The sequence below is a fragment of the Bacillus sp. FSL R7-0672 genome, assembly GCF_038601465.1.
In the GTDB taxonomy this organism is placed as follows: Bacteria; Bacillota; Bacilli; order Bacillales; family Bacillaceae; genus Bacillus; species Bacillus pumilus.
In genome coordinates this window covers 230,356-288,026 of the sequence record NZ_CP152010.1, presented here as the reverse complement: position 1 = coordinate 288,026, position 57,671 = coordinate 230,356, and the positions used below count along the sequence as shown (strand labels likewise).

Genomic DNA, 57,671 nt, shown 5'->3' with positions numbered 1-57,671 from the left:
TGACGGCCATCGGATCAATGATGCCAAACATCAATTGCTTACAGAGCGCATGAATATTGAGGAATGGGACAGCAAAGTAATACGTATCTAGCTGCGTAGCACCTGCTCTCATGGTAAAGAACATTGGGATCACACCTAATGTAATGATCATGGACATGTACGATTGCGCTTCTTTCACTGAGCTTGAAACGACACTGAGTAGCAGTTCAATCATCGATACCATGAAGGAGAAGATGATGAGCGCCGCAAACATGACGCCGATAATACTCCACATTTGATCACCAAAGTTCAGTGCTTGTTTTAGCTTTTCTGTAAAGAGCAGCGTGGATAGTAGCAGCATGCCGATCGCCACAATTCCACTTAAAATCCCGAACATGGAGACAGCCAGCCATTTTCCGATGAGAATTTGGAGTCTGCTGGCAGGTGTCAGGAACAACGCTTCAATGGATTTTCGGTCTTTTTCACCCGCTACAATATCAAGAGCAGCTGGCAAAGCACCTGAGATGACGGAGGTCACCAAAATCATCGGAAGGAGAATCGACAAAAGCATAGAGGTCATGCCATTTTCTCCTTCATCGCCCTCTTCTACATCAACAGCCTGCACCTGAAATGGATGAACAACAGACGTATTGATTTGATCAGCGGCTAAACGCTTTTCTACGACTTGGTTTTGATACTGCTCCAGTAAGGATTGCAGCATTTGAACCGTTATCACCGAATCATCATCTGTTGTGTACCCATGAATTTTAATCGCAAATGATTGTTGATGCTGAAGCATGTCGTCTGCCTCTTTCGGCATTTCCAGGTAAGCATTCGCCTTTCCATCTTTGACAGCTTGCTGCGGGTCATCAAATGTTTCAAGTGTGAGGTTTTTGACCTCTTTGATCATTTGATTCATTTCAGTTGGAAGCTGTTCATTCACTGCGACCGTATAGGTTTCATCTCCTGGATCTGCAATCATGCTTTCATAAAAGAACACCAATCCAAGCATCGTCAAAAGAGGAATCAGCACTGTTAAGAGCAGCGTTTTCCGGTCTCTTAGCGCATCTGTCATTTCTTTTTTAAATACGGTTTTCCACATTATGAAATCCCCCTAGCGAGCTTCGACATAAAGATATAGTTCAAGTCATCACTTTGTTCCTGTGTATATAATTCTGGAAGTGTCCCTTTATACACAAGCTCTCCTTGATGAATCATCATGACACTGTCACAAAGCTGGCTGACTTCTTCCATGATGTGGCTTGAAAAAAGGATGGTTTTATTTTGCTGCTTGAGCTGATGAATAAAGTCTCTGAAAATATTACTTGATGTAATATCCAAGCCTGTTGTCGGCTCATCAAATAAAATAATGTCAGGATCATGAATCAAGGTTCTGGCAATCGCCACCTTTTGTTTCATTCCTCTTGAGAATCCTTTCACCTTTCGATCCATATATTGTCTCATCCCAAAACGCTTTGCCAAATCCTCTATTCTTGCTTTGATTTCATGCTGATCTAAGCCATACAATTTGCCAAAGTATTCAAGGTTTTCTCGTGCCGTCAAACGATCGTAAAGTCCCGTCTCACCGCCAAACAAGACACCAATTCGCTTTTTCACTTCTGTTGATTCTTTCACCGTATCAAAGCCTGCGACAGTGACTGATCCGTGCGTAGGTTCTAACAATGTGGCTACGGCGCGTAACAATGTGGTTTTCCCTGCACCATTTTCTCCTAGGATGCCAACGACTTCCCCTTCCTTCACGGAGAACGTCATATGTTTCATCGCTTTTACGACCTTTTTCTTATCTTTAAACCAGCAGCTGCAATCGCTGAGAGTAATCATTTGGTTCGCCCCTTTCGACTTCCTAAGTCTATGATAGAAAAAATAACGCATGCCTGACATAAAAATGTCGCGAAACGTCCTTTTTCTGTCTTGAAATGATCTATTTTAAAAAAACAAATGGTAAAATAGACAAATAATAAGAAGAGTCATAGGTGATTTTTATGATAAAAGTAGGTCTCGTTGATGATTACCGAGTAGATTTAGAAAAGCTGCACGCCATTGTAGGCAGAATGGAGGCTGTGGAGATTGTCTTTGTCACGCAGTCAGCAGAGGATGCCTATGAGAAGGTCAAACAAGGAGATATTGATCTGTTGTTCGCAGACATTGAAATGCCCGGAATGTCCGGTTATGAATTAGCGGATCTCATTCACTCTCATGCACTGAATGTCGATGTTGTATTTGTGACAGGAAACAGCGGATATGCGGTCCATGCATTTGATTTAAATGTTCACGATTATATTATGAAGCCCTACCAAGCCGATCGAATTGCCAAATCCTTAGAGCGCTACTTGTCCACCAAGCAGGAGAAAAGCATTCATGGACGGCTTCTCATTAAGCAGCAGTCAGATATTCACGTGCTGCAAAAGAAGGATGTCATTTTTGTTGAGCGAACAGGCAGGTCAACCACCATTGTCACAACAACAGGAGATATCCAGACATATCAGACATTAAACGAGTTAAAGGGCGATCTAGCTGAAAAAGATTTTATCCGCTCTCACCGATCGTTTATCATCAATATTCATTACATTAAGAACTTCTCAGCGTATGCCAAAAATTCATTTATCGTGTCTTTTGAAGGTACAGATAAAAAAGCCATGATGACCAAGCAGCAATTAGAATACTTTAAGAAATATTATTTTTAAGGAGAACGAACGTGAACGCTTTCTATCTTGGATTCCGCATGTATGCTCTCATATGGCTAGGTCTTGCGTTTCATGCAGCTGCTGAAGCTATTCTGCCGCTATCATCAGGAGTGCTGTGGCTCCTCACTTTTTGTGTGATTTGTCTTTATACATTTTTCATATACAAAAGGTTTTTGCCTCATGTGAGTGGTTATGTGATGTTGGGCGCTTTTGTGCTCTTTACCTGTGCAGGTCTTTCCCTTTTTCTGACGCAAGGAAATGGCTGGAGCTCTCTTTTGGCTTTTGTGATCATCATGACAACAGATATCCTTGCATTGAAGATGATGCATACGGAGAGACGATTAAACGGGCGGCTTCAAGAGCTGATCAACGCAGAATCAAGAACCAATGAATTGCTGCTTGAGCTGCGCAGTAAACATCATGAAACAGCTAGACATTTAAATGCCTTTTCCGCGTCAAACGAAGAGCATGAGATCAAGGATTTGATTCAGCAATACGTGAAACATTTCCCTTGGATGAAAGGAGAAAATGCTTATTTGGCCTCAACTCTGCATTCCTTTTTCCAACGGGCTGAAAAAGAGGACATTGCCCTTTCTCTAGACCTTCAAGCACCTTTTTCATCGCTTCCCTTTTCTAAGGCGGATCAGGTTAGTTTCACTGGCAACTTGCTTGATAATGCCTTAGACGCAGCGATTGAAGCGAAGCAAGCCGGAAAAGAGGGCAGCATCTCGATTGCGACCTCTATTCGGAGCGGGCTCTTTTTAATCCATTGTGAAAACAGCACAAAAGGAATGGAAAAACACGTGTTAGACCATTTGTTCAAAAACTTTGGCCGCTCGACAAAAGGCGGAGATCATCAAGGAATGGGGACGTATATCATTCATCAGCTTGTTGAAAAGGCAGACGGTGCTCTTGATTTCACATACCGTTCTCCACATTTGCGGCTTGTCATCAAAATCCCCCTCACGATGTCATAAAAAAAAGGTGCAGCTAAGCACCTTTTTTATTAAGAGAAAATGTGGTCAATTTGATTGATTTCCTCTTTTGTTAATTGAACTTCGTTTGTTTTTAAGTTTTGCTGAACTTGCTCAGCTCGTTTTGCACCTGGAATAATGGCGTCGATGCCGTCCTGTGCTAAAAGCCAAGCGAGTGCGACGTGTGCCGTTTCGGCGTTCTTTGATTGTGCAATTGCCTTTAGCTTGTCTACTTTTTCGAGGTTTTGAAGGAACGCCTCGCCTTGGAAAAGCGGATCTTTTGCTCGAATATCATCAAATGTCGCATCCTTCGTAAATTTCCCAGTCAACAAGCCTGATGCCAATGGGAAATACGGAATAAAGGAAATACGATGCTCGACGCAGTATGGGAGAAGATCCTTCTCTGCCTCACGTTTCAGCAAAGAATACTCCGACTGAAGCACATCTAAGTAGCCGTCTCGATTAAAGGCTTGAAGTTGTTCAAAATCAAGGTTAGATGCACCAATGGCCCTGATTTTCCCTTCATCCTTCAATTCCTTTAATGTACCTGCTACTTCTTCCAGCGGCGTCCGGCCGTCTGGGAAATGCATATAGTATAAATCAATATAATCTGTTTGCAGTCGTTTCAGGCTATGTTCGACCTGCTCTCTTAAAAAGTCCCGGCTGTTATCCAGCTCAATTTGTCCGTTTACTTCTTTATGAGCCCCCTTTGTCGCAAGGACGAGGTTCTCTCTACCGCCTCTTTTGGCAATAATCTCACCGATCAATTCCTCAGAACGGCCCAGCCCATAAATAAAAGCAGAATCTAAGAAATTGACACCTTGATCAAGAGCTGTCTCCACAAGCTCTCGTCCGGCATCTTCACTCAGGTTGGGGAACAAATTATGTCCACCTACCGCATTCGTACCAAGCCCTATCGGATTCACCTGTAAATTAGTTCGTCCAAGCGTTACCTTTTTCAAAAGCTCATCTCCCTTATCTGCTTAATCATCCTTATTTTCCCATGAAACCTTTTCAACATTCAAGTATCCTGCTCTCTGAAGCACAAACACCCTCACTTCATGATTTTTACGTAAAAAACATTTAAAACCGATAATAAATCTACAAATTAATTCTTATTGACCGGTATATTAGACTCACAAATTTCCTTTTATTATTGATTTTTGTGTAAATTCCTTTCAAAGATAGGGACTAAAACCTATTCCTCATCATGATCGAATTTCGATAGAATGAAAAGTACACATCGTCATAAGGAGATTTTCCCCTGTAACACCCGAATATACCATTCTATCTGTTTCTTTTTTCATAGTCAGATAGCGGGAATGAAATGACGAAAGAAAAGCAAAGGAGCATCAACTGTGAATCTTAAAAAAATAAGCGCACTCCTCATGATTTCATTCGTGATGATCATCTCTGCAGCTTGCCAGAGCTCAGCCAAATCAAGCAACGCTGATCAAAAATCAACAAAAACAGCAGAGGTAAAAGTCGATAGCTACGAATATACGTTACCAGAAGACTCAACAACTACGCTTAGAGACAATGAATTGGTGCTAAAAGTCAACCTGACGATTACAAATAAAGGTGACAAAGCTCTATCATTATATAGCTCTGACTTCTCCCTTTATCAGGATGATGCCAAAGTATCTGATTTAAAATTTTACGGAAGTAAAGACCGTCTTGACCTCGGTTCATTGAACAAAGGCAAATCTCAATCAGGTGCTCTTTATTTCCTTGTAGACAAAGGGAAAAGATATCAGTTCGTTTACCAAGACAGCATCAAGAAAAACAGTGATTCGATCGAAATCGACCTAGATGGAAACAAAATACTTGATACAGCGAAAAAGCTGGATAACCCTGCAAAGGCGCTTTCCGCTTATACTGATATCATTGTCTTTGACAAAAAGAACGATCAATTTGCAGATTTAACGGGCGACAACCAATCCGATGTCGTGAATAAATACCACGACATGTTCGTAAAAGACTTCAAAAGAAGCGCCGGAATGTACGGCAATGAAGTAAGTGACCGTGATATTCTGTCTATGTACAAACGGATTCAAGACACCATGAAGGATAAAACCAAAGTAGAAACAAGTGTAAAAACCATCTCTAATGACGAGGCGAAGGTTGTCGCTCAAGTAACAGGCATTGATGCTTCTAACTTAAAAGACAAGCTAGACAAGCAAAGAGATGAGTTTTACAACGGCAAGATCCGCTCTAAAGAAGAATTGTATAAGAAAAGCTTAAACTTGTACGCATCTGAATTCGAGAAGCTTCCTCCAGTCTCCAGCCCGGCTGAATACGAAGTGAAAATGAAACGTAATGGGGATGGTCAGTGGAAAATTGACCTTAACGATTACAATACATCGCAGTACATGAGCGGTTTTATTAAAACAAGATAATCATGAACTAAAAAAGACGCTGGCCCAATGAAGGTGCCGCGTCTTTTCTTATGCTATACAGTCGCCTCTTGCTCTTCTTTCACCGCTTTTTCAATATCTTTAAAACGGCTCGATACAGTAGACGCACTAATGCCATACTTTTTCGCTATTTGCGCTTGAGAAAGCGGGGCATCGCTTGCAAGTGAATGAATGTAGTATTCGATTCCCGCAGCAAATGATGCTGCTTTACGGATCACAGGTGATTTCTGATCACAATAGGCTTTCCACACAGTTAAAGCGCCATCAGTCAAGCTTTGGTCCCCGTGTTCCTTCATTCCGTCTTCAATCAGCTTAGCTGTTTCCAGTTGAACGTCATTTGCCCAGTCCATGCGATCTGCTGTTAGACCTGTATCGCCTTCTGTTTGAGCAGATGTTTCTGATTCTTCTACTTCTTGCTTCGCAAACATGCACTCCAACACGTCAGGGAATGATTCTCTCATAAATGTGCTGCGCGTTCCTCCATTTGCCTCATATGCTTCAACAAGCTGACGAACTTGAAGAAGAAGCGTATCTGTAAACTCCTTCGCAAACATCGTATATTGAATGAAAAACTCTGCTTTTTCTTCAAATTGAACAGGGAATCCAAGTACGAGACTTCCCTTTTCAGGCAGCACTGTTTGATCCGGTTTTACATCTACTTCAACCTTTTCAGCTGTCACCATATTCTCAAAGTAAAGAGACTCGTCCGTTTTTTCATTTAATAAAAGCAAAGAAGGCTCCATGTCTGTCCATGATTGAACCACTTGTTTTGTTTTCGGACGGGTAATATCCTCCGCTTTCTTTGTCAGGAATTCTTGGAAGATGGTTTCTTTCTGATCCGTTAATGGACGGAAGAAGATGCCCCATACACTCAAATGAAAGACTGAGATTTGTTGCGTTTCTTTATCCATATCTGCAAGAAAAGAAAACTCATTAATGAATTGATTGATGGCTCTCTGATGTTTAGAGAATGCGTAATTCATTAAATCCTTTTGAACTTGTACAGCTTCCTTAAACACAAGCTCAGACGTTTGTTCTCCGCCTGACTTTTGACCACAGCAATGTTTATATTTTTTTCCGCTCCCACAAGGGCAGAGCGCATTTCGTTTAATTTTTCCCAAAATAAAACCTCCGACATTCTAGTCTAACCTCACTAGTTTAACAAACGATTGCACAAGAGAGTTTTATTTTCAAGAAAAAAGAAAAATCAGAATGATCAGTTAAATAATAAAGATACTTGAAGATCACGACAAATCATAGGAATAGCGGTCTTTTTCTGTTTATTTTCTCCAATCATTCCAATAGATTTTCTTCAGCTCATTCCCTCAAATAACTGCTTTGCCTCAAAATAAAAGATTTGAACAAACTTCTTCGTATTGACTCTGCCCGTTGATCCTGCGGATGATGAGGTCTTCTGCATTTCTTTCATTCTTTGGCTGACATCGGTAAAGTCAAAAAACTTCGACGCATAGTGCTCAAACTTAGGATTCGAGAAATCTGTTAATCCTAGTGAAGCAAAATGATTCAAAGAATGATGAATAGCGCGCCTAATCCGCTGTTCTGCCGCTTTCACTTCCCTCATCACTTCGACATCGGTTGCCCCATGATCCAGCTTCCTCTCCGCTGTTTTGATAAAGAGCTGCTTTAGCGGCGGGAAATTAACCTCATGAGAATTGGCTGACTGTGTTTCATGTAAGTAGATCAGTATCTCAAGTAAATCCTTAGAACCGCTCTCGCCGACAATTCCTAGTTCGGATAAGAGAAATTCCCCCGCCTCTTTCATCGTCCTTTTCTTCAATCCATTGCCCGTTGTATTATGAGAAATCACAGGCTCTAACGGCAGCACATGGCGAAGGGAAGCTTGAATATCGTAAATCGATTTCTCGAGTTTGATCCGCTCCATGACTTTTCGAATCACACTGACGATCTCAATTCGATTGACAGGTTTATGAATATAATATTCGATCCCTAATTCATAGGCTTCTGCCATCATCTCTTTCGCCTCTACTTGGGAAATCATCATGATTTTACCTTTGAATTCAGGGTGAATATGACGAATGGTTTGAATGCCATCTCTAGCAGGCATCAAAAGGTCAATCAGAAGGATGTCTATTTTTTTCAGATTCAATGAATGGGCTTCTAATCCAACACCGTCATCGGCTTCATCCACGACCTCTCCCAAATCTTCATCCTCAATGATTTGTCCTAAAATCGAGCGTATTGCACGATCATCATCTGCAATGAAAAATCGCATACACTCACCCTCTCTGTATTAAATTTTGTATAGGAAGGAGTAGCTGAAAAGCTGTTCCCTTTGTTTCTCTTTGTTCGATTTTAATTGTACCGCCAAGCTCTTTAACCAGCTCTTTCACATAGGATAAGCCAATCCCAGTTGATGGTGTTCCATATGCATCAAATTTAGAAGTATAGCCTGGATCAAATACTATTTCTCTCATTTTTTCAGGAATCCCCGGGCCATCATCTTCAATCCGAATCTCTATTTTATCATGACTTCCTTTCAATACGAGTGAGATCATTCCGTTATCCTTTATGGCTTCAACCGCATTTGCCATTAAATTATTAATGAGCGATAAAAAAATGAACACATGATAATCATGCAAATGAATGCCTCTTATATCAGATATAAAGGAGATGTTTTTCCCTAGAGAGAACGCATACTTTTCTTGAATGCGGAGTACAATTTGAACGAGTTCTTCTGCCTTCATATAGTCTTGCATATTTTCCTTAGAAATTAGCTTCGAAAGCCCAGCATATATACGCTGATTATCCTTTTTCACTTCATGGATTTCTCCTGCAAGCTTCAATAGCTCCTGACTCACTTTCTTCCCTGCTTCGTGTTCATGCAAGAGACGATAAAGCCTGTATGATTCTTGCGTAATGTGCTCTGTATGTTTTAACGTTTTCTTTAAATGAACCGTTTCTTCGTATAAATTTGAAATGACCATCATCATATGCTCATTTTGTTTCATGATTTGCTTCTCTCTTGATTGTGCCTCATATAGCTTCATCATATTAAAAAAGCTGATTACGACAAAGCTGTGAGCAAACGCAATGAGAAACATATCACTCAGCTTTGATAGCGTCATCGTCGTATCAAACACTAAAAATTGTACAAAGAGCTCAACAAAATCAGCCACTAATTCAATCATGAGACCAATGATGCCAATAAAAATAGAGCGCTGTTTAAAACGTCCCGTACGGACGGCAAAGAACAGGAATGCATATGTAAGATAGAAAAAGAAACTTGGGAATTGCTGATAAAATGATGCAGCGAGATCAGCATGATGCTGCATCAGATCTAAACCTACTCGAAAAAGCACAATGGCTGCGCCTGTTAAAAACCCGGGCAAGAACGGTCTAGATTTCCTTAAGAGTAATAAACAAAAGAAAAACGCAGGTGCCCCAAAGCTGATCCGGAACGTCTCATTCACAGGATAAAACTTCAGTTCTCCTGCAAGCGGCACAATCACCACCATAAAAATTAATATGAATGCGTCTTTTTTAACAAGCTGGTTTAAACTCAAATAACTGACATCCCTTCCCCTTTTTGCATAGCCACAGTATACAAGGAGACTCTTTTCTTCACAACGTACAAAAAAATAATTTTCACAGCTCCTTCTTTCCTCAAAATCCTTTTTTATGACTATTCACCGAGACGGCATGGTGACCTTTCAGCTATTCAGCATTTTGGATATTGTCTACAATAATGGGAATTGTTTAGACAATAAGCGACAAACCGATTTTTTATTTGTAAGTTTTTCTGTAGATTTTCGTCAGATTGTGTAGTTTCCAAGATAAATTGAATGAACAATTTTAGTGAAACTATATGTAAGCGTTTTCTGAATTTTCACTAAAAACCCTTTTTGTTTTTTCGCCGCCAAAGCCTTCATTTGAACATATATTTAGGTGTAAAGGAGTGGTACAAGCAGCGCATGACAAGTTCTTTGAAGATGTGTAACATGTTTTCGTGCCTATTTGATCGCATTTTTTGTCATCCGCCAATTCAATAGGGTACTTTTTGATTTTTGATTGGAGGAATCGTATGAAAACAGCAATTTCTAATAATACACAACACGCATGCCAGTCTTCTGTTGATCAATGGGCAGAAGAAATTCGTCCGTATTACAAAAATGGACAAAACGCTGGCTATATTCCAGCACTCGGAAAAGTGAATTCCTCTCAACTTGGTATCAGCGTGATAGGCCCAGATGGATCATCTGTACGATATGGTGATTGGGACGTTCCCTTTACCCTGCAAAGTATCTCAAAAGTCATCAGCTTTATAGCTGCCTGTTTAGGAAGAGGCGTTCCTTACGTCTTGGACCGGGTAGATGTAGAGCCAACTGGTGATGCATTTAATTCCATCTATCGTCTTGAGATGCATAAACCAGGGAAGCCCTTTAATCCAATGATTAATGCTGGAGCTATTACCGTATCCTCCATCCTTCCCGGAAAGACTTCTACAGAAAAGCTAGCATATATTTTCGATTTAATCGAAAACTTAATAGGAAAGCGTCCATCTGTCAATGAAGAGGTTTATCAATCAGAATGGGCAACTGCGCACCGCAACCGTGCTCTTTCTTATTACTTAAAAGAAACCAATTATTTAGAATCAGATGTCGAGGACACATTAGAAGTGTACTTAAAGCAATGTTCCATCGAGGTTACAACAGAGGACATCGCCTTGATTGGGCTGATTATATCAAGTGATGGCTATCATCCCTTTAAACAGGTTCAAGTCATTCCAAAAGATATCGCAAGACTAACAAAGGCATTGATGCTGACATGCGGCATGTATAATGCGTCTGGTAATTTTGCTGCTTTCGTAGGCGTTCCAGCCAAAAGTGGTGTGTCTGGAGGAATTATGGCTTGCGTTCCGCCAAGCGCAAGAAGAGAATTTCCATTTCAGACAGGCTGCGGAATCGGTATTTATGGTCCCGCCATTGACGATTGCGGAAATAGTATTACCGGTGTCATGATGCTGAAAAAGCTCGCAAAAGAGTGGGATCTCAGTATTTTTTAAAATGAACAGTCATGAATTCGAAGAGGTGATGTTATGAACGAAAAAGCTTTGCTATCTTATTTAACACATACAAATGATTTTATTTGGACTTATATTGTCATTGCTCTGTTACTTGGAGTTGGTGTCTACTTCACATATAGAACACGCTTCCTGCAAGTGAGAATGATTAAAGAAATGGTGCGTGTCCTGAAAGAAGGAAGAAAAGAAAAAGAAGGGATATCACCGTTCCAAGCATTTGCCATCAGTATGGCGGCACGTGTAGGAACAGGAAATATCACAGGGATTGCCATCGCCATTGCAATTGGTGGACCTGGGGCAATCTTTTGGATGTGGATCGTAGCGATTATCGGTTCTGCCTCAAGCTTTGTTGAAAGTACGTTAGCCCAGGTGTATAAAGTGAAAGATAAAACAGGATTCCGCGGTGGACCTGCTTATTACATGGAAAAAGGGTTAAACAAGCGCTGGATGGGAATTTTATTTGCGATTCTGATTACAATTTCTTTTGGAATCGTCTTTAATGCAGTGCAATCAAATACAATCACTGTCGCTTTTGAAAACTCCTTTGGATTAGACCGTTTAACAGTCGGTATTGTGATGGCTGTTATTTTTGCAGCAATTATTTTCAAGGGAATCCAAGCCATTGCAAAAGCTTCTGAATACATTGTCGTTGTGCTGGCTCTAGCTTATATCGGAATTGCATTCTTTGTTATTGTGACAAATATCACTGAACTTCCTGGTGTCATCAGTACGATTGTGAAACACGCCTTCGGGTTTGAACAGTTCGCTGGTGGAACATTAGGCGGCGCATTATTACAAGGGATTAAACGTGGTCTTTTCTCGAATGAGGCTGGTATGGGTAGTGCACCTAACGCAGCAGCAACAGCTGTGACAAGTCACCCTGTAAAACAAGGATTAATCCAGGCGTTTGGCGTGTTAACAGATACATTAATTATTTGTACAAGCACAGCCTTCCTTGTCCTGTTCTCTGATGCATACAAAACAACGAACCTGCAAGGAATTGAATTAACACAGGCTTCACTCAGTCAGCACATTGGACCATGGGCCTCTGGATTCCTTGCTATCATGATTTTCCTATTCGCCTTTAGTACATTAATCGGTAACTATTACTACGGTGAAACGAACATTGAATTCCTTGGAGCCAACAAAGTTTGGCTTAACATCTATCGAATTGCCGTTATTGGAATGGTTCTTTTCGGTGCAGTTGCTACTGTTCCTCTCGTGTGGGGTCTAGCCGATCTCTTCATGGGACTCATGGTCATCGTCAACCTCATCGCCATTACCATGCTGTCTAAGGTCGCCTTTGCAGCATTGAAGGATTATACGAGACAGAAAAAAGAAGGCAAGGATCCTGTCTTCTATAAAAATGCCGTTCCAAACAATGAGAAAATTGAATGCTGGGACGACGAACCTGCTTCGTTGAAAAAGAATCATATTGGGTAAATCACAAAAGCTCTGGTCCTCTGACCAGAGCTTTTTTCTTTAGTTCAAAAATTCGAGTATGAGTTTGTTCACCACTTCTGGTTTTTCATGATTGATCCAATGAGAGGCATCATCGACAAAAATCAGCTGACCATTTGGGCAAATCTTCATCGTTTCCTTCGCCAGCTTTCTGCTTAAAAACTTGTCCTCCATCCCCCAGATCATGCGAACAGGTACTAGAATGCGCTTTGATATCGGCTTTTCAAAGCCACCCTTTTTGATGGCGCGGTACCAATTCAGCATTGAGGTCATGGCCCCTGGCTGCGTCCAAGCCAGCTTATAGCTTAATATATCTTCCTTCGTGAACAAATGGGGTCTTGCAGTCAGCCCAATGGCTTCATCCAGTTTTTGAAAGTGATTTTCCTGGAGAGCTGCCTCTGGCACATTCGGGAGCTGAAAGAATGCGATATAGGAGCTCTTCTTCCACTGCGGGGGATAAAATGGAAGAACCTTCATCATCACCCGCGGATGCGGCATGTTGACAATGATTAGTTTCTCTACATATTGAGAACGTGTGGATGCCAAATGCCATGCAACTGCCCCGCCCCAATCATGACCACCCACAATCGCCTTTTGATTCGGACTAAGCGTCTTAATCAGCCCTACGATATCATCTCTCAGTTGATCTAATACATAGGATTCGATTCCTTCTGGCTTATCACTTAGATGGTAGCCTCTTTGATCAGGAACGACGACACGATAGCCTGCCTCAGCCAGGGGCATAATTTGGTTCTTCCAGCCGTACCAGAACTCAGGAAATCCATGCAGCAGTATAAGTAGCGGGCCATCCTCAGGTCCAGCCATTGCTGTGTGAAGTGTTACACCATTTGTTTGGATTGATTGAAATTCAATTTGCTCCATCCCTTTGCCACCTTTCTCCTTGTTCTTTTATTCTTCCAACATAGCATATTTTCCATTTTTCAGAAAATAAAAGCACTCCCAAAAAAACCTTCACAATGGTGAAGGTCTTCGTCTATTTCATATAATTCAGCACCCAGATCAACCCATTTTTGCGGTCCTGTACTTGTCCGTGAAGTGCCCCAAAGAACGTATCCTGTAATTCGACCAGTACATCTCCATCAGCTTCTAGCGCTTCATATACAGCCTTTAGTTCTTCTTCATTGTCAAACTGCATAATCAATCTGAGATGTTCAGGCTTTGGTGTTTGGTCAAACGTATCTGAAAAGTGAAGCAGCGATTCTCCAAGGTGCAGTTCTGCATGCAGCACACGGTCTTGATGTTCATTTAAAATATGAATATCACCGCCAAAAATCCCTTGATAATATTGAAGAGATTCCTTCACATCGTCTACCACAATATAAGGACTAACACTAATCATACCCCTCATCCTCCTCTTATTCCGTCCATCTTCTCTTTTATAGCTTATCCCAAATCGTATGAAAAAAGGCACAAACCGTCAACGGATTTGCACCTTTTTCTCATGAAGATTTCGCTAATTCACTATGTTTGTTTGAATACGCTGCGTACATGACGACACCGATTAACAGCCAAACGCCAAAGTAAAGCCACGTCCGGCCTGGTAAGTTGAGCATAAGGAACAAGCAGCAGCCCATTGAAATAATAGGTAAGACCGGCACAAATGGAACCCGGAATCCCCTCTCAAGCTGCTGATGTGTCTTTCTCAAAATGAGCACAGATAAACTCACCATTGCAAACGTCAATAAAGCACCGATATTCGCTAAATTGGACAAGTCCTTTAAATCAATAAACCCTGAAATAACAGCTGTCATGCCGCCAATCATCCATATGCTTGCAACAGGCGTATCGCTTTTGTTTATTTTCGAAAACACTTTCGGCAAAAGACCATCTCGTCCCATCGCATAGGCAATTCGAGTTGCTGCATAATTATTGGCGAAAATCACAGCCATCAATCCAATGACCGCACCGACAGAAATAATACCGGCTACGCTATTTTGATGTACACTTTGCAAGACATAGGACATAGCCTCTGTGACATTCAGTTTTGTATAGTGCACCATACCTGTCATAATCAAACAAACGACAATGTAAATGATCGTGCAAATGAGTAATGAGCCAATAATGCCAATTGGCAGGTTCCGCTGCGGATTTTTCACCTCTTCTGCAGAAGCAGAAATCGCATCAAATCCTAAGAAGGCAAAAAACACAGCAGCAGCACCGGCAATGACGCCTTCTGCACCAAACGGCATGAACGGCTGCCAATTGGATGGCTGTACATAAAACCCGCCTACTACAATGAAAAGAACAATAATACCGAGTTTCACAAACACCATGATATTATTGAATTTTTTACTTTCTTTCGTTCCTCTTGATAAGATCCACGCAATCAGTAAGGCAATGATAATAGCTGGCAGATTCATATATCCACCTTGTTCCGGTCCCGCTAAAAATTGATGGGGGATTGAAATCCCAAACCCCTCAAGCAAGCTGTTGAAATAGCTCGACCAGCCACTGGCGACAGCTGAAGCAGTCAGCATATAAACGGACAATAACGTCCATCCCATTAGATGCCCGACAAGCTCACCCATCGTTGTATATGAATAAATGTACGCACTGCCGAATACAGGCAGCGCTGAAGCCATTTCTGCATAGCAAAGTGCTGCCAAACTGCACACAATCGCTGCGATAGCAAAGGAAAAAATGACAGCCGGCCCTGCATCCTTAGCCGCTGTAATTCCGGTTAACACCATGACCCCCGTGCCGATCACTGCCCCTATACCAAGGAGCGTGAGATCGAGCCCGCCCAGCGTTTTCTTTACCTTTTGCTGCCTGCTCTGTTCTAACAAATCGTGAATGTGTTTCTTACGTAGAATATGTCGCAAACCCTTTCCCTCCAAAACGTTAGAAAAACAGAAAATCATTCAAATTTCATTATAGCAGAATAGGCACTACGCATTCACAACCAATTCACGTAAATCTTTCTTCATGATTTTACCAAGCTTATTCTTTGGCAGCTCCTGTATGAAATGGATGGAGGGCACTTTGTAATCTGCCAAACGTTCCTGGCAATAGTTCACAACATCTTTTTCGCAAAAATCGACGGAATCGTCTTTTACGATATACGCACTTGGCACTTCACCATATAATTCGTCCGGTACCCCAATGACAGCTGATTCAATCACACCTGGAATTTGATCAATGACTTCTTCTACTTGGTCAGGATAGATATTATCCCCGCCGTACAGAATCACATCTTTGTATCTTCCTGTGATGAAAAGAAAACCGTCTTCATCTAGATACCCTGCATCCCCCATATGGAACCAGCCATCTTTCAGCACCTTCTCTGTAGCGTCAGGCTGATGATAGTAGCCTAGGAAATAAAATGGGCTTCTCATAACGACTTCGCCAATCTCTCCAGCTGGCAATGTCTCCTCTGTCTCAGGGTGCATGATTTTCACTTCTACATCCGGATCCACTTTACCTGCAGAGCCCATTTTATCCTCGCCCATCGCTGGATGCCACGCACTCACAACCCATGCTTCGGTACTTCCATAGCCATGCATCATCTGAATGCCTACTTCTTTGTAATCTTTAATTAAGCGTACCGGCACCTTCGTACCGCCAGAAATCGCAATTTCAAAAGATGAGAGATCGTACGAACCGCGTTTCATTTCTTCTAGCATGTACGTGTAAGCTGATGGGAAAGCCATCATGAACGTAATTCTTTCTTTCTCAATCGTTTCTAAAATGCGCTTCGGTGTTGCATCATGTAAGAAGACGAGCGTATACCCTTCAATCGCAGCTGCGATCAGGTGATTAATCGAACTCATATGATACAGAGGGTGACTCGCCAAGTACCGTTTTCCTTTCAGATCGAAACCTCGATTCCCATGTCTTGTTAAAAATTGATAGATTCGTCCATGTCCGACCATACAGCCCTTTGGATTCCCCGTTGTCCCAGAGGTGAATAAAATCATCGCTAGATCCTCTTCTGATACCTCTTCAGCAAGGTTACTTCCATCATTTGAAGCCAAAATGTCTTCAAACAGCTGTGTTGTTTTCGCATTGACACCGGATTCCACCATCAGGCAATCTTCTAAAAACACATTCACTGCCGCAATGATGTCACGGAATTCACGGTCAAAAAATAAAGCCTTTGGCTCTGCTTTTTTCAAAATACCTTCCAGCTCAAAGGAAGTAAGCTGCCAGCTAAGCGGAACTGCGACTGCACCTGCTTTAATGGCTGCCAGCATAATCGTTGAAAAGTGATGATGGTTTTGACAAATAAAGCAAACACGGTCCCCTTTTCGAATCCCCTTTTGATGTAAGTAATGAGCGAGCTGGTCAATGCGTTTTGCATATTCTTCAAATGTATAAGACACACCCCCGCCAGTTACCGCTTCAATTTGTGAAGAGCGTTCCATTCTGTCGTTAAGTAATGCCTGTAATGTATTCAATATCTTCATCTCCAAACGTTTGATTTACAAAAGCCAATTTCCAGTGAATGGATTGGCAGATTTTATCTCATTACATTCTAAAATAAAACCAGCTGAAAGTAAAATCATTTCAATTTGGAATTGTTCTTTATATTAATTGATAATATAGGTAATTTTATAGCCGTCTTCCATTTTGGTTTAAATGATGATAACTATTATGATAAGATAGACCTAGTAATTGATCGGAAAATGCGAATGCAATAGGAAAAGAGGTATGGAGAATGCAACATTTCGAGCTAGAGGCAAGTTTATTAGATCATGCGCTGACAAAGTATTTAAAGGCGACGAAACAAATAGATGAAGAGAACATCCCGAAAAACGTCACGAATGTGAAAGGGTTTATTTTACGCATCATTTATCGTCATCAATCATGTACTGTGAAAAATATTCTGCAGGAAGTTTCATTATCTCCCTCTGCAACAACAACCGCTCTCAATCACTTAGAAGATGAAGGGCTGATTATCCGCTCTCGAAATAATAATGACCGCCGTACTGTATGGATTGAACTCTCTGAATCAGGTGAACAAATTGCAAAACAAATGATCGACAACCGCCAGCTGCTTGTCAATCAGCTGTTCGACCACCTTTCAGAAGAAGATAAAAAAACATTTTTTGAATTAATCGAAAAAATGATGGACGAGCACACATTAAAGGCTTAGGAAAATTCCTAAGCCTTTGTCCTCTTTTCAGCGTGATAGAAAACCTTTGCAGTCTAGGAAGGACGAGTACCGGAGCGGAGCGAATTTAGATTCGTGAGCACCGGAACGCAGACCTGACACCGAATGCGAGGGTTTGTCTACACGCTGAGGCTTAGGGATAAACCTAAGCCTTCTTTTTTATGGCTTTAAAATGACCTTTATACAATCATCCTTCTTATCATTAAATATGTGATACGCATGAGCGGCATCATCTAACGGCAATTGATGTGTGATGATTGCTCTAGGATCAATTTCACCGGTTGTCACTTTTTGATAAAGCTTTGACATGTACCCTCTTGCTGGGGCCTGCCCCATTTTCAGCGTGACGTTTCTTGCGAAAAAAGCGCCTAATGGAAACATATTGTACAGCCCCCCATACACACCAGTCAGCTGAACCGTTCCACATTTCCGAACAGCTTTTGTAGCAATTTGAATCGGTCCAATTGTTCCGCCTTGCAGCTTGAGTTCCTGCTCAATTTTTTCAAGCGGCGATTTCTTCCCTTCCATTCCCACACAATCGATCACAACATCGGCTCCACCCTTGGTGAGCTCCTTTAACGTTTCTCCCATGTCTGGGTCTTCTGTAAAATCAAATACTTCTACGCCGCTCATCCGCTTTGCATGTCGCAGACGGTAATCAATGTAATCGACCGCAATCACACGTTCTGCCCCTTTTTGCCATGCAAATTGCTGTGCCATTAACCCAACAGGTCCACAGCCTAACACAATGACCGTATCACCTTTTTTCACACCGGCGTGCTCCACGCTCCAATAAGCAGTTGGAAGAACATCCGATAAGAACAGCAGTTGTTCATCCTCAAGCTCACAATCACCTGGGATCTTAAACGGGGTGTAATTTCCAAAAGGCACGCGTAAATATTCTGCCTGTCCTCCAGGGTAGTTCCCATATTTCTCACTATATCCAAAAAGTCCACCCGAATCGTAGTGCGGGTTTGAGTTGTCGCATTGGCTTTCTAAGTGGTGATGACAATATTGGCATTGACCACATGCAACGGTAAATGGGATAACGACACGGTCTCCCTTTTTCACTGCCGTGACATCCGGTCCAACTTCCTCCACAATCCCCATTGGCTCATGCCCAATCACATAGCCGATTGGAAGCGGGAAATTACCCTGATACAAATGTAAATCAGATCCACAAATTGCTGTTGATGTCATTCGGATGATCACATCTTCCCGATCTTGAATAGATGGCGCATCTACTTTCTTCACTGCAATGCTATTTTTCCCCTGATAAGTAACAGCTCTCACATGCATTTCCTCCTTTAGCGAAAATCATCTGTACATAGCTTCACCTTGAATGGATGGTTCATTCATCAGATCAGGATTATTAAAAAACAAAAAAGCCTGTCGATCGGTTCGACAGGCGCTTATTCAATCATGTGTAACGCGTTACATATTTATCCTTTTTCGATAAAGACCAAATCATATTGAGAGGAAGTCTCTCGATCAATCATCAAGTTCCCTTCTTGAATAAAATAAGGACATATACTCGGGCTTTGTGATTCTTCAAATTGCTCATACAACTGCTCAATCTTTCCAGGGAGCAGTAAAAGCAAAAATTTATTAGAATGGGACACGAATTCATAAGAGTGAATTGTATCCGGCGGTATATAGGCAAAGTCACCCGGCATCAGGCATATATCCTCTCCGTTCAATTGAAGATTCATTTTTCCCTCAACGCAATAGAGTGCTTCTGTATGTACTTGATGATAATGCGGAGGAAAATACTTTCCTTTCGCGCCTTCAATCACAAAATGACTGAATCCGCCTCCAGTTGTTTCTGTTGTTGCGATCAGCTCATGAAGCTGACCATCAATAATGTATTGCTTCCCTTCACCAGCCTCTAATACGTAGGGCTGCACCGCCTGAGGGAGCTGACTATGAAATAATACGGAGGGCTTAGTTGTATTTGACAGCTGCCTGATACCATGCATCAATATGAGATCGCTTTCTTTTTCAGCTTGTTCAAAGCTGTCTGCATCGAAAGCATGATCGGTCATCGGCCATTCGTTCCGCTGAAGCCTTTTCCCAATTTGCTGATAGACATCTGTCATTTGTCCGCCCAACGTATATGAAATAAATCTTGTTTTGTGACTATGCATTCTGTAGCCATGGATCGTTTTGGGCGGGATATGAATATAATCGAAGGCTGTGACCATATATTTTTTACCGTCCAAGATCACTTCAAGCTTTCCTTCCAGCACAAAAATGGTTTCAAATAAGTGCTCATGACAGTGAAGTGGAAAATAAGCTCCTTTCCCACCTGTGATTAAGACAAGCTCAAACAGCTCATTCGTTTGATTTGCTTCTGCCAGCACATGAACAAGCTGATTTTCCAGCCCATACAGCTTCCCTGAACCAGACACGGTATAAAAAGAGGTTCCTTCGGATTGCTTGATCGATTGCGGTTGCTCCGACATCCCATCACTCCTCATGACTAATTGACTATCTTTATTATATAGACCAATTGATATAATAGATAGACAATATGCGAGAGATTTTACTCTTCTCGCATAAATAAGTGTCTAAGGTAACATTTCACATGTTCTAACGGGGTCGTTTGTTTGAGTGCGGTTGTCATCGATAGACCCCCAATCACCATTGAATGAAGGAGAGAAGCCAGCTCATCCGCTTTGTTTTCTTCATATCCGCTGTTCATGAGCTTTTCTTTCACAAGCTTTTGCCAGCGGATCATTTCTTGTTTACATGCAGTATGAAGCTGCGTATGTTCTGGCTTGGATTCTGCCGCCAGCAAGACAATCGGAATGCCTCTTTCATTTTCTTGCTCCGTAAATCCCCGAATGATATTTGTCATAAAGCGGTCGATGGCGATATAAGGATCATCCGAATAGGCAAAGCTTTCTTCAATTCGATCGATGACCTTTTGACTAATATATTCAACGGCTGCTATGGCTAGCTCTTCTTTTCCGTTTGGAAAATAATAATAAAGAGATCCTTTAGGCGTGCCGCTCTCTCTAATGATTTGATTCAATCCTGTCGCATGATACCCCTGTTTTCGTAAAAGAAGTGCGGCCGTTTGAATAATTCTATCCTTCGTACTCACGTGTGACACTCCTTTCCCTCCAATAGACAAATGTCGTTTCAACGTATGAGTTGATTTGTTCCTTTCCAAATCGAAGATGTCTCCATTTCTGCTGCAAGCCGAAGAAGCCAATCCTCTTTCCCCTTAGGTGCTGTTACCTGTACCCCTAAAGGCATGCCCGCCTTAGTGAGATGAACAGGAACGCTCATAGAAGGCTGACCCGTTAAGTTGGCAAGCTGTGTAAATGGTGTGTAGGTCAGACTCTTTAAGAACATGTCATAAATGAGATCCTGCTGCGCTTGCATTGAGAGAGATGACACACGTAAAAGTTCAGTGATTTCTTCTTTCGAATGCATCAACTCACCAACCTTAGGAGCAAAATAGGCAGTCGCTGGTGTCACAAAGAGATCATAGGTTTGATGAAATGACGCCATTTGTGCAGCTGCCATATCCCATGCATCAAGACTTTCTGTGTAAGCAGCTGCGGTTACATTTTTGCCAGCCTCCGCCAACACCCATGCCACGATGTCTGTTTCCTCCGGATTGATTGGACGTCCTAATGAACGATTCAAGGACGTGAATAATGCAGACATTTCTCCGCTGTTCATGACGTAGTATTGCTGCATCAGATGAATCCCATCGATTGCAGGCCCTGCTTCTTCTACTTGGTGCCCTTGATCACTCAGCCATTTCACTGTTTGCTGCACCGCCTGCTTCGCTTCCTCACTGACCTTCGTACCTACTGGTGATTCTACACTGTAAGCAATTCGCATAGAAGATGGACGTTTCACTAGATCTTCTTGATAGCTGCCGTCATATAATGGCGTTTGGAAAGCTGCTTCAGGCTGAATGACTTGAAGCAGATCAAGAAGAGCTGCACTGTCCCTCACTGTTTTTGTTAGTGTAAAGTCAATGGATGCCCCTTGCCACTGCCTTCCTGCGCCTGGTCCTACCGGCGTTCTTCCTCTTGTTGGCTTGAGACCGAACAAACCTGTAAAGGATGCTGGAATCCGAATGGAACCTCCACCATCACTTGCTCCACCAGCAGGTACGATGCCGCTTGCAACAGCTGCTGCCGTCCCGCCGCTTGAACCGCCAGGGGAATAGCCAGGATGCCAAGGGTTCCTCGTTGGACCATGTAAAGCAGGTTCTGTTACATTCCTTAATCCAAATTCTGGTGTGTTTGTATGTCCCATCATGAGAAATCCAGCCTGCTTCAATCGCTGGACAAAGTGGGAGTCCGTTTTTGCCTTTACATCCTTTAACAATGCAGCACCTGCTGTCAGCGGTTCATTTTCCAGTCCTTGCGATATATTTTTCAGTACAAATGGAACGCCTGCAAACGGCTGATTCGTATGTAATGTCTTGATTTCTTTTAATACTTGATCTTGTCTTGTCTGAATCAACGCATTTAGTTCAGGATTGACCTCATTCAATCTAGCAAATGCAGCTTGTACAAGCTCATCTGGTGTTACCTGCTTATTCCGTACAAGTGCTGCCAAGCCTGTCGCATCATACGTCATATACTCTTTTACGTTCATCAGCATATCCTACTTTCTCTTATTATGATCTCTCTATTGTCTACTAGATTTGTATGAATTTCAATTTCAGGTTACTTGTAAAAAAACTTTCTGACAAACAATATGATTCTTCTAACCATCCTTCTCATTTCTCCGATATAATAGAGAAAAAAAGACGGAGGTCATCGTATGCAAGGGGCTATCGCCTTGAAAAAGAAAATCGTCGTAGTCATCGCGTTTCTTCTTGCGTTGACAACTGCCTTGCCTTACCATTCGCAGGCAGCTGTACCGCCAAAAGAAACAGATGTCATCATCGTCTATAAAAACCAAAAAGGAAAGCAAACAGCTATTGAAGAAAGTGAAAAAGTGAACGCACAGTACATACATCTTCCCGCTGTCGCTGTGACAGCAGATGAACAAGCGGTCACGTCACTCAAAAAAGATCCAAACATCGCGTATGTCTCAAAAAACATAAAGGTCAAACTCGCTTCTTCTACGATGAAAAAAACCGCTGCCTCTACGAATCAGGATGCATTGGTTCAAAAATCTTACAACCTGCAAAAGCTGAATGTAAAGCAAGCGATAAAAGAAGGCGTCACGGGGAAAAATGTGAAGGTAGCCGTTTTAGATACTGGAATTTCTCCACATGAGGATTTAAAGATATCCGGCGGTAAATCATTTGTGAAGTACACAACTTCCTATAAAGATGATCAAGGGCATGGCACACATGTAGCAGGCACGATTGGTGCGCTCAATAACGATTATGGCACAGTCGGCGTCGCTTCTGGTGCGAAGCTATATGCTGTAAAAGTGTTAGATAAAAAGGGAGAAGGCGACTTGTACAGCCTGCTTCGAGGAATCGATTGGGCCATTAGCAACAAGATGGATATTATGAATTTAAGTCTAGGTTTTGAAGACAATATCCCTATTTTGCGTTCAGCAGTGGATGAAGCATACAAAAGAGGACTGCTTGTGGTCGCTGCAAGCGGGAATGATGGGAAGAAGAATCATATCAGCTACCCTGCCGCGTACAATAGCGTCATTGCCGTTTCTGCAACGACGGACAAAGACAAACTCGCGTCTATCTCAAATACAGGGAAAGGTATTGAATTTTCTGCCCCTGGTCAGAACGTCATCAGCACTTATTTAAAAAATGAATATTGGTATGCAACAGGTACATCACAAGCCACGCCGCATGTCACAGGCATGCTGGCACTGTTGAAGCAGCTTCACCCGAAGAAAACAAATGTTCAGCTTCGCACCTTATTACGCAGCTATACAGTGGATCTTGGCGCAAAAGGAAAGGATCCACAATTCGGCTATGGCCGCGTGCAATATATAGCACAATCAAGCTTTTTGAAGGCTGCGACTAGCGCTGTCAAAACAGCCGAAACTTCTAAAAAGCAGGCAGATGTCAATCAAGCCAAAACGAGAATTGGCCGACTCACTGCAAGTAAACCAAAAACAGCACTCACTGAACGGGTGAAAAAGGTACAAGGAACCATTGATATCCGCTTGGCACGTGCAAAGGTTCAAACAGCCGAAAAAAGCAAAACACAAGGCGCCATTAAAAGCGCACAAACGGCCATCAAAAAGTTAAACAAAGGTAAAGAAAAAACAAGCCTGCAAAATCGGCTCGACAAAGTCAAAAAACAAGTCGCCTATCAAAAGAAAGTGACAGACGCCAAACAAAAGGTCAAAAAAGCGGAAACCAAACGAACGAAGAAAACAAAAGCAGCAGCGCAAACCGCTGTCAAACAGCTAAAAGCTTCTAAAACGAAAACCAGTTTACAAAAACGATTAAACCGTATCAAGGTGTAACAGAAAAAACGATTCCTCGCTGAAAGGAATCGTTTTTTTATTTCAACAGCGGCGCAAACAAGCTGTGATGATATTTCCCTTCGACATCTGCCCTCACTTGATCGAGTATGCTTTCTAACGAAGCCATCACACCCTCTAATGCCCGGCGCACTGAACCTTGTTCAAAATCCGCCAAACTCTCCGGCAACTCATCTTCATCCAATACAAAAAAATCACCATTCGGAAGAACGAGAAGATCAACAATGAGGTCTTCAAACATGACCAGCTGGCCGTTGAACCATGTATTCCCTACAATATTAAAATAAGACCCAAGTTCCTTCCCTTGATCATCCCTCCAGAAGTAAATATTGTAAGGTCGATCCTTCCAATAATAGGCGGTCGTATAGCTCCCTTTTGGAATGGTCAGACTACCATCGCCTGCCCTCATCGTAAACGTGTCTTCAATCTTGTGAAAAAGTACAGCCAGCTGTCCCTGAACATCTAACAGCTGACACGTATGTTCCACAACCTTCTGATCGTATTTGATTTTTCTCTCGGTTACTTCATCCCACCGATCCGCATGTAGCGAAAACACCATGTCACAACTCCCTCTTGCATCTAGTTTCTCTCTTTCCAGTATACACCGATTTTTTTTTGAAAAAATAAAGGGTTGCTGCATTCACATATGGAAGACCTATGATGAGGTGAAATAAATGAACGGAATCTCGATTCTTGAGAACCTTACACAGCTTGGACAAATCATCCTCATTTTTTGTGGCTATGCCCTTTATTGGCGGCTGGTGAAAACAAAGAGAGAACGAAAGCTATCTCCTTATGAGCACATGTTAAAATTCTTTGTTATGTTCGGTTTAATCTCGTGGTTGGTATCATATTGGGCGCTTGTACTGTGGGCGTAAATTGAAAAAAGGAAGAGCTGTCCATTGGGGACGTGCTCTTCCTTTTATTACGCGTGATGTGATGAACCAGCCGGCTGTTCTTTTTGGATGACATATTGATAGCTTTTGACATGCGTCCCATTTTGATTCACAAATTCTTTATCTAGTGCACGCTCAAAGCCCATTCTTTCATATAGACGAATGGCAGCCTGCATTTTATCAGATGTATGAAGGTACAGAACATTTTCGCCCCATGATTGCGTGAGTTCAATACTTTTACGTAACAATGACTCTGCAATTCCTTTTCCCCTGACATCGGGATCTACTCCTAAAAACCGGACGATGGCTGATGTAATGCCCATTTCGGGTTTGTCATACGCTTGCTCTGATGACCGGAACATTTGAAGCGTCCCCACGACCTTACCTTCAAGCTCCGCCACAAGCATCAGCTCCATGTTCGGATTATCTACAGCTGCTGCAAGCGCAGCAGAATAATTTTGCCAGCCTTCCTCTGTAAATTGAGGTTCATATTGTGAATAGGACTTGATTAGTACTTGTCTGATCGCTTCATGATCTTCTTTGACTGCTTGACGAATGATCAGCTCTTGCTGCTCCATGTCAGCACCTCCTGCTCTCTATTGCTAGATATACGTATCATGCAAATACTGCATGTCGATGACCTTGTTCTTTTCTCTACTCATTCAATGTAAAGAGTCTCATTCGAAAGATCAATCATTTTGCACGGAATCCTCTTTGAAAATTTCCATTGAAAAGGAGCGCTTGATTCATTATGCTGTTTTGAGGAAGTATACGAGGAGTGTAATGATCATATGAGTTCTTTATCTTATCCCCAAGAATCGAAAAAAAACCGATTTCTCCTTGCTGCATTGCTTGGGTCTTTAACAGCCCTTGCACCGCTTGCAATGGATATGTATTTACCTGCTTTACCTAATATTGCACGTGATTTTGAAGCGAGCACGGCTTTGTCCCAATTAAGTCTGATGGCTTGTCTGATTGGACTGGCGCTTGGACAGCTGATTGCAGGTCCTATCAGTGATACGATCGGCAGAAGAAAACCGCTGATGATCGGCTTAATCATTTTTATCGCCGCATCCCTTTTATGTACGGTGGTCACGTCGATTTGGACGTTCATCCTCTTAAGATTGATTCAAGGGCTCGCTGGTTCAGCAGGCATTGTCATTGCACGAGCCATTGTGCGTGATCATTATGAAGGCTCAGAAATGACGAAATTCTTTGCACTGCTCATGTTGGTCAACGGGGTTGCTCCGGCAGCGGCACCTATCGTGGGCGGACAGATGTTACGCTTTACCACATGGCAGGGTGTATTTGTTCTATTAGGAATTCTCGGGGCCTTGATGCTGCTGAGATCCATTTTTTCACTTCAAGAAAGTTTACCTGCGGAGCGCAGACAGACAGGAGGCTTTCAACAGATTGTTGGTGCCATGAAAATTTTAGCGAGTGATCGTCTCTTTGTTGGGTATGCCCTCTCCCAAGGTCTTGTATTCGCAGCGATGTTTGCTTATATTTCTGGCTCACCGTTTGTGCTTCAGGAGCTTTTTCACCTTTCTCCACAAGGATTCAGTGCTGCCTTTGCGGTGAATAGTCTCGGGATCATCACGGCTGGACAAGTATTTGCCCGCGTCGCTGCTAAAATCGGCGAAGAGAAGGTTCTTCGCATTGGATTGCTGATAGCTGCCTTAGGCGGCGTCACCTTATTTTTGATGATCTCCATTGATGCAGGGTTGTATGGTATTCTCATTCCGCTCTTTTTTGTGGTCTCAAGCGTTGGAATTGTCGGCACCTCTGCCCCGTCTCTTGCGATGCAGCATCACGGCGCACATGCAGGAAGTGCAGCCGCACTCATTGGTGTGGCACAAATGCTGCTAGGCGCCTGCATGACGCCTCTTGTCGGACTAGCCGGAAGCCAAACAGCCTTTCCAATGGGTCTGATTATTATGCTTTGTGAACTAGGTGCACTTTGCTGTTATTTCTTCTTTGTGATTCGAGCGAAAAAAAGACCCGCATAAGCGGGTCTCAGATTGTTGACAAAGGGCTAAAATGATCTTGATTTTAGCCCTTTGTCTTCTTTTTATGGCTTGCTCCAATTGATGGTGCGGAACACATTGTTCTGGTCATTGTTGTGATATGCATCTAGGTCAAAGCCTGATAGTCCAAAACCAATTACCATTACAATTCCCCCGACAACGGTGAAGATGATCCCCCATTTGATGCATTGCTTTTTTAAATCATTCACATTCATATTCTCACGACCTTCTTTTTAAACATTCCCATGAATGCCTTAGTGGTTTGAACAGTCATTTGAACAAATAGCTTTGTCAAATACACCGTGCCCATGCCGCATAATAATCCGACACCTAATAGAAGAATACCAACGCCAATCTGCGTCACTACCACATGCAAACCGTCCTGAAAGATAAATGGAGAACCAATGATGCTCCAAAAACCTCCGAGCAGACCAACTAGCGTCATTGTACCTGTCACGAGCGGAATGCACCAAATCACCATATACACAGAAAGAATCAGCAGGAAGACTGTTGCTAGAATACTACCCCATAACGGAAAGCCTAAAATGAGGATGGAGAGCCTTGTGGCTTTTTCTCCAAACGTCGGCACCTGAACGGTTTTGATTCCTTGTTCCTTCAAAATCCCTTCAGCGATGATGGTAGGCTGCCCGACTTGATCGACCGCTTCCTGTTCACTGTATCCATCTTCCTGATAATCCTCGATCATTTCATCGTAATACTCGATGAAACGATCACTTTCTTTTTCGCCTAGACGATGCAGGTGCTTCTCTAAGCTGGCTAAAAATTCTTTTTTATTCATTGCCCTGTCCTCCAGAAATAAAGTCGTAAATCGCCATCACTTGATCCCATTCCGCTAAAAACTGCGCCATATGCTCACAGCCGCTTTTTGTCATCCGGTAGTATTTTCTTAATCGACTATTGTGTTCTTGGGAATAGGTCTCTACATAATTGTTTTGTTCTAACCGTTTTAATATCGGATATAATGTCGATTCTGAAATCTCAATACAATGGGACATATCTTTAATCATTTGATAACCATAGGAATCGCCTTTCTTTAATACCGCCAGTACACAGAATTCCAGCAACCCTTTTTTTAATTGTGCATTCATGATTACAACTCCTAACCATTTATACTATACATTACATAGTATCATGTGACAAGGGGTATCAAGTATAAAAAAAAGACCCTAATGGAATGGGGGAACTGACCCCATAAGATGAGACAAATAAAAAACACCTTCAAGTTTGAAAATGGATCGTTGTGATCCGAAATAAAACATGGAGGTGTTTTTTCTATGGGGACAAGAGTGAGTTATCCGGTTGAAGTCAAACAGAAGGCTGTAGAAATGAGATTGGCAGGCGTACCTATGAAAGAGATCATGCAGAAATTGAATATCAAGAATAAGACGCAGGTTCAGACATGGGTGAGGTGGCATAAGGCTGGGGATACACACCGGTTCGAACAGCCTGTTGGAAAACAATATACCTATGGAAAGGGTCCCGAGTACTCTTCCGAATTAGAGAGACTGCAGGCAGAAAATCGCTATTTGAGTCAACAGAATGAAGTTTTAAAAAAGTACAACGAATTGGAAAGGAAGTTGATAAGGAAACGTCAATCAAACTGGTAGAAGAATTGTGCAAAACGATGACGGTACAGGACATCTGTGTCCATTTAGGCATCTTACGTACTTCGTATTATAGATGGAAAAAGGATCTGACTCAGAATCATTCTAAAAGACAACTAGAGAAACAGGTCGGCACGTTGTGCCGAAAGCACAAATATCGATATGGTTATCGAAAAATCACAGCTATACTAAAAAGGAGAATGCGTATTAACCATAAAACTGTTCAACGTATCATGCAGAAAAACCAGTGGCAATGCCGGGTTAAAATGAAAAAGCGTAAGAAGAATGGGCAGCCCTATGCCGTGGCCGGTAATATACTGGATCGGAACTTTCAGTCTGATCGCCCTCTTGAAAAACTAGTAACGGACATCACGTATTTGCCTTATGGACAGAAACAATTGTACCTTTCCAGTATATTGGATTTATATAATGGAGAAGTGATTGCTTTTACGATTGGTGATAAGCAGGACACAGACTTTATCTTAAACACACTTAATCAGCTCCCAGCACTGCCTGAGAATTGCGTGTTACATAGCGATCAAGGTTCTGTGTATACATCTTACGAGTATCAGAAAGCTGTTCATATAAAAGGCATTACCATGAGCATGTCCCGTAAAGGGACGCCCGCTGATAATGCCTCCATCGAATCGTTTCATTCCTCACTAAAGTCTGAAACGTTCTATCTTAACAGGATTGACCGCACTACGACCAGCATCGTAGAACGCACTGTCAAAGAATACATTTATTATTATAACAACATTCGTATTCAAACGAAACTAAACAACCAATCACCGATAAACTATCGGCAATTGGCTGTATAAAGGTGTTTTGATCCCTGTCTCAAAAACGGGGGTCAGTCCCGGGGTCTTCTCGTTTTTATATATTCACAAATCCTTCTCCGAACACATCACGCACGTCATGGACAACAACGAATGCATCCCGATCAATTTTCTTGATGATTTTCTTTAGGCGCATAAGCTCTTGCTTTTGAATGACTGCATAGAGAATTTCCTTCGATTCCTTTGAATAATGACCGCGGCCATTTAAAATCGTCACGCCTCGATCCAAGGTGTGATTGATTTCTTCGGCAATATCATCTTTGCATGAAGAAATAATCGTTACTGCCTTTTTCGTGTTAAGCCCTTCTATCACGAAGTCCATCACCTTTGTTGCCACGTACAGCATCACAATCGTGAACATTAATTTTTCCGCACCAATAATAAAGTAGGAAGCAAATACGACGATCAGATCAAAGAACAAGATGGCGTAGCTCACGTTCCAGTCTAAATACTTGTTGGCAATTCTCCCGAGTATGGCAGAACCCGCCGTTGTACCGCCTGCTCTTAGCACAAGACCAATCCCAATTCCGATAATGATTCCTGCGAAAATGGCTCCAATGATCAATTCGTGAACATTCACGACCCATGTTGTGGTCAGGTGTAAAAATAGGGAGTTACTCGCGACGGCAACCACAGTATAAATCGTCGTCTTCTTGTCCAAATATTTATACCCCACAAGCAGCAGGATGGCATTAAACACTAGGTTCGTCAGCCATGGTGCAATTTCAAACAAATAATAGAAAATGATGGACAGCCCCGTTACACCGCCTTCACCAAATTCAAGCGGAATGACAAACATGTTCACTGCGGCGGCAAATAAAAAAGAACCAATTAGAATCATTGCGATATCTTTTACACATTTTTTCAATTTCTTCTTTCCTCCTTTTTTAAGCATATAAAAAACCCTCTTTCTGCACGAAAGAAGACAGTCGTTGAACAAAAAAAATCAAAAGACAGCGCCTTTTGACGAAGCTTTCTGAAATGAACCTTTCCATAATATATATCTCTTTTTAGAGGCTGTCAATGACTTGGTTTTCTATTATTTTGACTGCATGTTTATGCATGTAAACCCGCATGTTTTCAGGGTTTTTCCGCGGTCACATGCTTTTTCCTCTCCTTGACAAAAACACTTTAGTCATTTAAACTACTGCCTCATATCATATCCATCATTTCCGACTAAAAAGGAGGGTGTTCAATTCGATGAATCCTATTCAAAGCCGTTTACAGGCTCACGCACCTTTAATTTTAGACGGTGCACTTGCAACAGAGCTTGAACGAAAGGGCTGCAATTTAAACGACAGTTTATGGTCAGCCAAAATACTTATTGAACAGCCAGAATTGATTCAGCAAGTACACTTGGATTACTTCCAAGCCGGAGCTGACTGTGCCACAACAGCGAGCTACCAAACAACGATTGATGGCTTCGCTGAAAAAGGCTATTCAAAAGAAGAAGCCATTGAACTAATGAAACGATCTGTCACTTTAGCAAAAGAGGCACGCGATCTTTTTTGGCAAGATGAAGCGCGTCGTAAAGGGCGGACAAAACCATTTGTCGCAGGATCTGTGGGGCCATTCGGCGCTTATTTGTCTGATGGTTCAGAATATAAAGGAAATTACGGACTCACAGAGCAGGCACTCATTGATTTTCATAGACCAAGGATTCAAGCATTAGTAGAAGCTGGTGCAGATATTCTTGCGTGTGAAACGATCCCTTGTCTCATTGAAGCAACGGCCATTGCAAAGCTGCTGCAAGATGAATTCAGTGGTGTATCTGCTTGGATTACATTCAGCGCGAAGGACGACCTTCATATTAGTGAAGGAGATTTGCTCAGAGAATGTGTACAAGCACTGGAACCTTATGAACAGATCGCTGCTGTTGGTGTAAACTGTACGCCGCCGCAATTTATCTCTTCTCTCATTCAAGAGATGAAAAAGGGGACGAGCAAGCCGATTGTCGTGTATCCAAACTCAGGAGAATTATATGATCCTGAAGAAAAGGTATGGAGCGGAGATACGCCTCAGCATACATTCGGTGAATGTGCGCATCAATGGTATCAAGACGGCGCGCATATCATCGGCGGCTGCTGCAGGACAACCCCAGAAGATATTACGGACATCTTAAAACTAACCACATCATAGCATCATGAATCATCACACATACTTTTAAGCAAAAGGGCGGGAAGACATGGAACAAGCAAAAGATGAGTCACAACAATATCAACGAAAAATGACGAGCCGCCACCTGTTCATGCTTTCGCTAGGCGGCGTCATTGGAACAGGGCTCTTTTTAAGCTCTGGGTATACCATCAGTCAGGCCGGGCCTGCGGGAACGATTCTTGCCTATCTTGTCGGGGCATTAATTGTGTACCTCGTGATGCTCTGTTTAGGTGAGCTGTCTGTTGCAATGCCGGTTACAGGGGCATTTCATACGTATGCAACAAAATATATTGGACCCGGCACAGGCTACACAATTGCTTGGCTGTACTGGCTGACATGGACAGTCGCACTCGGATCGGAATTTACAGCGGCAGGGCTTTTAATGCAGCGCTGGTTCCCGGACACATCGGTTTGGATGTGGAGCGGCGTCTTTGCTCTTCTTATCTTTTTACTCAATGCGTTTACAGTTAAGTTTTTTGCAGAATCAGAGTTTTGGTTTTCCAGCATTAAAGTAATGGCTATTATTCTCTTTATTATTCTTGGCGGAGCTGCGATGTTTGGCTTGATTCCGTTAAAGGGCGGTGAGGCCGCTCCATTCTTTTCTAACTTCACCGGGGAAGGTGGACTTTTCCCAAACGGCTTTTTACCAATTTTAATGACGATGCTGGCCGTCAATTTCGCTTTTTCAGGTACGGAGTTAATTGGGATTGCTGCGGGTGAAAGCGTCAATCCTGACGAGACCATTCCAAGAGCGATTCGCACTACCGTACTGCGTCTTGTCTTGTTTTTCGTTGGAACAATCGTGGTCTTAGCCGGCTTGATCCCAGTGGAAGAAGCCGGGGTGATCAAAAGTCCATTTGTTGTGGTGTTTGATCACATCGGGATCCCATATGCCGCAGATTTCATGAATTTTGTCATTTTGACAGCGATCTTATCTGCCGCAAACTCTGGACTATACGCTTCATCCCGTATGCTCTGGTCACTTTCTGAGGAACGGACACTGCCTAAAAAACTGGCGAAGCTAACATCAAAAGGAATTCCTTTGAATGCACTGATTTTAAGTATGATCGGCGGGATTCTTTCTTTGTTATCAAGTGTCATCGCACCAGAAACGGTATACCTTGTCCTTGTTTCGATCTCAGGACTGGCCGTTGTGATCGTGTGGATGGGGATTGCTGCCTCACAATTTATGTTTCGGAAACGTTTTTTACAAGAAGGCGGACAGCTCCATGATCTTTCCTTTCGAACCCCGCTCTATCCAGTGGTTCCGATTGCTGCCTTCTTCCTGTGTCTTGCCTCTGTGATCGGCATTGCCTTTGATCCAAATCAGCGGATTGCCCTTATCTGCGGCATCCCTTTCATCGCGCTCTGCTATGCTGCCTATTATGTGACAACTTGGATTCAGAAAAAGCGTGAAGAACCTGGTGTATAACGCCAGGTTTTTTTCTATCAAAAACAGTTTGACAAAAAAGGATATCGCTAGTAAAAGAAGCACACTTTGGTATATGATAGGAATCTATGATTTTCAGGATGAACCAAGGGAGTTGTCACTAATATGGAAATGACCATTACAAGAGCATTAAGTGAACTGAAAATGTTAGACAAGAGAATCAACCGAACCGTTGATGAAGCCGTACTTGGTGGATTGATGATCGGGAAACATATACAGCACGGGTTTCAACATCAAGAAGACATCGAAAAGAAGGCGAAGGCTGATGACCAATCGATTCAAGCATTAATCAAGCGCCGGAATGCCATCAAATCAGCCATCGTTGTGTCTAATGCGACGACAACGATTGATGTTGCGGGTGTCAGCATGACGGTGGCAGAAGCGATTGAACGGAAGACGTCGATAGAATACGATATTCGTTATTTACGGAAATTGAAAAAGGTGTACACAGAGCTAGTAGACAAAGCAGAACAAACCAATGAAGATGTGAAGAAGAGGCTCGACCAGCATTTAGAAACCTTGTTTGGAAAAGACGGAAAAACACAAGCGGCTGCCAACCAAGAGATCGTCAAGTCGTTCCTCGCTGAAAATGAGGCGACGATCATCGATCCGCTTCGTCTTCGAGTGAAGATTGAAAAGCTTTCGACCGAGATTGAGGATTTTCAAATGGAAGTTGATTTTTCCTTGTCAGAAAGCAATACACTAACGAAAATACAGATCGATTAATCAATTTTGTTAGTGAGCCGAAAATCGATAGAACTAAACACCTCCGAGGGAAAGGTCATTCCCTCCTCATCTGATCATCTCTGGATGATCCTTGATAAAAGCTCAAAGCTGAAGGTTCAAGGATCAACGTTCAAGTGTAAAAGTTCTTATCCATCAAAGCTCAGAACTAAAAGGTAAACGCTCGATCGAATCTGGGAGTCACGGCTCATGAGTGTTTGTTTATCGACTCTTTCGGTTGCCGCCCAGCAGGTTTGCTAACAAAAAGAAAGGGATGTCACATGATGACATCCTTTTTTCTATGAAAAAAACGACAAGGCTTCAGCCAAGTCGTCTCCCCCAGCAGATTAGTTACGTAATGTATATGCCAAATGGTAAACACTTGTGACATTTGATGATAGCTTGATGTCATTTGAAGTGAACGTCACTGGAACGATATCATAGTAATGTGTAGACCAGCCTGCATTATTGTATGTAAGGTAGCCTGCACCTGAAGGAACTTGAATCGTTAGTGAAAATTGTCCATTTACGTCTGTTGTGCCTGTCGCTGTTTGAGCATATGATTTAATTGCTGCTTCAAAATAAAGCTGGATCGGCTGATTGGGCATGAGATTTCCACTTGTATCTTTTAGTGTTCCTTTAAAAGTAGCTGGATAATAAGAACCCACGCGATATTTACTGCCATAGCCGTAATTCACTAATCCACTATCGGCTGCTGTGACACTTGTTACTTGAACGGAAGCTGGTACTGCCCCTGTTTCCTCTGCATGTGCAAATGTTGGGAATACGAGAAGCAATGATAGAAAGAAAGCAAACATGATTTTTTTCATCGATAAATCCTCCTTTTTTTTCCTGCTATATTACTATCGACATTAATTGGTATTTTTCCAGTAACAAGCAAAAAAACTTCCCTTTTTTAGAAAGGGAAGTTCCAGATTGTTGACAAAGGGCTAAAATGATCTTGATTTTAGCCCTTTGTCTTCTTTTCAGCGTGATAGAAAACCTTTGTAGTCTAGGAAGGGCGAGCACAGGAGCGGAGCGAATTTGACATTCGTGAGCACCGGAGCACAGTCCTGACAACGAATGCGAGGGTTTGTCTACACGCTGAAACTTCCCTTCTTTAGAAAGGGAAGCTCTCCTCTTACTTTTTCACAACAACGACCTTCACCGCTTTGCTTTCTCTTTTTCTCACATCTGAAGCGGTCACATACAAGACCGTTTTGGCTTTTTGCGGTTTTATTTGGGCAGTAAATGCGCCCTTGTTATTTGTTTTTACCGTTTTGATGACTTTCTTTGATTTGTTTTTCACTTTAATCGTCAATCCTGCACCCGCAGTCCCTTTGACCGTTTTACTTTTGACCGTTACTTTGCCCACTTTCGGCTTAGCTGGTGCTTTGCCTTTTTTGACGACTGTTTTGAGCGTTGTAGCGGCCTTTCCTTTTGAAATCTTAATGTGAAGGACTTTGTTTTTGTTCTGATGCTTGATCTTCACACTAAAGGTTCCATTTTTGCCTGCTGTGCCTTTTCCAAGCAAGGTTTTGCCTCTATACACAGAAATAGCAGCGCCTGCCTTTGCTTTACCTGTCACCTTTTGATGCTGATCCTCCACTTTGCTGACAGATGCATTCAGTTCGACAGCACTTAAAGCAGCAAATGCATTCAGTCTGCCATGTCCTGTCATCCAATCGATCCCTGGAATTTTCGGATCGACAATTGGCTCATCGTTTTCATCATAGAAAACGTCATCTGTTCCATCAACAGACGTAAAAGAGATATTATCTGATGTGCTTTGCAAGATATTCCTTACTTGATTCGGCTTTAAGGTTGGATTTTTAGAAAGCAGTAATCCTGCTGCTGCTGCCACATATGGTGTCGCCATTGATGTCCCGCTCAGGTATGAGACATTCCCATCTGGCATTAAGCTTGGAATATCAGATCCTGGTGCAGACATGCTCAGTCCTTTACCATAGCTTGAGAATTCAGCGGCAATATCCATACGGTTGCTTGCACCAATGGCCATTGCGTACTTTGATGTCGCAGGATAGCCCATTTCTGGAACGCCATCATTTCCACTCGCAACGACCACTAGTACATTTCTTTGAGCCGCGTAGTTCATTGCATATTCAATTACCCGGCTGTAGTAGCCGCCAAGACTCATGTTGATGACCTTTGCGCCTTTATCCACTGCATGCTTGATTCCAAGTGCAATATGCTCTGTATCTCCAAAACCATAGGCATCCAGCACCTTCACCGGAATGATGCCCGTATGTTGGTTGAGACCTGCCATCGAGTAATAATTATCGGCTTTTGCGGCAATGATGCCAGCTACGTGCGTACCATGTCCATTGTCATCAATCGCATCTTTGTTTCGTCCAATGAGATTCGCACCTAAGTCCGTACGAACAGTCCCGCTTAAATCAGTCAAACGACTGTCTACACCTGTATCCACAACAGCAATCAATGTTTGCTTCATTTTGCTTGTACCAATCAGTGTGTTCATTTGTTCAAACTTCACATCAGCGCCTTTTTTCCCGCTGTTTTGCGCACTGTTTTTCAGGGGCCACTGGTATCCATACTGCACATCATTGCTCAGTGCACGATAGGTTTGAACAGGCTCCGCGAATTCAACATTCGGCATGCTGGACAGCTTTCTCGCAGTGCTTTTGATCACAGCTTTGCCTGCTTTTAAAGTCTTTCCAGCTGATTCTTGCCCTGCTGGCACATCATAGACATACATTCCTTTAAACAAAGGACTTACTGACTGCGATGTCACACGGTTTTCTTGGATTCCATAGCTTTTCATCTTCTTTTTCGCAGATTGAAGCGTTTGGCCATCCTTTAATTTAAAAATGATCTTATTCGTCTTCACTTTCTCTTCTTTTACAAGCTTTTGCTTCTCTAATACATAACCGATCGATTTTCCTTCAAGCTGATCGATTCCGATAAGTTGACTCACTGCTTCTAATTCCTTTTTTAAATAGGCAGGACTTGCCCCTTTGAGCATATCAAAAAGGGAACGGATCGCCTGTTGTTCTTTCTTTGTTACAATATGACCGCTAAATGCACCATTTTTCTCTACGTCATTTAGCAGTGACTTTAATGTCAGCAGATGATTGTATACCTTTTGCTGCTCATTTTTTTGTTTGATGAGTTTCGATTTGAGAAATGGCTTTGTTTTTTGAAGCACACGGCTCAGCTTCTGACCATTTGGTGTTTCATTAAAACGTTTATCTTCGATTGTACGAATCGATTGGAGAATTTCTCGCCCGTACTTTTTCTCAATAATAATGATACCAGGCTCATCGTCTTCAGGGAAAACGGGTTCAGAAGGCGGAAGGTTAGCTCCTTTATACCCGATTGTATAGGCCGCATCCTCTTCCTCATCACGGCTGTCTTCCTGCGACCCTAAGTAGAGCACTTTGACAAAGTAAGGACCTGACCATGCATGCGGGAAATCTACCTCTGTCTCTCCACTTGCAGTATCCACACGATATCTCGAATAAGTGTCATCCTTCATCGCTCTGTCTTTACTTGGATAGACCGATACGGATAATACTTGTTTACTTTTGACAGAAATTTTCATATGTGTATGTTTTGCCACCTCTTGTGCTGATGGCGTGATTTGGTACCATGACTCTTCCATTTCATTCTGTAATGTACCTGAGATGACTTCACCATTTTTTAACCCAATGGCTTCATTGACATTTGTTCCTTTACTGGCAGCTGCTGCCTCGTATCCAGGTAATGCCGCCATACAGAGAATGATGGCCATGAGTACGACCACACAAGATTTGACCTGCTTTTTGAACATGAAAAGACCCCCTTATCTTTTGTAATACCTTGGAAGAATATCACAGAAATGCATTTAGTAGAATCTGTTTTTTGCATAATTAAACTCGTTTTAAGCTAGGATTTGAGATAACAGACAGCAAGACGAATAGCTTCATAAACTTTTTGCCATTTCAAACGGAAAATGATGCTATTTAACCATGTCGAAAAGTACATTACAATCAACTTGTAAGCGCTTAACAAACAAGAGAGAAGGGATCAGCTTGTTCCAAAAAGATCATGTTTTCACACAGGTAAACGGACGATCAAAGAATGAGATTTTACAATACATTGCCGAGAAAGCTGAAGACCTTCAGATTACAAACGATCAGGCGGGGTTATTATCAGATTTGTTGATTCGCGAAGACGAAGTCTCAACAGGACTTCAACAAGGCTTCGCCATTCCTCATACAAAAAGCTCCGCTGTACAAACGGCTTCACTTCTTTTTTTAGAGCTAGAACAACCGATTGAATGGGGCAGCTTTGACGATTTACCCACAAGTTATTTATTTACACTGCTCGTTCCATTAGAAGAAGCAAATGTCACACACTTGAAATTACTGTCAGGGATTGCGACAAGCCTCATGGAACCGGCTTTCATCGAAAAAATACAACCAGGTCAAACCGCTGATTATTATTACGAAGTCATTGAACAACAATTGAAAGAGGGGATTACACAATGAAAATTGTCGGTGTCACTTCATGTCCAGCAGGGTTAGCTCATACACCAATGGCAGCAAAGGCGTTAGAAAATGCGGGTAAACAGCTCGGTCACGAGATCAAAATCGAGCAGCAAGGGATTATGGGACAGGTAAATGGCATTACCGCAGAGGAAGCAAAGCAGGCAGACCTCTGCATCATTGCCTCCAACCAGCACATCAACGATGCGGAACGTTTCTCAGCCATTCCCACAGTACGTGTCGAGATTGGACGCGCATTAAAAAATGCCGAGCAAATCATCACAAAAGCTGTAGCACTTGTTGAAAAGAAAAAATCTGAATCTCAATAAACGTGAGCAATGCCATATAGAAAGGAGCAAAGCAAAATGAAAGCAAAATTAAAAGTCATTGAAGGCCATCTCATGACCGGTATTTCTTATATTCTTCCTGTAATCATTGGCGCCTCCCTTATCGTTGGTTTAGCCAAACTAGTCGGATTAGGATTTGGTGTTTCAGATTTAAACGCCTATAAGGATGCTGGCGGCATTTTACACGGCGCCTATTTAATGGAGCAGGTTGGCTGGACAGGCATTGGGTTAATGAACGTCCTGCTCGCTGGATTTATCGCCTATTCGATTGCGGATAAATCAGGGCTTGCAGCCGGCTTCATCGGCGGTGCCCTTGCCAGCTCAACGAATGCTGGATTTATCGGTGCCGTTATTGCAGGCTTCTTCGCAGGATATGTCGCTCTTTTTGTGAAACGGAAAATTCAAATTAAAGGCTCCGCAGCCGGACTTGTTCCTCTGCTCATCTTACCGCTTATTACCGTTGGCTTAACTGGACTTCTCATGTCCGTTCTGCTGGGCGGGCCTTTAGGCGCTTTGAACACGGCATTAATTGAATGGATCAAAGGTATGGTCGCTAACGGGACAAGCACACTCGCACTCGCTCTCATTTTAGGTGCGATGATTGGCTTTGATCTTGGCGGACCAGTGAATAAATCTGCTTGGATGGCCGGTAACGCGCTCTTCCTATCAGGCGTCTACCTCCCTGCCATTCTCGTCAATATTGCGATTGTCATTCCGCCGCTTGGATACGGGCTTGCGACACTGATTCGAAAACGCAACTTCTCTCCAACCTTTAGAGAAGCCGGACGTGGCGGCCTTGTCATGGGCATTATCGGTATTACAGAAGGAGCGATCCCTTTTACCCTTGTCAATCCTTTGAAATTGATTCCGCTGAATGTCGTCGCTTGTGCTGCTGGAAGCGGGGTCGCTGCATTATTAGGTGTTCATGACATCATGCCGCCAATTGGTGGACTATATGGCTTCTTCTCAGTTGGAAACTGGTGGGCTTATTTAATCGGTGCCCTTACTGGCGCACTCGTCATCGGTATTGGTGCCAACCTGCTTGTGAATTTCTCTGAGAAAAAAGAACCAAAAACACCTGAGCATGATCAGAAGCAGAAAGAAGAAGACGATTTTGACCTTGTACTAGAAGGATAATTTGCACATAGAAAGGTGTCGTTGATCAATGACTGTCAATGTACATGTGATTCCACATACTCACTGGGACCGGGAATGGTATTTCACCACCTCCCGCTCCCGTATCTACTTAATGAAAAGCGTAATGGACATTTTAGACACCCTTGAAACAGATGACAGGTTCCATTACTTCATGCTCGATGCTCAGGCATCCTTATTGGATGATTACTTGAAATGGCGTCCTGAGGATGAGAGTCGAATCAAAAAGCTCGTCACAGCCAAACGTCTCATCATCGGCCCATGGTATACCCAAACCGACCAGCTCGTCATTTCAGGTGAATCGATTGTACGGAACCTGCAATACGGGATTGAACGCTGTCAACAGTTCGGTCATGTGATGAAAGTCGGCTATGTCCCTGATTCCTTCGGTCAATCCGCGCAAATGCCTCAAATTTACCGCGGATTCGGCATTGTGGATACAGCTTTTTGGCGCGGCGTTTCAGACCATATGACGAATCACACTGAATTCAATTGGCAAGGTGCTGACGGCAGTGAAGTCTTTGCGGTAAACCTGCCATTTGGCTACTACTACGGTGGAAATATTCCTGAAAAGGATGAGGACTTACAAGCCTTTTTATCTGAAAAAATCGGTGCGCTGCAAGCAAAGGCAACCACAAAGAATGTCTATTTCCCAAATGGCTTTGATCAGGCACCGATCCGCAAAAACCTGCCTGACTTATTAGAAAAAGCCAATGAACTTGACGAGCACCACTATCAAATCAGCAGTTTAGAAGATTACATTGCAGCAGTGAAAAAAGAGCGAACGTCTTTTGAAACTTTAGAAGGAGAGCTCATTCATGCGAAGCATATGCGGATTCACAAATCTATTTTTTCAACACGAGCTGATTTAAAAATCTTAAACAATCAAATTGAAAACTATCTCGTCAATGTGATGGAGCCTATCCTCACGATCAGCTATTCACTCGGACACGACTATCCGCATGATACGGTTCGTGATATTTGGTACCTCATGTTTGAAAATGCAGCGCATGACAGCATTGGCGGATGTAATAGTGATACGACGAATCAAGATGTCTTCTTCCGCTACAAACAGGCAAAGGAAATCGCCGAGAATCTTGTGGACTTACACATGCGCCTCATCGCTATTCGACTGCAAACTGAGCAAGACATCACACTTACGTTATTTAATACATTGCCTTCAAAGCGTTCTGAAGTCATTGAAGTCGAAACCTTTATCACGGAACGTCCATTTACGCTAAAAGATGCACATGGGAGAACGCTTCAGTATACAGTGAAAAACAAAACCGATGTCACAGATTATGTGCTGGCACAGCAAATTTCTCTTAACCCAAGTAAAGAAGTGTACATGCCAAAACAAGTATGGAAAGCCGTTTTACTGATCGAAGCCACCAGCTTACCATCCGTTGGTTATACACAAGTCAGCATGGTTTTCGATGAATCAAGCGAATCTGCATGGGAACAAACAGAAGGACGCGCGATTGAAAATACGTATTACCGCATTGCGGCAAATGACAACGGATCGCTGGAGATCACTGATAAACAAACAGGCCGGACATTCTCTGAGCAAATGATCTTTGAAGACAATGGAGACGACGGGGATTCCTACAACTATTCCCCGCCGCGTGAGGATCTGTATGTGTCATCCAAGGATCTTTCTTCGGCAGACATCACAGTGTCTAAAAGCGGCTTGCAGGAAGAGCTCACCGTCCAGCTTACTCTTACTGTCCCTTATGACTTAGAAGAGCGCTCTCAGCAATCAGTCACGACTTCACTCCCAATCACAGCGAAGGTAGCATTAAACAAAGATGAGCCTGTCATCCGTTTTCATGTCGATGTCGACAATCATGCGTTAGACCATCGTCTGCGTGTCCTCTTTGATACAGGCATCGCATCAAAGGTATCACTGAGCGATCAGCAGTTTGGAACCATCGAACGCCCAACAGAGCTCACGCAAGAGCTTGAATGGTGGAGCAATGAACATTGGGAAGAAAAACCGATCACCATTGAACCGATGCAATCCTTTACTGCACTTCGTGATGAAGCATACGGTGTCGCTCTGTTGACGGACTGCGTGAGAGAATATCAGATCACAGGAGAAGGCTACACAACGATTGCGTATACGCTTTTCCGTTGTTTCGGAAAAATGGGGAAAGAAAATCTTCTTTACCGTCCAGGACGCGCATCTGGCGAAAAAATTGTTGAGACACCTGACGCTCAGCTACAAGGTGCACTGTCGTTCTCATTTGGCATGCATTATAGCAAGGATGCTGTCAGCGAGGGGCACTTAGCGCAGCTTGCCAAGCGGTATACAACGCCAGTTCAATGCTACGAACGGGCAGACTTTTTAAACGGTCGTTTAATTTTCTCTTTCCGAGATGAAAAAGAAGACTTACAATCTACTTATAGCCTGCTTGACATTGAGACAGACGGAGCCATTCTAAGCGCTCTGAAAAAAGAAGAGCATGGAACAGGCATTGTCATCCGTCTCTTCAATCCATATTTAGCTCGTCAAACAGCCGCTTCAATCAATAGTTCATCTCTACAACACGGAGAAACAGCGAATTTAGGCGAAACACCTGAAGGACATATACTCAAAGCACAGCATGGATCATTACACATTGAACCGCTCACACCTTGTCAGGTACAAACCTACATTGTAAAGAAAAAATGAACATGTAGGGGCGGGGTCCATTTGGATTCCGCCCCTCTTTAATGGAGGGCATTGATCATGAGAATTGGAGGCATTGAAGCAGGCGGAACAAAATTTGTCTGCGGCTACGGAACAACAGATGGAACGATTGAACACATGACTTCCTTTGCAACAGGAAACCCAATTGAAACATGCCAGCAAGTGATCGATTACTTTACAAAGCATCCTGTCGATGCCATTGGCATTGGGGCATTCGGGCCTGTCGATGTAAAAGAGCACAGCCCAAGCTATGGGACGATTTTAGAGACACCCAAAACAGCCTGGCGTCAATTCCCTTTCCTCTCTACCTTAAAACAAGCCCTTGGGCTCCCGATGAAGCTTGATACCGATGTGAACTGTGCAGCACTCGGAGAAGCCCGCTTTTCAGTTGAAGCAGAAAAACCGGCATCTTTGGTCTATATCACTGTTGGAACTGGAATAGGCGGCGGTGCCTATATTGAACACCGCCTCATTCACGGGTTGCTGCATCCAGAAATGGGTCATATCACAGTGCAGCGGCACCCTCATGATTCCTACGGTGGCTGCTGCCCTATACACCTTGACTGTTTAGAGGGACTGGCATCAGGACCTGCCATAGAAGGGCGCTATCATACACTGGCACCCATGCTGCCAGAGGATCATCCTGCCTGGTCACTTCATGCCTACTATCTCGGGCAGATGACCGCCAATTTATTACTCACCCTTTCGCCAGAGCGCATCATTCTCGGCGGAGGTGTGATGAAACAGCCCGCTATGCTGCCGCTCATTCTTGATGAAACAGAAAAACGGCTTCATGGGTATTTGCAACTGCCAAAGCCTTTAAATGAAATTATCACCAAGCCATCCTTTGATGGATTATCAGGTTTAATGGGCGCTATCGCTCTTGGTAATGATGCCTTACAGGCGCAAGGAGCCGCGCAATGATGATGACGGCAGATCCTCGAACCTATCAGCTGATTCAGCGGCTATTTGAAACGAAGGGGTTCGTGAAGCTGGAGGAGCTTACTGCCTCTTTTCGCTTATCTGACCGCTCCATCCGCAATTTAATTAAAGAAGCAAATGAGCAGTTAAAGGAAGCTGGAGCCAAGATTAAAACGATCCGCGGAAAGGGATACACCCTATTAACGAGTGATCAAGACGCCTTCCTGCTTTGGCTTCATCAACAAAAGCTTCCTGCCCGCTCTCTCGTCCCCGTCATGCCAGAAGAGCGTGTACGATTTATGATGAGAAAGCTATTGCTTCAACCGGATTACTTAAAAATTGACCAGTTGGCTGAAGAACTGTTCATCAGCCGCATGACGGTCAGCAGTGATTTAAAAAAAGGACGAGAGCTGTTAGCCCGTTACGGTATGACCCTTGTGTCAAAGCCTGGATTTGGTTTGAAAATTGAAGGGGAAGAGTTGCAAAAAAGAACATGCTATGCAGACTTACTCCTTGAAGAAGAGCCTGCACTTTCTCATATCACAGAGCGGGAGCAGCTCCATTTTCCCGATATTTCTCTTGAAACCATTCGATCGATTGTCCTGACGAATCTGCATCAAGAGTCATTGCTCATTAAAGACATTGCCTTAAAAAACTTAGTCATTCATTTAGCGATTGCGATTCAGCAGACACGAAAAAACCAGCGGATACCTGCCAGTACCACTCGTACACAACGATCACCCGTCTTGATGAGAATTGCCCAAAAGATCATACAGCAGGTGAGTGACACCTTTCATGTCACCTTATCAGAGGATGAAACAGATTACTTAGTCATGCATCTATTGGCAAATCAAACGTGGAAAGAAACCGCCCAGCATCAGACGACAGTGGAAGTTCAGCAGGCGGTTGCGGTCTTTCTACAGCACATTGAGAAAATGAGCGGTCAGCGCTTTGCAGAGGACAACATCCTGCAGCAAGACTTGATGCTTCATATGAAGCCATTATTAAATCGAATCCAATATGGCGTATCCTTACAAAATCCGCTTTTGCATGAGATCAAAGCGTCCTATCCATACCCGTTTGATTTGGCTGTCAGCGGGCTGAATGCCTTACAGCTGGTGCGGACGCCAAATGAAGATGAGGCAGCATATGTTGCCCTGCATATCGCCGCTTCATTTGAAAGAAGTCAGCTCGATACCTCGCAAAAAAAGAAAGCCATTATCGTGTGCGGGTCTGGATTAGGGACGGCAAGACTACTTGAAATTAAATTAAAGGCAGCCTTTCAGCACGAGCTGGACATCGTCGAGCTGTATTCCTATCAGGATTATCTCATGAGCACCATCCTGCCCTGTGATGTCATCATTACAACCGTCCCACTCGCATCAAAGGGAAAACCAGTGATACAGGTCAGCGCCTTTTTTGAACATCATGATGTACAGCGGGTGAATGAAGTCATTCATTTATTAAATGGACACGGGACTCCCTCGAAAGAACTGATGGCGTTTTTTCAAGAACGATTGACCTTATTGAATGCTGACCTATCCAGTAAGGACGAGGTATTAGACACACTATGCAGCCGTTTAGAAACGTATCAGCTAGTATCGTCATCTTTTCGGTCCTCGGTGCTTGAGCGGGAGCAAATGTCGTCTACCTATCTTGGAAGAGGAATTGCCATGCCGCACCCGCTCATCACAAATGAAGGCACATCCTGCGTAGCCATCGCACACTTAAAACAGCCAATTGACTGGCAGGGAGACCAAGTATCACTTGTCTTTTTATTAGCCATTCATAAAGATGACGCAGCCTGCATGAATCAATTCTTTGAACAGGCCGTCGATTTACTGGACAATCCAAACCGCATTCACTCCCTGAATCAATCGAAAACATATGATGAGCTGATGGATGCGTTGTTTCAATAAGATCAAACAAAAGGCCGCCCAGCTATTGATGAGGCGGCCTTCGTGTGATTGAGAATCATCAATCGTATATGACATTTTTTCCTTCTTCACTTAATTTCTTTAAAGAGCTCAGCATATGATCGATTTCTTCATCGGAATGTCTTTCCCATGAACCTAATTCTGCGACGATTTTCAAAGGGGATTTCGACCGATAAGAACGTGTGGGGTTACCCGGAAATTTTTTGTCAGTCAAATTCGGATCATTTTCAAACTCGCCTAATGGTTCTACAAGATAAATTCTCTCTTTCGCATCAGATCTTGCTAATTCAGCACCCCACTTGGCTGCGTTTAATGTTCCGGTGAAATAGATATGGTTTGATTTTTGATCTTGATAATTCGATAAATACTGCGGTTCAAGCAGATCTCCAATCTTCAATTCCGCTTTCGTCCCATGAAAAAACGGGCCAGGATCTAAAACTTGTTGCTTGTCATTCATATAGCCGCACCCCTTATCGTTTTTGACTTGCGTATAACAGTATACGGCCTGATCTGGGCGGAAAACAGTCTATAAATGAGATTACATTCGGGGTATAATGATAGTAGAGAGTAAGAAGTGATTCGATCTAAAAAAACGGAAACTTCTCATTAACACCAACAATGACAAAAACGAGAATCCCTTCCACAGCTGACAGAGTCACAATCACGCCATGGTTCATTGGGTATTCCCTCGCAATCAATTTCTGACCTATATAATTCAAAGCATAAAAAATGAAAAACAATAAAAAAAACAGAAAAAGAATCGTCATCATATAAACAACCCCTCCCTTACAATGGATATTAAACCATTTTTTACAATATATCATCAGACTATCATTTTAGAACAACTCGAACAATATCATCTTGCCATTAGAGTGAACGAAAAATAGCCAACCACCCACATGAGGTGATTGGCTTTTTTATTTGTTACTCCCCGATGTTCTCTCCATTTTGCTGAATCAAGGTTTCATACCAGTAAGAGCTCTTTTTACGGATTCTCTTCAGGTCTTTTAGGTCAAATTCATCGCGGTTGACGTAGATGAATCCGTAGCGCTTGGAGCACCCTTGGTGTGTGCTGATTAAGTCGATAGCGGACCACGGGCAGTATCCGAAGACCTCGACGCCGTCTGTGATCGCCCATTTGATTTGTTCGATATGCTTTTCTAAATAGTCAATTCGATAATCATCTTGAATCGATCCATCTTCCTCTAATTTGTCGAAAGCACCCAATCCGTTTTCCGTGATAATAAGAGGCAGCTGATAACGGTCGTAAATCTCACGCATCGTTGATCGGAAGCCGACAGGGTCAATCTCCCAGCCAAACGCATTTTTACTTAGGAACGGGTTGTTGCCACCTTTGTATACACCGTCTTCACCAGATTTCAAATGCTGATCTCCGCCGCGTGCAAATTCATCCTTGCCATCTCCTTTACTCGCTTCAACCGTTTGAGATGTGTAGTAGTTAAAGGCAATGAAGTCCGGCTTCGCGCTTTTCAAAATATCCATATCTCCCTCTTCGATGACAGGAAGAATGTCTTTTTCCTTCATGTATGCCCACGCAAGGTTGTTATAACGGCCGAAGACTGCCATATCAAGATAAAGCCAGTTGCGGATCGCATTGTAATTCGCCGCAGCAAGCACATCCTCAGGCTTTGGAGAAGCCGGATAAATGAGCGCGATGTTTGGCGCTGGTCCAATTTTCGCTTCGGGCAACATTTGATGACAAAGCGTCATGGCTTTCGCCTGAGCGACGAGCATATGATGGTTCTGCTGATACAGTTCTTTTTTCGGATTTTCTAAATTTGGATCAAGTGTACCGAGCGCTGATCCATGTAAGATCATCATGTTTTGTTCATTAATGGTCAGCCAATATTTCACCTTCTGACCATACTCCTGAAATAGAACCTTTGCATACCGTTCAAACGCATCTACTGTCGCACGATTTGACCAACCGCCTTTTACTTGAAGTGCATGAGGCAGATCAAAATGATACATCGTCACGATTGGTTCAATATCATAGCGGCGCAGTTCATCGATGAGAGAATGATAGAATTCAATCCCCTTTTGATTGATCTCCCCATCTCCATTTGGAATGATCCGTGTCCATGCAATAGAGAAGCGATAAGCCTTCAAACCCATTTCTGCAAACATCTTCACATCCTCTTTATAGCGGTGATAGTGATCGCTTGCGACTTTAAAATCTGTTGTTCCTTCAGGGTAACTTGCTCTCATATCAATGACAGATGGTCCTTTGCCATCCTCGTTCCACGCACCTTCTACTTGATAGGCGGATGTAGATCCGCCCCAGAAAAAGTCCTTTGGAAATGGTGCTAGTGTTGAATATCTCATAATTTCTTCCTCCTCTTGATTAAACGAGATGTAAAAATGATTGTCCTGGTGTGATTTGTTTTTCTTCTGTTTCTATGATATCGCTAAACTCACCTGAATTGGTAATAATCACTGGTGTTGTGACGGACAGGCCGGAAGCTTGGATGGCTTCAATATCAAACTCCGCAAGCAATTCGCCCTCTGTGATGGTTTGCCCCTGTACGACCTTCGGGGTAAAATGCTGACCGCCTAATTGTACGGTATCAAGTCCAATGTGAATGAGCACTTCTGCTCCGCTTTCAGAAGTAAGACCGTACGCATGTCCTGTTGGGAACACCGTTGTCACAACTCCTGATACTGGTGCAAACAGCTTGCCTTCTGATGGAATGATGGCTGCACCCTTTCCTAGTGCACCAGATGAGAATGCCTTATCCTGTACTTCCTCTAGCTTGATCACCTCACCCTTTAAAGGACTTTTCACATGAGCTGCTTTGACCCCATGTTCGTTTTCCATTGTTGGTGCGGCAACCGGTGCTGACGTTTCATCTTCATCTACTGGATCCTTAAATCCAATCAAGTAAGTCAAGACGATGGATAGAACAAACGAGACCGAGATTCCGATGATGAACCCTGTAAACCCTTGTCCGTAGAAAATCGGAAGTGTCAGTAAACTTGGAAGTCCTGACGCAATCGCAATACTTTGTGAATAACCGATGATCGCACCGCCGACCCCAGCAGAGATAACGGCTGCAATAAATGGTTTTTTCAAACGAAGTGTGACCCCGTATACAGCTGGCTCTGTGATCCCAAACACGGCAGAAACCGCTGTTGATCCAGCCAATGATTTCAGCTTTTTATTCTTTGTTTTCAGCATAACACCGATGGAAGCACCGGCTTGTGAAAATACAGCTGGCGCAGTCGCCGGCTTGATATGATCTTTTCCATGGACGGCAATATTATTTAAAATCACTGGCACTAGACCCCAGTGGATACCGAAGATCACAAGAACCTGCCATGCCATCGCAATTAAAGCACCTGCAAGTGTAGGACTAAAGGAGAATACTTTCAGCAAGACAGCGGCAATGCCGTTCCCTGCATACACACCAAATGGTCCGAATACAATGAGTGTCAGTGGAACAACCGTGACAAGTAAAATCAGTGGAGTAATAAAGTTTTTGACACTTTCATGAATGACTTTGTTAAAGAAACGTTCGATATATCCCATGACAAACACTGCCAAAATGATTGGAATAACCGTTGATGTATAAGACATTAAGACGACCGGAATACCGAAGAAGGTCACATCTCCGCCGCCTTTTGACAATTCTTGAATGGTTGGGTAAATGAGTGCACCAGCAATCGTCACAGCGACAAATGGATTCGCTTTAAACTTCCTCGCCGAAGTGAATGCGAGCAGTAATGGCAGGAAGTAGAACAAGCTGTCAGACGCAGCAAATAAAATTTGATACGACGTATCTTCAGGTGATAACCATTTTGCATTGATACAGATCCCTAATAGACCTTTTAAAATACCAGCACCTGCCATGACACCGAGAAGTGGTGTGAAAATACCAGAGACAATGTCGACGAATTTTCCGAAAAGACTCGTGCTCTCTCCACCTGATTTTGCAGATGAAGAAGTGGACTCCTCTAATAGATTTGTAAACTCCCCAATCTCTCGATAAACCTCTGGTACAGTATTGCCAATGACTACTTGAAATTGGCCGCCGCTTTCCATAACAGTTACAACGCCATTTAATTTTTCAATGGCTGCTTTGTCTGCTTTTGATCGGTCATTTAATGTGAAGCGAAGTCTTGTAGCGCAATGGACCAGTGAATGAACGTTTTTCTCTGTGCCAATGAGTTTGATAATGTCTTCTGCTAATTGACGATAACTCATACAAAAACCCCCTTTTTTTCAAAAAAATACGTTTTTGGGCAAAATAAAAACCTAAACGGGCACCAAAAATAGTCGCAACTGCTATTGCGCTTTTTCAGTGAACGTTTAGGTTTTGCCTGCCGAACAGTCACAATCCTCTAAGACGATCATTGTGAAACCGTATTCTTTTATGTTTATGAGCAAATAGTACCACTCTGCTTTTCTTATGTCAACGCTTTCTTTTAAAACTACCTTTATTTTTCTCGTTTGATCAATCGATTCAAATGAATAGATAGATACAGCATCTCCTCTGATGTGAGATCTCGGTGATAGGTTTGATAGACATATTCTGCGATTTTCTTTGCACATTCGTATGCCTTCGGATATTTTACCTTGATAAGCTGATACAAGTCATGATCTTCGCTGACAAGCATTGTTTCGTTCATCAGACGCTGGACGAAAAAGCGTAAATGCGTGAGAAAACGATAAAAGTTGAGCGAATCTTCATCAAATTCCATATTGAGATGATATTTCACAATGGTGAGAATGGCGTTTACTTCTTTTGTGATATTGACCGTTGTATTCATGTCCTCATTGAGCTCTGCATTAATGATATGCATAGCAATAAAGCCTGCTTCATCCTCAGGCAATTCAATATGTAGACGCTCTTCAATCATCTCAAGGCAGTCCTTTGCCACAAGAAATTCATCTTTGTATAAGCGTTTAATCTCCCAAATGAGCGAATTCTCAATGAGGTGATTTTTCTTCAATCGTTCGATGGCGTAATGAATATGGTCTGCGAGTGATACATGCAGACTTTCGTTTAATCTTCGGTTCAGCTTTGTATGTGCATATTGAATCATTTCTTCGGTTACCTTGACCACATCATACGGAACCTCCAGAAGCAGCATTTTCATCCGCTCATGAACGGAATGATCCTCTAGTCGAAAGACTTTATCGATTAACGACTCGTCTACCGGGTCCCCGGGTCGCCGCTTGAACGCGATACCTCTCCCCATGACGACGATTTCTTTCCCTTGTTCATCTATCACACTAATGACATTATTGTTTAGAACTTTTTGTATCTGCAACCCCAAACACCTCCGTCTATGAACCACAATCTTCTCTCAAAATATGCTCTCATCTTAACATAACTGTCAAATCACTTGGTGTTTTTATCTGACTTTTGCAATAGATTTCACCATAATTCTCCCCCGTCATAGCTGGTCTGATCCTTCAATTGCCTGCATACAATACTCCGAGGAGGTGACCTTCAGTGAAGGCTTTTTTCTGGTCTGCATCATTTCTTTTCATGCTTCTATTCACACTCGTCTTTCTAGGAATCGTGTTTTTGCTTAGTGGACAAGGCATGAATCAGCTTTGGAAGTATGTGCTCATCTCATTTGTCACAGCAGCCGTTTTGCGCGGTGTCACCACTTGGCTAAGGCAGCACGTGATGCATCATTTATCAAAATAAAACGGCTGCCCGTAATATTCAGGCAGCCGTTCCTTTATTCTTTGGATGATGCGGCTTCTTGCGTAGAAGTACGCAGCTCATCATTGATTTTTTTCGCATCCTCTAGAAATTCTGTTTCAAATCCACTTTTGAGTGCCCACATATAAAATAGCAGAGCAACCACTGTAATAAGAGCCATGTCCCAGCCATAATGAATGACGTTATAGCCGCCGAATTTGTCACTGCCAAGGCAGGAAATCGTCATCATCACAAGTAAGTACACGACCATCCAAGCACCCGCCTTGAAGTTGCGGCCGAAGCCTTTCCACTTCGCTTTTGCTTGATAGTAAAAATAGATAGGAAGACCGATGAGAATAATGAATAGCACCTGACCTGTTAACGGCCATCTCGCCCAATACAGCGTCAATGACGCAAAGACAAAACCGAGAGGAGCAATAATGCTGAGTCCTTTTATTCGAAGGGGACGATATAAATCTGTCCCTGTCTTTCTCAGTGTCATGACAGTTACTGGGCCTGTCAAATAAGAAATAAGTGTCGCAACAGAAATGATTTCCGCAAGTACACCCCAGCCTCTAAACAAAAACAGAAAGATAAACGATACGGCTAAGTTAAAAAACATCGCTGGACGAGGCACGCCATAAATAGGGTGCAGACGACCAAGTACACTTGGCATGTATTTGTTTTTTTCCATTCCATAAATCATACGGGATGTCGTCGCCGTATACGTAATGCCTGTACCAGAAGGTGATACAAACGCATCTGCATATAAAATCAGAACCAGCCAGTTAATCCCAAGCGCAATGGCAAGGTCAGCAAATGGCGAGTTAAAATTCAAATGTCCCCATCCATTCACAATCATGGACGGATCGACAGCACCGATAAAGGCGATTTGTAAAAGAACATAAATCACAGTCGCAATCAAAATGGATCCAACAATAGCAATCGGAATTGATCGGCCTGGATTTTTCGCCTCACCCGCCATATTAATCGGGCTTTGGAAGCCATTGAAGGCAAACACAATTCCTGATGTCGCAACAGCTGTCAGCACACTCGCCCAGCCATTAGGGGCAATACTTGTTCCAGAAGTAAAATTCTCACTATGAAAACCTACGAATAAGAGCGCACCAATTGTTAATCCTGGAATGACAATTTTAAACACGGTAATGAATGTATTGGCTTTTGAAAATAACCCTACTGTCCAATAATTGAGCAGAAAGTAAATCACAAGAAGCACACTGGCGACCATGAGCCCTTCTGTCGTCAACACCCCTTTTGTGACCAAATGGCTTGTCCACTTTGCCCATTCCCAAGGCCATGAACTCATATACTGGACAGAAGCCACCGCCTCAACCGGAATGACGGAGACAATTGCGATCCAGTTTGCCCAAGCGGCAATAAACCCGATAAAAGAGCCGTGTGAATATTGCGTATATTTCACCATTCCCCCTGCCTCTGGAAACATCGATCCGAGTTCACTATAAGACAAAGCGATAAATAAAATCACAACCATCCCAATCAACCAGGATAAAATAGCAGCAGGACCTGCAATTTGAGCGGCACGCCAAGCACCGAATAGCCATCCTGAACCAATGATTGAGCCAAGACCTACCATCATTAAAGCGAAAGTTCCCATTCTACGATGTAAATGATTCATGTTCATAACACCTTTCGATTAAATTACAAAGCATGTGCCCAAGTAAGCACCTTTCTTTCATTGCAGCTCACTTTTCATTCAATTGACAAATATTTCTTCAACTAAATCTTTACCCTTGTTCATTTTTTCGCCTGTTTTATTATCTCTCAATTCTCCATTTTCTGAAATAGTCGAACATGCTTATTTCTTAAGAAAGCGCTTTTTCAATGCTTCAATCTATTAGACTGAATAACTACCTTTACCCTTATTTTGAAAAAAACAAAACAAAAAAGAAAGAGGAAATGAACCCCCCTTTCTTCTGAGCCCTATCATGTATAGAAAAAAGGATAAAGGGGGTTTCCCTCTATCCTTGTGAGATTGCTTGTTCTTGTTCAATCACAGCTAGTCTTTCTTGCACTTCTTCTTCAGACAGGTTGTGCTGTTTCACATAAAGGTTACGTTCACTCGTACGACATTCATGGCTGCAGCTGCGCATATACTTATGCTCGCTTTCTTCTGTTGCAATCATTTTGCGGTTACATGCAGGGTTTGCACAGTTCACATAACGCTCGCAAGGCTCACCAGTGAAGAAATCTTTTCCGACAACCACATGCTCTGTTTGATTCACGGGCACTGTTAAGCGAGTATCAAACACATAGCATTGACCATCCCAAAGCTTCCCTTGAACTTCTGGATCTTTTCCATACGTGACTATTCCGCCGTCAAGCTGAGAGACATCTTCAAAGCCTTCACGCTTTAACCAGCCAGAGAATTTCTCACAGCGTACGCCGCCTGTGCAATACGTCAGGATTTTTTTCCCTTCAAGAATCTCTTTATTGTCACGAATCCACTCCGGTAATTCGCGGAATGTCTCAATATCAGGACGAACTGCCCCTCTAAAGTGGCCGACATCAAACTCGTAATCATTACGCGCATCTATCACAACGGTATCAGGTGATTGCATTTGCTCGTAAAACTCGACCGGGCTAAGATGTTTACCTGTTAGTTCTAACGGATTCACGTCATCTTCAAGGCTCAGATTCACTAGTTCATTCCGATGGCGGACGTGCATTTTTTTAAACGCATGACCATCTGTTTCATCAATTTTGATCGGCATAGACGCAAAGCGCGGATCTTCTTTTAATGCTTGCATGTACTTGTCCGTTTGCTCAAGAGTTCCTGAAACCGTTCCGTTTATACCTTCTGATGAAACAAGGATACGGCCTAACAAACCAAGCTCCTTACAGAATGCTAGATGCTCTGCTGTAAACGTCTCTGGGTCCTCAATGGGGACATATTGATAGTAAAGTAAGACACGATATTGTTTTTCCATATATATAAACACCTCTTAAATTTAATGAGAACATACCGTTCTTTATCATACAGGAAATACATACCTAAAGGCAATGACAGCGGCTCAATTCCATAAAACGGAAGGGTCTTTCTTCTCATATTTGACAGAACTTTCAGTAAAATGAGATGATTTATGAAATATGATGTTGTAAAGGAGCAGAACGCAATGATCCAGCCAGAAGATATCGTCAGAAGCGGTCCAAACCAATTTATTTCTCAAAAAGGCATTTATCATGAACTCGATTCACTTGTTTCTCCATCCTTCCAGTCGCCCGCTGTCGTGACGGGATATGATTCATTTCATGCTTTTTCACAGTATACAAAGCTTCCGCCATATTGGCCTGTTGTTCAGCACCAAGGATACAGTTCACCCAATGCAATCACTCGAATTGCAGAAGAACTGAAAGAGGCAGATGTGGTGATTGGGATTGGAGGCGGCACGATTTTAGACACCGCCAAGTCAGTAGCAAAGGCTCTTCAAATTGAAGTGATCATGGTTCCAACCATCCCGGGGACATGTGCTGCATCTACACCGCTTAGCGTCATTTATGATGACAAGGGAAATTTCATGAGAGTCGATTACCATAAACGGTCCAGCTACCTCACGCTCATTGATCATACATTTTTGCTCTCGTCTCCTCTTTCCTACCTTCAAAGTGGGATTGGAGATACGCTGGCCAAATGGTATGAAGCAGAAGCCATTATTCGAAATGCAAAGGATTCCTTGCCGCTCATGGTGCATGCAGCACTAAAACAGGCGGTATACGTGAGGGATATTCTTGTTTCCCATAGCGAAGAAGCTATCCACAGCTTGCAAACGGGTCAGCTTTCGCAAGCATTTGCAGATGTAACGGATACCATTATTACATTAGCTGGCACGGTCGGCGGCTACGGAGGACGCTACGGAAGAATGGCAGGAGCCCACGCCATCCATAACGGATTGACGTTTATTGAGGAAACGCACCATATGTTACATGGTCAAAAAGTGGCCTATGGCATTCTTGTTCAGCTTGCCGCAGAAAATCGAATGAGCGAAGTAGAAGAATTACTTGAGCTTTATGAAACACTCGGATTACCTAGAAATATGCGTGAGCTTGGCATCACAGCTCAGCTGGAAGAAGCCGCAGAAACAGTGGCAAGCCATGCTGCACGTGCAGACGAAACCTTTTGCCTGATTGGAGAGTATTCCAAAGAGCAAATTGTCGGCGCCATTCAAGTCATTGAAAACGTATCAGCCTCATAAAATCGTTCAATAAGAAAAGCACAGGCATCCCACCTGTGCTTTCCTTTCGATTAAAAATCAAAGTTATCTGGATCTGGACCTGTGCGCTCATCTTCATTGAGCTGATCGATGACTTCCATCTCATGTGCGGACAGCTCGAAATCGAAGACTTGTGTGTTTTCGATGATTCGACTCTTCGTCACAGATTTTGGAATGGTGATAATACCATGCTGCAAGTCCCAGCGAAGAATGACTTGAGCCACGGATTTGTCATGTTTTTTCGCAATATCCTGAAGAACAGGATGGTTCAGCAGCTTCCCGCTGCCTAATGGTGACCACGCTTCTACATGAATCCCTTTCTCCTTGCAGTAGTCTCGTAAAGGCTCCTGCGTCAGCTTGGGATGCAGCTCGATTTGATTAACCATTGGCACAACTTCTGCTTCTTCTAATAGATCATCTAGATGGTGCTGATGGAAGTTACACACACCGATGGCTCGAACGTGTCCATCCTTATACAGCTTCTCTAGTGCTTTCCAAGTATCTTTATATTTACCTTCAACTGGCCAATGAATTAAATAAAGGTCTAATACATCTAACCCTAGCTTGTTCATACTTGTTTCAAAGGCTTCAAGTGTTGATTCATAGCCTTGATCACGATTCCACACCTTTGTCGTAATAAACAGCTCATCGCGAGAGATGCCTGATTGCTGAATGGCTTTGCCTACCCCTTCTTCATTTTGATAGGCAGCTGCTGTATCAATGCTGCGATAGCCCGCTTCAAGAGCGTCTGTGACTGCATTTACAGCCTCATCCCCATCTTTTACTTGCCATACACCGAAGCCTAGCTTCGGCATTTTTACTCCGTTTGCTAATGTGACTGTATCTGTTAATCCACTCATCAAACAAACCTCCGCTTCATTTTTGCTTACCAAGCACTATACCCAAATTTTTGATTGATCATGCATGAATTTTCGCTGGTGTTATTTGATCTATTGTCCTATATCGACTTGATTGGCGTCAACGATTTGGTATTCGCTTGTTTGATCTTTCTTTTTAGAAAAATCATATGTCATTAAAAATGCCTGATCATAGAAAGTCAGACCGTATGTTTCCTTCTTATTCTCATACACCCTGATCCAATAAGAATCTTTTGTGGTTTTTGTGGCTTCATTGGTTTTCTTTAATGTCACATCTGAAAGTTCCTTCAACAGCTTTTGAATGTCTTCTTTCTTGTCAAAAACAACACGTTTATCATCATGCTCAATTTGAATCGAAGTCACCTTATTTTGATCAATCGAGACCACATCATCGAATGAGTATGTTTTGGCATTGATCATAAAATAAATACCAATTCCTATTAAAATGACTACAACTACACCAATGATCCACTTTTTCAACCTAACTCCTCCTTCTATTCGCCACACCTATTGAAACAACGACATCCAATCCCCCTCCTCAGAGAACACTTCAATCCCGTGCTGTTTCAGCAAAGCGGACGTCACACCATCTCCCGCTTTTGTCTTACCGTTAAACTCTCCCTGGTAAATCATCCGGCTCCCGCAAGAAGGGCTGTACTCTTTTAGCACAACCGCTGTTGCTTTCAGAGACTGAACCTGTTCCAGCGCCGCTTTCGCACCTTTGACATACATCTCTGTGACATCAGTTCCATGCACATCAACAACAGCAGCCTGCCCCCGTAAAACATCATGTCCATCTCCGCCAATGATTTCTGCCGGAGGTCTAGGCGTAGAGAAGCCGCCAAGCAGTTCAGGACAAACTGTCACAGCCTTTCCTTCCTGCACTAGCTCTTCGATTCGCTGATCTAATCGATGGCTACCATTATACCGGACCTTCAACCTAGCAAGACAAGAGCTGACCACAATCATGAATGTTCCTCATTTTTATGGATTGAACGTTTTTTACTGACTTTAAAATAAATACTTAACGGCAAACAGAATACCGTGTACACCAAAAAGGGCAGAGCACAATATAAAGCAGCAGCCCCAAATCGACCCTTCAACTCCTGTGATACCAAAAAAGTAAACAAATAATAGCATGCTGACAAATAATCCAACGAACGGCATCATGAATACGTACTTTTTAAAATTTTCCATCATTTCTTTCCCCAAAGAAGCTCCCTCCCTTTTAACATGATCACGAATAACGCCAATATATGTTAATTTTACCATATAAAAAACCGAAATCATCTCATTTTCTACGATGGTTTCGGTTTTTTTAATCTATATTTTTTCTTTCCATGCCTTCAAAAAGCGCTCAATCACTTGTAATTCATCTTCATGAAACTGCTGGAGAAATTCTAAGTAGG

General features: G+C 42.8%; 54 protein-coding genes (2 of these 54 only partly in view). 21 read left to right on the top strand and 33 right to left on the bottom strand.

Annotation, left to right across the window (positions count from 1 at the left end; translation table 11 throughout):
- Both MKY18_RS01580 and MKY18_RS01575 read right to left on the bottom strand, forming a co-directional pair.
- On the bottom strand, positions 1–1,081 hold the 5' portion of the coding sequence (locus MKY18_RS01580) for an ABC transporter permease (RefSeq protein ID WP_342497676.1). 95 nt of this gene lie to the left of the window's left edge; 1,081 of the gene's 1,176 nt are visible here — the first part of the coding sequence; the start codon lies at positions 1,079–1,081; its stop codon lies beyond the left edge, outside the window.
- Complete coding sequence (locus MKY18_RS01575) at positions 1,081–1,821, bottom strand: ATP-binding cassette domain-containing protein (protein WP_003217123.1); 741 nt, start codon at positions 1,819–1,821, stop codon at positions 1,081–1,083. Before MKY18_RS01575 ends, MKY18_RS01580 begins: the two co-directional genes overlap by 1 nt.
- A gap of 161 nt (positions 1,822–1,982) precedes the next feature.
- Between MKY18_RS01575 and MKY18_RS01570 the strand changes: the two genes are divergently transcribed.
- Both MKY18_RS01570 and MKY18_RS01565 read left to right on the top strand, forming a co-directional pair.
- Positions 1,983–2,684 carry a LytTR family DNA-binding domain-containing protein gene (locus tag MKY18_RS01570; RefSeq protein ID WP_268454194.1) on the top strand — a complete coding sequence of 234 codons (702 nt, stop codon included), beginning with the start codon at positions 1,983–1,985 and terminating at the stop codon, positions 2,682–2,684.
- Between the two features lie 11 nt (positions 2,685–2,695).
- A complete protein-coding gene (locus MKY18_RS01565; protein WP_217012755.1) occupies positions 2,696–3,661 on the top strand; it encodes a GHKL domain-containing protein in 966 nt (321 codons plus the stop codon).
- Between the two features lie 29 nt (positions 3,662–3,690).
- Here MKY18_RS01565 and MKY18_RS01560 read toward each other — a convergent pair whose 3' ends face one another.
- Positions 3,691–4,620: an aldo/keto reductase gene (locus MKY18_RS01560; RefSeq protein ID WP_113768651.1), complete on the bottom strand. Its 930-nt coding sequence runs from the start codon at positions 4,618–4,620 to the stop codon at positions 3,691–3,693.
- A 396-nt stretch (positions 4,621–5,016) separates the two neighbouring features.
- Here MKY18_RS01560 and MKY18_RS01555 point away from each other — a divergent pair, with 396 nt between their 5' ends.
- A complete protein-coding gene (locus MKY18_RS01555; RefSeq protein ID WP_106066550.1) occupies positions 5,017–6,057 on the top strand; it encodes a DUF4352 domain-containing protein in 1,041 nt (346 codons plus the stop codon).
- Between the two features lie 53 nt (positions 6,058–6,110).
- Here MKY18_RS01555 and MKY18_RS01550 read toward each other — a convergent pair whose 3' ends face one another.
- The 3 genes from MKY18_RS01550 to MKY18_RS01540 all read right to left on the bottom strand — a co-directional run bounded on the left by MKY18_RS01550 (position 6,111) and on the right by MKY18_RS01540 (position 9,620).
- On the bottom strand, positions 6,111–7,196 hold the full coding sequence (locus MKY18_RS01550) for an SEC-C metal-binding domain-containing protein (RefSeq protein WP_113768649.1): 1,086 nt from the start codon (positions 7,194–7,196) through the stop codon (positions 6,111–6,113).
- Positions 7,197–7,387: 191 nt separating this feature from the next.
- Positions 7,388–8,329, bottom strand: coding sequence for a response regulator (locus MKY18_RS01545; protein ID WP_065098726.1), 942 nt, complete (start codon positions 8,327–8,329; stop codon positions 7,388–7,390).
- A 4-nt stretch (positions 8,330–8,333) separates the two neighbouring features.
- A complete protein-coding gene (locus tag MKY18_RS01540; protein WP_342497675.1) occupies positions 8,334–9,620 on the bottom strand; it encodes a sensor histidine kinase in 1,287 nt (428 codons plus the stop codon).
- 518 nt (positions 9,621–10,138) lie between these two features.
- Here MKY18_RS01540 and MKY18_RS01535 point away from each other — a divergent pair.
- A complete protein-coding gene (locus MKY18_RS01535) occupies positions 10,139–11,119 on the top strand; it encodes a glutaminase (protein WP_342497674.1) in 981 nt (326 codons plus the stop codon).
- Between the two features lie 33 nt (positions 11,120–11,152).
- Positions 11,153–12,580, top strand: a complete 1,428-nt coding sequence (locus MKY18_RS01530) for an alanine/glycine:cation symporter family protein (protein WP_065098724.1) — start codon at positions 11,153–11,155, stop codon at positions 12,578–12,580.
- A gap of 39 nt (positions 12,581–12,619) precedes the next feature.
- On the opposite strand, the gene MKY18_RS01525 is transcribed toward MKY18_RS01530, so the two are convergent.
- The 4 genes from MKY18_RS01525 to MKY18_RS01510 form a co-directional block, all read right to left on the bottom strand.
- Complete coding sequence (locus MKY18_RS01525) at positions 12,620–13,480, bottom strand: alpha/beta hydrolase (RefSeq protein WP_113768646.1); 861 nt, start codon at positions 13,478–13,480, stop codon at positions 12,620–12,622.
- A gap of 112 nt (positions 13,481–13,592) precedes the next feature.
- Entirely contained in the window at positions 13,593–13,958 is a 366-nt protein-coding gene (locus MKY18_RS01520; RefSeq protein ID WP_065098723.1) for a VOC family protein, read from the bottom strand.
- Between the two features lie 100 nt (positions 13,959–14,058).
- Positions 14,059–15,441, bottom strand: coding sequence for an amino acid permease (locus MKY18_RS01515; protein WP_113768644.1), 1,383 nt, complete (start codon positions 15,439–15,441; stop codon positions 14,059–14,061).
- 66 nt (positions 15,442–15,507) lie between these two features.
- Positions 15,508–17,016, bottom strand: coding sequence for an AMP-binding protein (locus tag MKY18_RS01510; protein WP_217012757.1), 1,509 nt, complete (start codon positions 17,014–17,016; stop codon positions 15,508–15,510).
- A 260-nt stretch (positions 17,017–17,276) separates the two neighbouring features.
- On the opposite strand from MKY18_RS01510, the gene MKY18_RS01505 reads away from it, so the two are divergent.
- Positions 17,277–17,714 carry a MarR family transcriptional regulator gene (locus MKY18_RS01505; RefSeq protein WP_044139220.1) on the top strand — a complete coding sequence of 146 codons (438 nt, stop codon included), beginning with the start codon at positions 17,277–17,279 and terminating at the stop codon, positions 17,712–17,714.
- A gap of 177 nt (positions 17,715–17,891) precedes the next feature.
- Here MKY18_RS01505 and MKY18_RS01500 read toward each other — a convergent pair whose 3' ends face one another.
- The 4 genes from MKY18_RS01500 to MKY18_RS01485 all read right to left on the bottom strand — a co-directional run bounded on the left by MKY18_RS01500 (position 17,892) and on the right by MKY18_RS01485 (position 22,361).
- A complete protein-coding gene (locus MKY18_RS01500) occupies positions 17,892–19,025 on the bottom strand; it encodes a zinc-dependent alcohol dehydrogenase (protein ID WP_342497673.1) in 1,134 nt (377 codons plus the stop codon).
- Positions 19,026–19,174: 149 nt separating this feature from the next.
- Positions 19,175–20,197: a quercetin 2,3-dioxygenase gene (locus tag MKY18_RS01495; protein WP_065098719.1), complete on the bottom strand. Its 1,023-nt coding sequence runs from the start codon at positions 20,195–20,197 to the stop codon at positions 19,175–19,177.
- An 80-nt stretch (positions 20,198–20,277) separates the two neighbouring features.
- A complete protein-coding gene (locus MKY18_RS01490) occupies positions 20,278–20,841 on the bottom strand; it encodes a TetR/AcrR family transcriptional regulator (RefSeq protein ID WP_065098837.1) in 564 nt (187 codons plus the stop codon).
- A gap of 38 nt (positions 20,842–20,879) precedes the next feature.
- Positions 20,880–22,361 carry an amidase gene (locus MKY18_RS01485; RefSeq protein ID WP_340908650.1) on the bottom strand — a complete coding sequence of 494 codons (1,482 nt, stop codon included), beginning with the start codon at positions 22,359–22,361 and terminating at the stop codon, positions 20,880–20,882.
- A gap of 186 nt (positions 22,362–22,547) precedes the next feature.
- Between MKY18_RS01485 and MKY18_RS01480 the strand changes: the two genes are divergently transcribed.
- The gene (locus tag MKY18_RS01480; protein WP_340908647.1) at positions 22,548–24,161 is read left to right on the top strand and encodes a S8 family serine peptidase; all 1,614 of its coding nucleotides are present in this window, start codon (positions 22,548–22,550) and stop codon (positions 24,159–24,161) included.
- Between the two features lie 37 nt (positions 24,162–24,198).
- Here MKY18_RS01480 and MKY18_RS01475 read toward each other — a convergent pair whose 3' ends face one another.
- Positions 24,199–24,738, bottom strand: a complete 540-nt coding sequence (locus MKY18_RS01475; RefSeq protein ID WP_207802147.1) for a DUF402 domain-containing protein — start codon at positions 24,736–24,738, stop codon at positions 24,199–24,201.
- 115 nt (positions 24,739–24,853) lie between these two features.
- On the opposite strand from MKY18_RS01475, the gene MKY18_RS01470 reads away from it, so the two are divergent.
- A complete protein-coding gene (locus MKY18_RS01470) occupies positions 24,854–25,057 on the top strand; it encodes a hypothetical protein (RefSeq protein ID WP_044139216.1) in 204 nt (67 codons plus the stop codon).
- A gap of 47 nt (positions 25,058–25,104) precedes the next feature.
- Here the strand turns inward: MKY18_RS01470 and MKY18_RS01465 are convergent, their stop codons facing one another.
- Positions 25,105–25,653, bottom strand: coding sequence for a GNAT family N-acetyltransferase (locus tag MKY18_RS01465; RefSeq protein ID WP_044139215.1), 549 nt, complete (start codon positions 25,651–25,653; stop codon positions 25,105–25,107).
- A 213-nt stretch (positions 25,654–25,866) separates the two neighbouring features.
- On the opposite strand from MKY18_RS01465, the gene MKY18_RS01460 reads away from it, so the two are divergent.
- Positions 25,867–27,084 (top strand): multidrug effflux MFS transporter, encoded by a 1,218-nt coding sequence (locus tag MKY18_RS01460; RefSeq protein WP_065098717.1) that lies wholly within the window; start codon positions 25,867–25,869, stop codon positions 27,082–27,084.
- A 62-nt stretch (positions 27,085–27,146) separates the two neighbouring features.
- On the opposite strand, the gene MKY18_RS01455 is transcribed toward MKY18_RS01460, so the two are convergent.
- The 3 genes from MKY18_RS01455 to MKY18_RS01445 are packed head-to-tail and all read right to left on the bottom strand — an operon-like array spanning position 27,147 to position 28,211.
- Positions 27,147–27,317, bottom strand: a complete 171-nt coding sequence (locus tag MKY18_RS01455) for a hypothetical protein (RefSeq protein WP_181462024.1) — start codon at positions 27,315–27,317, stop codon at positions 27,147–27,149.
- Positions 27,314–27,901 carry a DUF1700 domain-containing protein gene (locus MKY18_RS01450; protein WP_065098716.1) on the bottom strand — a complete coding sequence of 196 codons (588 nt, stop codon included), beginning with the start codon at positions 27,899–27,901 and terminating at the stop codon, positions 27,314–27,316. The genes MKY18_RS01455 and MKY18_RS01450 overlap by 4 nt, the downstream gene beginning before the upstream one ends.
- The gene (locus MKY18_RS01445) at positions 27,894–28,211 is read right to left on the bottom strand and encodes a PadR family transcriptional regulator (RefSeq protein WP_342497672.1); all 318 of its coding nucleotides are present in this window, start codon (positions 28,209–28,211) and stop codon (positions 27,894–27,896) included. The genes MKY18_RS01450 and MKY18_RS01445 overlap by 8 nt, the downstream gene beginning before the upstream one ends.
- A gap of 186 nt (positions 28,212–28,397) precedes the next feature.
- Here MKY18_RS01445 and MKY18_RS01440 point away from each other — a divergent pair.
- A protein-coding gene (locus MKY18_RS01440) for an IS3 family transposase (protein ID WP_106030396.1) occupies positions 28,398–29,548 on the top strand; the annotation gives its coding sequence in 2 pieces (ribosomal slippage) (positions 28,398–28,671 and positions 28,671–29,548; 1,152 coding nt in all).
- Between the two features lie 55 nt (positions 29,549–29,603).
- On the opposite strand, the gene MKY18_RS01435 is transcribed toward MKY18_RS01440, so the two are convergent.
- On the bottom strand, positions 29,604–30,434 hold the full coding sequence (locus MKY18_RS01435) for a YitT family protein (protein ID WP_034320763.1): 831 nt from the start codon (positions 30,432–30,434) through the stop codon (positions 29,604–29,606).
- Between the two features lie 332 nt (positions 30,435–30,766).
- Between MKY18_RS01435 and mmuM the strand changes: the two genes are divergently transcribed.
- The 3 genes from mmuM to MKY18_RS01420 all read left to right on the top strand — a co-directional run bounded on the left by mmuM (position 30,767) and on the right by MKY18_RS01420 (position 33,899).
- Complete coding sequence (gene mmuM, locus MKY18_RS01430) at positions 30,767–31,705, top strand: homocysteine S-methyltransferase (RefSeq protein ID WP_044139212.1); 939 nt, start codon at positions 30,767–30,769, stop codon at positions 31,703–31,705.
- A gap of 46 nt (positions 31,706–31,751) precedes the next feature.
- On the top strand, positions 31,752–33,155 hold the full coding sequence (mmuP, locus tag MKY18_RS01425) for an S-methylmethionine permease (RefSeq protein WP_065098714.1): 1,404 nt from the start codon (positions 31,752–31,754) through the stop codon (positions 33,153–33,155).
- 123 nt (positions 33,156–33,278) lie between these two features.
- Complete coding sequence (locus MKY18_RS01420) at positions 33,279–33,899, top strand: hypothetical protein (protein WP_003216967.1); 621 nt, start codon at positions 33,279–33,281, stop codon at positions 33,897–33,899.
- A 344-nt stretch (positions 33,900–34,243) separates the two neighbouring features.
- On the opposite strand, the gene MKY18_RS01415 is transcribed toward MKY18_RS01420, so the two are convergent.
- Positions 34,244–34,726 carry a hypothetical protein gene (locus MKY18_RS01415; protein ID WP_044139209.1) on the bottom strand — a complete coding sequence of 161 codons (483 nt, stop codon included), beginning with the start codon at positions 34,724–34,726 and terminating at the stop codon, positions 34,244–34,246.
- Positions 34,727–35,037: 311 nt separating this feature from the next.
- Positions 35,038–37,707, bottom strand: a complete 2,670-nt coding sequence (locus tag MKY18_RS01410) for a S8 family serine peptidase (RefSeq protein WP_342487990.1) — start codon at positions 37,705–37,707, stop codon at positions 35,038–35,040.
- Between the two features lie 178 nt (positions 37,708–37,885).
- Here MKY18_RS01410 and MKY18_RS01405 point away from each other — a divergent pair, with 178 nt between their 5' ends.
- The 6 genes from MKY18_RS01405 to MKY18_RS01380 are packed head-to-tail and all read left to right on the top strand — an operon-like array spanning position 37,886 to position 45,438.
- Positions 37,886–38,407: a PTS sugar transporter subunit IIA gene (locus MKY18_RS01405; RefSeq protein WP_342487988.1), complete on the top strand. Its 522-nt coding sequence runs from the start codon at positions 37,886–37,888 to the stop codon at positions 38,405–38,407.
- Entirely contained in the window at positions 38,404–38,733 is a 330-nt protein-coding gene (locus tag MKY18_RS01400; RefSeq protein ID WP_185108604.1) for a fructose PTS transporter subunit IIB, read from the top strand. Before MKY18_RS01405 ends, MKY18_RS01400 begins: the two co-directional genes overlap by 4 nt.
- 36 nt (positions 38,734–38,769) lie before the next feature.
- On the top strand, positions 38,770–39,888 hold the full coding sequence (locus tag MKY18_RS01395; protein ID WP_065098710.1) for a PTS fructose transporter subunit IIC: 1,119 nt from the start codon (positions 38,770–38,772) through the stop codon (positions 39,886–39,888).
- Between the two features lie 28 nt (positions 39,889–39,916).
- Positions 39,917–42,580: a mannosylglycerate hydrolase gene (mngB, locus tag MKY18_RS01390; protein ID WP_065098709.1), complete on the top strand. Its 2,664-nt coding sequence runs from the start codon at positions 39,917–39,919 to the stop codon at positions 42,578–42,580.
- Positions 42,581–42,637: 57 nt separating this feature from the next.
- The gene (locus MKY18_RS01385) at positions 42,638–43,522 is read left to right on the top strand and encodes an ROK family protein (protein WP_185108608.1); all 885 of its coding nucleotides are present in this window, start codon (positions 42,638–42,640) and stop codon (positions 43,520–43,522) included.
- On the top strand, positions 43,519–45,438 hold the full coding sequence (locus tag MKY18_RS01380; RefSeq protein WP_185108610.1) for a BglG family transcription antiterminator: 1,920 nt from the start codon (positions 43,519–43,521) through the stop codon (positions 45,436–45,438). Before MKY18_RS01385 ends, MKY18_RS01380 begins: the two co-directional genes overlap by 4 nt.
- A 58-nt stretch (positions 45,439–45,496) precedes the next feature.
- Here the strand turns inward: MKY18_RS01380 and arr are convergent, their stop codons facing one another.
- The 4 genes from arr to MKY18_RS01360 all read right to left on the bottom strand — a co-directional run bounded on the left by arr (position 45,497) and on the right by MKY18_RS01360 (position 50,751).
- Complete coding sequence (gene arr / locus MKY18_RS01375) at positions 45,497–45,913, bottom strand: NAD(+)--rifampin ADP-ribosyltransferase (protein ID WP_065098706.1); 417 nt, start codon at positions 45,911–45,913, stop codon at positions 45,497–45,499.
- Between the two features lie 467 nt (positions 45,914–46,380).
- Complete coding sequence (locus MKY18_RS01370) at positions 46,381–47,802, bottom strand: glycoside hydrolase family 1 protein (RefSeq protein WP_126741731.1); 1,422 nt, start codon at positions 47,800–47,802, stop codon at positions 46,381–46,383.
- Positions 47,803–47,821: 19 nt separating this feature from the next.
- Positions 47,822–49,681, bottom strand: a complete 1,860-nt coding sequence (locus MKY18_RS01365; RefSeq protein WP_185108612.1) for a beta-glucoside-specific PTS transporter subunit IIABC — start codon at positions 49,679–49,681, stop codon at positions 47,822–47,824.
- Positions 49,682–49,914: 233 nt separating this feature from the next.
- Positions 49,915–50,751 (bottom strand): PRD domain-containing protein, encoded by an 837-nt coding sequence (locus tag MKY18_RS01360; protein ID WP_034664343.1) that lies wholly within the window; start codon positions 50,749–50,751, stop codon positions 49,915–49,917.
- A gap of 185 nt (positions 50,752–50,936) precedes the next feature.
- Between MKY18_RS01360 and MKY18_RS01355 the strand changes: the two genes are divergently transcribed.
- Entirely contained in the window at positions 50,937–51,137 is a 201-nt protein-coding gene (locus tag MKY18_RS01355; RefSeq protein WP_185108614.1) for a hypothetical protein, read from the top strand.
- A 34-nt stretch (positions 51,138–51,171) separates the two neighbouring features.
- On the opposite strand, the gene MKY18_RS01350 is transcribed toward MKY18_RS01355, so the two are convergent.
- Both MKY18_RS01350 and MKY18_RS01345 read right to left on the bottom strand, forming a co-directional pair.
- The gene (locus tag MKY18_RS01350; RefSeq protein WP_034664347.1) at positions 51,172–52,791 is read right to left on the bottom strand and encodes an APC family permease; all 1,620 of its coding nucleotides are present in this window, start codon (positions 52,789–52,791) and stop codon (positions 51,172–51,174) included.
- A 343-nt stretch (positions 52,792–53,134) separates the two neighbouring features.
- Positions 53,135–54,103, bottom strand: coding sequence for a rhodanese-related sulfurtransferase (locus MKY18_RS01345; RefSeq protein ID WP_044139195.1), 969 nt, complete (start codon positions 54,101–54,103; stop codon positions 53,135–53,137).
- Positions 54,104–54,292: 189 nt separating this feature from the next.
- Here MKY18_RS01345 and MKY18_RS01340 point away from each other — a divergent pair, with 189 nt between their 5' ends.
- Positions 54,293–55,366 carry an iron-containing alcohol dehydrogenase family protein gene (locus MKY18_RS01340; protein WP_185108671.1) on the top strand — a complete coding sequence of 358 codons (1,074 nt, stop codon included), beginning with the start codon at positions 54,293–54,295 and terminating at the stop codon, positions 55,364–55,366.
- 50 nt (positions 55,367–55,416) lie between these two features.
- Here the strand turns inward: MKY18_RS01340 and MKY18_RS01335 are convergent, their stop codons facing one another.
- The 5 genes from MKY18_RS01335 to MKY18_RS01315 form a co-directional block, all read right to left on the bottom strand.
- A complete protein-coding gene (locus MKY18_RS01335; RefSeq protein ID WP_221450774.1) occupies positions 55,417–56,244 on the bottom strand; it encodes an aldo/keto reductase in 828 nt (275 codons plus the stop codon).
- Between the two features lie 90 nt (positions 56,245–56,334).
- Positions 56,335–56,742, bottom strand: coding sequence for a DUF5301 domain-containing protein (locus MKY18_RS01330; RefSeq protein ID WP_185108618.1), 408 nt, complete (start codon positions 56,740–56,742; stop codon positions 56,335–56,337).
- A gap of 27 nt (positions 56,743–56,769) precedes the next feature.
- Complete coding sequence (locus tag MKY18_RS01325) at positions 56,770–57,231, bottom strand: DUF523 domain-containing protein (protein ID WP_342497671.1); 462 nt, start codon at positions 57,229–57,231, stop codon at positions 56,770–56,772.
- A gap of 42 nt (positions 57,232–57,273) precedes the next feature.
- Entirely contained in the window at positions 57,274–57,474 is a 201-nt protein-coding gene (locus MKY18_RS01320) for a hypothetical protein (RefSeq protein WP_260406891.1), read from the bottom strand.
- A 111-nt stretch (positions 57,475–57,585) separates the two neighbouring features.
- On the bottom strand, positions 57,586–57,671 hold the final stretch of the coding sequence (locus tag MKY18_RS01315) for a MarR family transcriptional regulator (protein ID WP_003216997.1). 373 nt of this gene lie beyond the right edge of the window; only the last 86 of its 459 coding nucleotides appear in the window; the start codon falls outside the window, past its right edge — the gene reads right to left on this strand; the stop codon is at positions 57,586–57,588.

Bases quoted from the DNA above. Each gene is read 5' to 3' on its own strand.
- MKY18_RS01575 (WP_003217123.1), bottom strand. From the start codon at position 1,821: ATGATTACTCTCAGCGATTGCAGCTGCTGGTTTAAAGATAAGAAAAAG.
- MKY18_RS01570 (WP_268454194.1), top strand. From the start codon at position 1,983: ATGATAAAAGTAGGTCTCGTTGATGATTACCGAGTAGATTTAGAAAAG.
- MKY18_RS01545 (WP_065098726.1), bottom strand. From the start codon at position 8,329: ATGCGATTTTTCATTGCAGATGATGATCGTGCAATACGCTCGATTTTA.
- MKY18_RS01535 (WP_342497674.1), top strand. From the start codon at position 10,139: ATGAAAACAGCAATTTCTAATAATACACAACACGCATGCCAGTCTTCT.
- MKY18_RS01530 (WP_065098724.1), top strand. From the start codon at position 11,153: ATGAACGAAAAAGCTTTGCTATCTTATTTAACACATACAAATGATTTT.
- MKY18_RS01525 (WP_113768646.1), bottom strand. From the start codon at position 13,480: ATGGAGCAAATTGAATTTCAATCAATCCAAACAAATGGTGTAACACTT.
- MKY18_RS01520 (WP_065098723.1), bottom strand. From the start codon at position 13,958: ATGATTAGTGTTAGTCCTTATATTGTGGTAGACGATGTGAAGGAATCT.
- MKY18_RS01505 (WP_044139220.1), top strand. From the start codon at position 17,277: ATGCAACATTTCGAGCTAGAGGCAAGTTTATTAGATCATGCGCTGACA.
- MKY18_RS01495 (WP_065098719.1), bottom strand. From the start codon at position 20,197: ATGTCGGAGCAACCGCAATCGATCAAGCAATCCGAAGGAACCTCTTTT.
- MKY18_RS01485 (WP_340908650.1), bottom strand. From the start codon at position 22,361: ATGAACGTAAAAGAGTATATGACGTATGATGCGACAGGCTTGGCAGCA.
- MKY18_RS01475 (WP_207802147.1), bottom strand. From the start codon at position 24,738: ATGGTGTTTTCGCTACATGCGGATCGGTGGGATGAAGTAACCGAGAGA.
- MKY18_RS01470 (WP_044139216.1), top strand. From the start codon at position 24,854: ATGAACGGAATCTCGATTCTTGAGAACCTTACACAGCTTGGACAAATC.
- MKY18_RS01465 (WP_044139215.1), bottom strand. From the start codon at position 25,653: ATGGAGCAGCAAGAGCTGATCATTCGTCAAGCAGTCAAAGAAGATCAT.
- MKY18_RS01460 (WP_065098717.1), top strand. From the start codon at position 25,867: ATGAGTTCTTTATCTTATCCCCAAGAATCGAAAAAAAACCGATTTCTC.
- MKY18_RS01455 (WP_181462024.1), bottom strand. From the start codon at position 27,317: ATGAATGTGAATGATTTAAAAAAGCAATGCATCAAATGGGGGATCATC.
- MKY18_RS01450 (WP_065098716.1), bottom strand. From the start codon at position 27,901: ATGAATAAAAAAGAATTTTTAGCCAGCTTAGAGAAGCACCTGCATCGT.
- MKY18_RS01445 (WP_342497672.1), bottom strand. From the start codon at position 28,211: ATGAATGCACAATTAAAAAAAGGGTTGCTGGAATTCTGTGTACTGGCG.
- mmuM (WP_044139212.1), top strand. From the start codon at position 30,767: ATGAATCCTATTCAAAGCCGTTTACAGGCTCACGCACCTTTAATTTTA.
- mmuP (WP_065098714.1), top strand. From the start codon at position 31,752: ATGGAACAAGCAAAAGATGAGTCACAACAATATCAACGAAAAATGACG.
- MKY18_RS01420 (WP_003216967.1), top strand. From the start codon at position 33,279: ATGGAAATGACCATTACAAGAGCATTAAGTGAACTGAAAATGTTAGAC.
- MKY18_RS01415 (WP_044139209.1), bottom strand. From the start codon at position 34,726: ATGAAAAAAATCATGTTTGCTTTCTTTCTATCATTGCTTCTCGTATTC.
- MKY18_RS01410 (WP_342487990.1), bottom strand. From the start codon at position 37,707: ATGTTCAAAAAGCAGGTCAAATCTTGTGTGGTCGTACTCATGGCCATC.
- MKY18_RS01405 (WP_342487988.1), top strand. From the start codon at position 37,886: ATGTCGAAAAGTACATTACAATCAACTTGTAAGCGCTTAACAAACAAG.
- MKY18_RS01400 (WP_185108604.1), top strand. From the start codon at position 38,404: ATGAAAATTGTCGGTGTCACTTCATGTCCAGCAGGGTTAGCTCATACA.
- MKY18_RS01395 (WP_065098710.1), top strand. From the start codon at position 38,770: ATGAAAGCAAAATTAAAAGTCATTGAAGGCCATCTCATGACCGGTATT.
- mngB (WP_065098709.1), top strand. From the start codon at position 39,917: ATGACTGTCAATGTACATGTGATTCCACATACTCACTGGGACCGGGAA.
- MKY18_RS01385 (WP_185108608.1), top strand. From the start codon at position 42,638: ATGAGAATTGGAGGCATTGAAGCAGGCGGAACAAAATTTGTCTGCGGC.
- MKY18_RS01380 (WP_185108610.1), top strand. From the start codon at position 43,519: ATGATGATGACGGCAGATCCTCGAACCTATCAGCTGATTCAGCGGCTA.
- arr (WP_065098706.1), bottom strand. From the start codon at position 45,913: ATGAATGACAAGCAACAAGTTTTAGATCCTGGCCCGTTTTTTCATGGG.
- MKY18_RS01370 (WP_126741731.1), bottom strand. From the start codon at position 47,802: ATGAGATATTCAACACTAGCACCATTTCCAAAGGACTTTTTCTGGGGC.
- MKY18_RS01365 (WP_185108612.1), bottom strand. From the start codon at position 49,681: ATGAGTTATCGTCAATTAGCAGAAGACATTATCAAACTCATTGGCACA.
- MKY18_RS01350 (WP_034664347.1), bottom strand. From the start codon at position 52,791: ATGAATCATTTACATCGTAGAATGGGAACTTTCGCTTTAATGATGGTA.
- MKY18_RS01345 (WP_044139195.1), bottom strand. From the start codon at position 54,103: ATGGAAAAACAATATCGTGTCTTACTTTACTATCAATATGTCCCCATT.
- MKY18_RS01335 (WP_221450774.1), bottom strand. From the start codon at position 56,244: ATGAGTGGATTAACAGATACAGTCACATTAGCAAACGGAGTAAAAATG.
- MKY18_RS01325 (WP_342497671.1), bottom strand. From the start codon at position 57,231: ATGATTGTGGTCAGCTCTTGTCTTGCTAGGTTGAAGGTCCGGTATAAT.